Here is a 57,671-nt window from a genome sequence, read left to right on the forward strand (position 1 = left end):
GGCTTATTGTACAGCTGTTCTTTTTATAAAGTACAATTAAATTACAAAATTCATGTTATTTTTTTCAATATGTTAAGATATTTGTTCCAATTTTATGTTGGAACGCTGAAAGTGTTAAGTTTAATCTTAGCACTCCAGCAATAACTTAAGGTGGTTATTGCAATGGGGCTCACCTCTTACCATTCCGAACAGAGAAGTTAAGCCCATTAGCGCCGATGGTACTGCATTTGTGGAAGAGTAGGTCATCGCCTTTTTTAGAATCCCGATTCATTTTTTTGAATCGGGATTTTTTTTGTAATAAATTTAGATGTTTGGCTGAACTATTGTCTATTATTAACCCCATTCAATATCCATATAAAAGGATTAATACTTATCTAAATCTTTTTTGTAAATTTATCGTTGATTATTTTACACCTTAATATTTTGAAGAAAAATCCAGAATTAGATTTAGCTTGGTCCTTTGCCAATCATACCAATAGAAACATATTTTTAACGGGTAAAGCAGGCACTGGTAAGACTACTTTTTTGCATAAAATTAAGACTGAATCTTTTAAACGTCTTATTGTTGTAGCTCCAACTGGAGTAGCTGCTATAAATGCGAAAGGGGTAACTATTCATTCATTTTTTCAAATGCCTTTTGGTCCTTTATTGCCTGATGAGTCTAATGTGCCAAGTAATAACTTCAATAGAAAATTCAGTAAGAATAAAATCAATTTAATCAAATCTTTAGATTTATTGATTATTGATGAAGTTAGTATGGTGCGTGCCGATCTATTAGACGGTATCGATCGTGTTTTAAAACGTTATAGAAAATCTACTAAAGTTTTTGGAGGTGTTCAGGTTTTAATGATTGGTGATTTACAACAACTTTCACCTGTAATTAGAGATCAAGAATGGAGTCTTTTAAAGTCTTATTATAAAACAGGTTTCTTTTTTAGTAGTCATGCTTTTCAAGCTTGTAATGCTGTAACTATTGAATTGAATATGGTTTACAGACAGGTTAATCAAACGTTTATTGATATTCTTAATGAAATAAGAAACAATGCGCTTACTCAAGCTTCTACAGATGAATTAAACAAACGGTTTATTGAAGATTTTAGACCAAACCCTTCAGAAGGCTATATATATCTAACAACTCATAATAGAAAAGCTGATCAAGTTAATATTGAAGAATTAAATAACATTAGTTCTAAGGCAATTAGCTTCAAAGCAAAGATTGATGGTAAATTTCCGGAACATTCCTATCCTAATGATGAAATTTCATTATTGAAAGTGGGTGCACAAGTCATGTTTATTAAAAATGATAGTTCCCAAGAGAAGAGATATTTTAATGGAAAAATAGGGAAAGTGATCGAAATTTCAAAAGATGAAGTGGTTGTTAGATGTCCGGATGATGATTTTAATATTGTAACCACTCCTGAAATTTGGGAAAATATTAATTACACAGTAGATACAGATACGAAGGCTATCACTGAAAATAAAATTGGTTCCTTTACGCAAATCCCATTGAGGTTGGCTTGGGCTATAACCATTCATAAAAGTCAAGGTCTAACTTTTGAAAAAGCGATTATTGATGCTCAAGGTGCTTTTGCTCATGGTCAAACTTATGTGGCATTAAGTCGATGTAAATCGTTAGAAGGTCTTGTACTTAAAAGTAAAATTAATTCCAATCAGATTATTAGTGATAGTCATGTTACTACATTCAATAAGAATTCTGAGGAGGACAGACCAAATCAGAGTACTTTAGATCTTTCACGTATAAACTTCCAATTAGACGCGATTCATGAAATTTTTAATTTTCATGAATTTCTATATCCATTAAACCGGATTTTGGATGTGTTTTATAAGAACAGAAATAGTATTAAAGGTAAGGTTGAAGAACCCATATTAACTATTAAGGATCAAGCTATAATTCCACTTTTAAAAGTTGCTAATAGTTTTCATGGACAATTAAAAAGCATTTCTGCCGATGGACAGATTCCTGATAACAGTAAAATAATTCAAGAACGTTTTATTAAAGCACTAGAATATTTTAAAGTTCAAACCGAGAAATATATTGTCGCCTCTTTAAATTCTTTCAATTTTTCCACAGACAATAAGGACATTGAAAAAGATCTTACTAATCAAATAGATATTATAGAAGAGTTTTTAACCATAAAGCAGTTGTACTTTGAAGGTTTAGCGACAAGTTACAATACCAATACATTTTTGGAATTGAGGGCAAAATCTGCATTTGTTAGTAAGGAAAAACCTAAGAAACAAAAAAGACACCTTCCTGAAGGTGCTTTAAATGTGGAATTGGTGGAAGAATTACGAATTCTTAGAAACGATTTAGCCAAAGATAATGATCTAGCTCATTTTCAAATTTTCACTCAGAATGCATTATACGACATGTGTGAAACCTTGCCTACAACAAAAAAGGAACTATTAAAAGTTAATGGTATGGGGAAAATTCGCGTGGAAAAATATGGAGATGTTATTTTAAAAGTTATCACTTCCTTTTGTGAGAATAATGATATTGAAACTTCCGACGAAACCTCAGATTTAGAAACTTCTGAACCAAAAAAAGAAAAGGGAGATACCAAGAAATTATCACTAAACCTTTTTAAATCTGGTAAAACAATTCCACAAATTGCCAAAGAAAGAGAATTAAACGAAAACACTATTTTTGGGCATTTGTCCTCTTTTATCTCTACAAAAGAGGTTGAAATAACAGACCTTATGTCTGAAGTACATTATAAAGAATTGAAAAAGATTATTCCTAAAACAACTTTTGAAAATCTTTCAGATTTAAAACATCAATTGGATGATAAGTACTCTTATGGTGAATTAAGGTTGGTTCTAGAAACACTAACTAAATAATTTTTTTGTAAGGTTCTAATACTAACAGGAATAATTACAAATTATTAACTATTTTAGTGTCTATGAATATTATCATCCAAGCTACTCTAAGAAATCTGGAAAACACTAGAAATATATTATCTTTTTTATCCAACGAGCAGTTAAGTGCAGCTTCAATACCACCATATTATTCTAGTGTAGGTTCTCATATTAGACACATATTAGATTTTTATGATTGTATTTTGGTAGAAAGCGTGGCGCTAGATTTAACTTCCCGAAAACGAAATATGGATGTTGAAACTAATTGTAAGATTGCTTTGAACTATTATAAGGTTGTAATTGAAAAAATCAAAGCCTTGGAGGGAACCGATTTAAATCGAATAGTGTATGTTACTGATGATTTAGGATTAGGTAAAACTGAAATAAAATACACGTTTTCTGGTTTATTGGCTCAGGCAACCAGCCATACCATTCATCATTATGCGATTATCAGTTATATTTTTGAAGGTTTAGATATAAAAGTTTTAAATGACTCCTTTGGATATAATCCTACAACTCCAAAATCGAAATCTATTAATTAGGTGCTTTATAAAACATACTATCCATAATAGTTTTCAAGCCCATAAAAGCTAAATAAACTGCTAAGCCACAAATTAAAATAGAAAGAATTAAGAGTGGTATATAAAGAGGTTTTTCTTGATTGCTGAAAGCGATATACATTAATGTTGGGCCTAAAAACATACAAACTAAAGAAATTCCCATTTTTTTTAATCCTTTTACTAAAATGTCTTTATTTGTTCTTTTAGTTTCCATTTTTGTAGTTTTTAATAGCTTCTCGAACATTTTTATAGGTGGTTAGTAGCTCTTGAGCTTCCACTTTTGAAATATCTAGTTCGGCCATAATCATTTGAGTTCCTCTTTCAACAAGCTTGTTATTGCTTAGTTGCATATCTACCATTTTATTCCCTTTTATGTGACCTAATTTAATCATTGTGGTGGTGGTAATCATATTTAGGACTAATTTCTGAGCAGTTCCTGCTTTCATTCTAGAACTTCCAGTAACAAATTCTGGACCCACAATTACTTCAATTGGAAATTGAGCTGTATGAGACAAGGGGCTTTTATGGTTACATGTAATGCAGCCAGTAACAATATTGTTTTTATTGCACATCTTTAAGCCAGCGATGACGTAAGGAGTTGTTCCAGAAGCCGCAATACCTATAACAATATCTTTAGTATTAATATTCTGAGCTTGTAAATCGTCCCAAGCTTGTGTGAGAGAATCTTCGGCAAATTCCACAGCTTTTCTAATGGCAATATCACCTCCAGCTAATAAACCAATAACTAAATCGTGAGAAACTCCAAAAGTAGGAGGGCATTCAGAAGCATCTAAAATTCCTAAGCGACCACTGGTGCCAGCTCCTATATAGAATAAGCGACCACCATTTTTTAGTTTTTCTACAATTTGATTTACAAGGTTTTCAATTTGTGGAAGGGCTTTTTCTACAGCTAGTGGAACTGTTTTATCCTCAGAATTAATATTAGTTAGTAATTCTTCAACAGACATCTTTTCCAGATGGTCGAAATTAGAATCTTGTTCAGTTGTTTTTGTGAAATTCATATACTTCAAAAATACAGAATTTTCAGCATTTAGTTTTCTACTGTATAATTTATTTCAGCAACTTCTGAAAGTCTGAAATAACCAAAAGGATAATTGGCTTGATTTGTTATATTAAAACAATTCCCTCTTACGGTAGCTGGCTGTGTTTCAAAAGGACCACCACCACCGCTACTAGTTTGTTGAAGTAATAAGAACATAAATTCATAAAAACGTTCTGATACGCCATAATTTCTAATAATAACTTCGTCTCCAGGTCCAAAATCTTCTTCCACATAATACCCGAAAATCTGGTTCCCATTTACAAATTCATCTTTAAAAGTATCCAAAGACGGTGAGACAGGAATGCTTGGAATAAATTCAAAAAAATAATAATTCTCTTGATCTGCTGGATCTGTAAAAAAAGCTTTTATTTCTGTGTCTTCACCTGTAAAACCACCTTCCAGATTTTGTTCAACATAATCAAATTCAGGTACAGCTAATAATGTTTCAGATGCCTCGTAGGTTTCATTGTTGTAAGTAATAGTAAGGTTGTAAACTCCATTAAGAATGGGGTCAAAACTTGAGTTTCTATAAATTCCCGTATCGCCATCTTCAATAAAATCATAGATGTTATTATTTTCATCTGTAATCAAAACTTGTGCATTATTTGCAGGTGGTACTGAACTATCGAAAAAAGGAGCGCTCAACGTTAATATTATTGCTTGTTCGTTACCTGTAGTGCCTTTTAACCAATTTATAGAAGCATCGATTACAAGCCTTGGTTCTGAAGTTGGTACATCTACATCAACGACCTCTTCACAAGAAAAGACTAGAATGGATAAAATAAATACATATATATATTGAATTCTCATTGTATTAAAATTTGAAATTATATGAAATTGAAGGAACAATACCAAAAATGGATAATTGGACAGCTTCGTTTGCCCCCGTATCACTATTTTGTTGAAAAGTAATGGATGCGGCGTTTTGTCTGTTATAAACATTATAAATACCAAAAACCCATTCACTTTGCCATCCCTTATTTTTTTCTGGTTTTGGGGTATAAGTCGCAGAAATATCTAATCTGTTATAAGTTGGAAGTCTATATTCATTACGTAGCCCGAAATTTGGAATCGATATCCCGTTATATTCATATTGGGCATCTGGATAGGTTAAAGGCTGTCCTGTTTGAAATATAAAATCGGCATTAAAGCTCCATTTTTCATTTAAATCATAACTTCCCACAATAGATATATCATGAGTTTTATCGTAAGGCGTGTCATACCATTCTCCATCATTTATTCCAGGTTCTTCTGGTGTTCTACCTGGTGTTCTTTGTTCAGATTTGGAAAGCGTATAGGAAATCCAACCGTTAAAACGACCTTCATTTTTTCTAAATAAAACTTCTAACCCATAAGCTTTTGCTTCCCCATTTAAAATAACTTGCTCGATGGCATTATTCGCAATCAAATCGGCTCCATCAATATAATCTATTCGATTGTCTACCATTTTATAGAAGGCTTCAACTTCAAGAGAAAATGTGTTATCCTTAATGTTTCTAAAATACCCTAAGGCTACTTGATCTAAAATTTGTGGTTCTATATATTTACCAGCTGGTGCCCAAATATCTAAAGGCGTTGGGGAACTGGTATTTGAAATTAAACTTAAATACTGACTTAGTCTATTGTAACTTGCTTTGATGGACGAATTATAATTTAATTCATAAGCCAATGAGATGCGAGGTTCCAAATTCCCAAATGATTTTATAACATCACTTCTTTTATAACTTTCAGTACCTATAGGGTCTGCTTTTTCATAAATTTGAAGTTCTTGATTAAAATCAACGGCTTGATTATTTTCATAAATATTTAATTCATCTTGTCCTAGACGTAAAAATGTACTAAATCTTAAACCATAGGAAACCATTAATTTATCTGAAAGCTTTTGTTCAATATCTATATAAATAGCATTTTCAAAAGCATATTTATCAGTTAGTTTATCAGCATTTATTCCTGAATCTGATGAGGAAGGCGTTATTTCACCTGGATTAAATTTATGATAAATACTGTTTAATCCATATTGTAATTTTATTTTATCGCTTAGATAATGTTTAAAATCGTATTTGAAATTAAAGTTTCTTATCCCGGAATCCCAATTGAAACCAACAAAATCTAAGTTCAAACCGTAATAATAATCGGAATAGATTAAAGAGGCATTTGAAAACAGCTTATCTGAAAAAAGATGATTCCATCTAAAATTCAATACAGTATTTCCATAAGTATTTACAAAGCTTTCATTTAGACTAAATACGTCCCGACCAAAATAACCAGATAAGAATACATTATTATTCTCATTAAGTTTATAACTGATTTTTGTGTTTAAATCATAAAAATAGGCTTTGTTTTCAATGTCAAATAAAGGTAAGAATAGATGGGCATAGGTTGCTCTTCCTCCTAATAAAAAAGATCCTACGCCTTTTTTTATAGGACCTTCAGCTAATAATCTGCTTGAGATAAGTCCGATACCACCGTTCATATGGAAATCATTACTATTCCCTTCTTTTTGATAAATATCTAATACAGATGATACACGTCCGCCATATCGAGCAGGAATTCCACCTTTATATAATTTTAAATCTTTTATGGCATCTGGGTTGAAAACGGAAAAGAATCCAAAAAGATGTGATGAATTATAAATAGTTGCTTCATCTAGTAAGATTAAGTTTTGATCTGCAGCACCACCGCGCACATTGAACCCAGAAGCTCCTTCCCCGGCAGTAGTAACACCAGGTAATAGTGTTATAGCTTTAATAACATCTGCTTCCCCAAAAACAACAGGGATTTTTTTTATAGAACTAGCAGAAAGTGTGTTCATGCTCATTTGAGGTTGCCTGATGTTCAGTTTTTCGACATTGTTGTTAATTACAATCTCATTCAGACTTTCAGCAGATTCAACTAGACTATAATTTTTTGTTATATTTTCGGTTAGATCGATGGATTCGGTAATGTTTGTATAACCTAAATAACTAATTACCATATTATAGGTGCCTTTAGGAAGCGTGATGGAGTAGAAGCCATATTCATTCGTTGTAGCTCCAGTTGATAGTTCAGGAAATAAAATATTAACGCCAATAAGGGTTTCGTTACTACTGATATCAGAAATAACACCACTCACAGTAATTTTTTCTTGTGCGAAAACGCTATGAAAGTTGAAACCAATAAGTATAAATATCCAGAGTATTCTTTGCTTCATTAATCTATAAATTATTCATTAAAGTTATAAAAAAAAGCCCCTTAAAGGAGCTTTTTTAAACAAATTATTAGCTTTTTTAGATTGATTGAAGAATATCGTTAAAAGTGTTACTTGGTCTCATTACTTGGTTTGTATCTTTTTCATTTAATTCATAATATCCACCAAGATCTACAGCATGACCTTGTACGTTATTTAATTCTTGTAAAATAAGCTCTTCTTTTTCCATTAATTCTTTAGCAATAGGAGCGAAGGTCTTTTGTAAGTCGGCATCTGTTGTTTGCTTTGCTAAAGCTTCAGCCCAATACATTGCTAAATAAAAATGACTTCCTCTATTGTCTAATTCTCCAACTTTTCTAGAAGGTCCTTTTTTATTATCCAGTAATTTTTCTGTTGCAAGATCTAAAGCGTCAGCAAGAACTTGAGCTTTTGGGTTGTTTGTGGCTTCAGATAAATGTTCCAATGAAACTGCTAGTGCCAAAAATTCGCCTAAAGAATCCCAACGTAAATGGTTTTCTTCTAAAAGTTGTTGCACATGTTTTGGTGCAGAACCACCAGCTCCTGTTTCGAATAAACCACCACCATTCATTAGTGGTACAATAGAAAGCATTTTAGCACTTGTCCCTAATTCTAAAATAGGAAAAAGGTCTGTTAAGTAATCTCTTAATACATTTCCTGAAACAGAAATGGTATCTTTTCCATCTTTGACTCTTTCTAGAGTGAATTTGGTAGCTTCAAATGGAGATAGGATTCTAATATCCAATCCAGATGTGTCGTGATCTTTTAAATATAGATTTACTTTTTTGATTAATTCGGCATCGTGAGCTCTATTTTTGTCCAACCAAAAAACGGCAGGAGTTTGAGAAGCTCTTGCTCTAGTAACGGCTAATTTTACCCAATCTTGAATTGGAGCGTCTTTAGCTTGGCACATACGCCAGATATCTCCAGCTTCTACAGTATGTTCAACTAAAGTATTTCCAGAAGCATCAATTACGCTAACTGTTCCATCAGATTTTATTTCGAACGTTTTATCGTGAGAACCATATTCTTCAGCTTTTTGAGCCATAAGTCCTACGTTAGGAACAGATCCCATTGTGGTAGGGTCGAAAGCGCCATGTTCTTTACAGAAATCGATAGTAGCAGAATAGATGCCAGCATAGCTACTATCTGGAATAACTGCTTTTGTATCTTGTAGTTTTCCTTCAGCATTCCACATTTGCCCAGAAGTTCTAATCATAGCAGGCATGGAAGCATCGATAATAACATCACTTGGTACATTTAGATTGGTAATACCTTTGTCGCTATTTACCATTGCTAAGGCTGGTCCATTTTTATAAGTAGCTGCAATATCTTGCTCAATTTCTTGACGTTTTTCTGTAGGAAGTTCTTGTAATTTTTCTAATAAATTTCCAAAACCATTATTGACATCTACACCAAGGGATTTAAAAGTCTCCCCATGTTTAGAAAATAAGTCTTTAAAAAACACTTTTACAGCATGACCAAAAATAATTGGGTCACTCACCTTCATCATGGTTGCTTTCATGTGTAAAGAGAAAAGCACACCTTTATCTTTAGCATCTTTAATTTGAGCTTCTAAAAATTTAATTAGAGCTTTTTTGCTTAAAACGGTTGCATCTATAATTTCACCTTCTAAAAGGTTTAAGTTGCTTTTCAAAGCCTCAGTTTCACCGTTGTTTCCTTTAAATTGAATGGAAACAGTAGTGGCTTTGTCTAAAGTTACCGACTTTTCATTATGCTCAAAATCACCAGCACCCATGGTTGCTACATGTGTTTTAGAATCTTTAGACCAAGCTCCCATAGAATGTGGGTTTTTCTTAGCGTAATTTTTTACTGCTTTTGGAGCACGTCTGTCTGAATTTCCTTCACGAAGAATTGGATTTACAGCAGAACCTTTTATTTTGTCGTAACGAGATTGAATGTCTTTTTCTGAAGCATTATTAGTTACGTCTGGATAATTTGGAATTTTAAAACCTTTGGCTTGTAATTCTTCAATGGCATCCTTTAATTGCGGAACAGAAGCGCTAATATTGGGTAACTTTATAATGTTTGCTTCTGGTTGGTTTACTAATTCCCCAAGAATCCCTAAATCATCACTTACTTTTTGATCATCAGTTAAAAAGTCAGGAAAAACAGCTAAGATTCTATTAGCTAAAGATATGTCTTTTGTTTCTACATTAACTCCTGTTGGTTTTGTAAACGCTTTAACAATTGGTAAAAAAGAATATGTTGCTAGAGCTGGAGCTTCATCTGTTTTGGTATAAATTATTGTAGATGTATTTGCCATAAGAATTTTTAGTTTTATTTAATAGAATTTGCTTAATTTTTAAGCCATGCAAATATATGAATTTTCAAGTAGTTTTTAATGAAGATTGCTTGAAACACGCTTATTTTATGAAGTTGATAAAAAAGGGAATTGTTTCTTGATGATTTTGATTATTCTATATCAAGATTATAGGATTTTAATAGGTTTAAGGCACCTTCTTTGGAAAACTTAGCTTGTTTAAGATTATTAAACTCTGGATTTATATGAAAATTATACGAAGTTCTAAAATCTGCTTTTTCCAAATTACAGTTGTTGAAAACACTTTGATTTAAATTACATTCTAAAAACTTCGCTTGGCTCAAATTAGCTTCGGAGAAATCAATGTTTTCTAACTGACAATTATTGAAACTTGTTTTATTAAGATTGCACTTATAAAAGGAAGCAAAACCCAGGTTGGATTGATTAAATGAAAATGACATTAAAAAGGAATTGCAGTCGTTAAAAAGAATACCCAGTAATTTGCATTCGGTAAATACCACATCTTTAAACGTTGTATTTTTAACTTTGGTACTACTTAAATTGCAGGAAATGAATTCGCATTCTGTAAAAGTAATGCTTGATAGATATGATTCTGAAAAATTACAATCTATAAAAATGCAATTATCATATTCTGCTTTTGGGAGCTCCTTTATGGTATAATCTACTTTTGTGTAAGTCTGGTCTAAAACAAGTGGAAGGTTCATTCTTAATATAGGTTATTGGAAAACCAAAGATAGCATGTTTATATAAAAACAAAAGCCATATCACAATAGAAGTAAATCTATATCTGACATGGCTTTCTTTGAAATAGTTTACATGATCTAATCTAGTATTGCTACTAAATAGTATAAATTTTCATCTATACCTTTCAATTCAAGGGTTTCTATTTCAAAAAGAAACAATCGTTGATGCAACTTTCAAAATGTATTGACATGTTGCCGAAATGTTTCTGATTAACTGTTTTTCTTGATGATTTTCTTTTTGTAAATCGTTTTCACGAATAACAAGCTATCCAATCATTGCTTTCTAAAGAAGTATCTGCTTTCGCATATACTCTCTATTAAAAACTTTCAACTTTTTTAGTTATTGACTGACTGAACAAACAACACTTTTAAAAGTATCTTGATTTCTTAGTTTAACATGTTTTTACACATGTCACCTTAAAACCTCAAAAAACAATTATAAATAAGAACGTTTTTATTTAAAAAAAATTCTATAACTAATTCATTTTCATGAAACCAACTTAACGTTGTTTATAAATTCTTTAGCTAAGATACATCAAGAAGGTGTAAAAAACAATATTTTTAACATATTAGATATCAACAACTTATGAACCGGAGTTATTAACTTTTGTTAATAAAAAAAGCCCTGTATCTACAGGGCTTTCTAAAGTTATTAAACGTTTATTAACGTCTCATTTTTTCTTTGATTCTTGCTTTTTTACCAGTAAGACCTCTGAAGTAATAGATACGAGCTCTACGAACTTTACCTTTTTTATTCACTTCAATTTTTTGAAGGGCTGGCATGTTTACAGGTATAATACGTTCTACACCTATTGTTCCAGACATTTTTCTAATTGTAAATGTCTCAGAAGCTCCAGAACCTCTTTTTTGGATTACTACTCCTCTAAAGAACTGGGTACGAACTTTTTCACCCTCTCTAATTTCGTAGTATACTGTAATTGTGTCTCCAGCGCTAAACTCTGGAAAATCTTTTTTTGTTACAAATTCGTCTTGTACAAATTTTACTAAAGATTCCATATCTTTTATTTAATTATAATTAATTCGAAACAACATTCACGATTCTCGCCAGAGGTTAACTCGAAATTGGGTGCAAATATAGTTATTTTATTCAAATAACAAATTATAAATTCCAAATTCCAATAATGAAATTTTGATATTAATATTAGGCATTTTTTGGAATTTCTTTTTTGAGTTTTGGAATTTCTTAAAGTTCATCTTTAAGTAAATCTGGACGTCTATTTTTTGTATGCTCGTATGCTTTTTCTTCACGCCATTTTTCTATTTCAGGGAAATTCCCACTAAACAAGAGTTCAGGAACTTTCCAGCCTTTATAGTCTCTTGGACGAGTATAAATTGGGGGCGCTAATAAATCATCTTGAAAAGAATCGGTTAATGCGGATGTTTCATTCCCTAAAACTCCAGGGATTAATCGAATGATAGCATCGCATAATACAGCTGCTCCAAGTTCTCCTCCTGAAAGCACATAATCTCCAATCGAGATTTCTCGGGTTATAAAATGATCGCGAACGCGTTGGTCCACACCTTTATAATGTCCACAAAGAATGATAATGTTTTCTTTTAAAGATAATTGATTGGCAATACTTTGATTTAAGGTTTCTCCATCAGGAGTCATGTAAATAACCTCGTGATACTCTCTTTCAGATTTTAATTTTGTTATGCATTTGTCAATTGGTTCTACCATCATAACCATACCTGCACCGCCACCAAATTGATAATCGTCTATAGTTTTATGATTGTCTGTTGTAAAATCTCTTAAATTGTGAAAATGGACTTCTACTAAATCTGCTTCAATAGCTCGTTTTAAAATAGAAGCTTCAAATGGACTTTTTAGTAGTTCTGGTAAAACAGTAATGATATCTATACGCATGATAAGATTTTAGAAGTGCAAATATAACTGAAATGTTTTATGGAATTTCGTGTTATGACCTTAAGTTAGATTTTTTAGTATGAAGATTTACTCAAAAATTCTTCTGCTAAACAATTCTTTCATCCTATTAAAATCTTGTTTCGGGTTTTTACAGATATAAATGTTCTGATACAGTTCCTCTTCGTTAGCAACATAGGGATTGTAAATAGTTTTAACTAAAGTGACACTTTGAAAATAGGGGTCAAAAAAATCTCCCACTTGATAACTTAATGCAATTATAGTATTCGGCATTTTACCATTAGGTACCCAACTATAAAAGCTTCCATGAAAAGAAAAGGCTTTGGGAAGGTGATACCCTTCACCATATAGATTTACAGCTCCGGCTTGTCCATAATGTTTTCCCCAAATAGAACAATATTGCTTTTCATTTTCTGATAAACTTTGATATGCCAAGGCTAATTCTTGCATGGTTGTTTTCCATTTTTCTTGGGAATAATATTCATCGTATTTAACCACGAATTCACCACCTTCAATTTCTTTTGCTTCAAATGGATATACTTTGTCTAGATACCTATCAAAACTATATACTGGCATTCCAAAGGGAATAAGTATGGCACCAAAAAGGAAAATAATAGTTATAGGATATATGGCCCATTTCTTTTTAGTCATAAAAGTGTTTTCTAAAAAAATGGCTCCAAAAGGTATCAGTGTTAAAATTATAGGATAGAAATAATAGCCTTTGCCGTTTTTGTAAAAAAGTAACAGAAAAGATAAGCCAATGGCAACAGCCAGTATGGTCACTACATTTTTGTCTTTATTGAAGAAGAGATACCAAATGGCAGGTATTACTAAAAATAAAGATGTTATGGGGTTAATTGAAATTAGAAGATCAATTAGATTTTGCAACCTAGTTATATGATCCAGTTGAGTTTCATAAAGTCTTTCTGTCATCTGAAATAAAGGGAAATCATTAGCATATTGCCAAATGATATTTGGTGTAATACATAGAAGGAAGACAAGGATGTTATACCAGAATTTGTTTTTTAGCAATGCGTCTCTGGTTCTTTTAAAAAGCAACAAACTCGAAAGACCAAAAAGGAAAAAGATAGTATCGTATTTAGTTGAAAATCCTAAAATGCAGAATAAAGTGAGATACCATAAAGATTTCCTGTCAAGATATTTTACAAATTTAATAAGTTGATAAAACCCTAAAATACAGAATAACTGACTAAAAACAACTGGTTGAAAAAGTTGTTGAGAGCGACCAAAACTAGGAGCAATAATAATAGCTAACAGAACTAAAAAGATGGCTTTGTTTTTGCCACCTAGTTCTAGAGTGATTTTCGCTACATAGACTATAATAAGTATGGAAGCTAGGTGAGAAAAGAGATGATGTACAAAAACAGAATTCGATTGAAATAAATTTTGAATAAATGCAAGCACACCAATAAGTGGAGGGAATTCCATATAACCAAAAGCAAGGTGTTTTCCAGCTTCAATATGTAATAATTCGTCTCCTTGAAAACCTGAATGACTATCTGCTATTAGATGAAGCGTTAGTTTTAAAAGGCAAAAAAACAAAATGATTATTTTGGTCTGTAAACTCATTTACATTGTATCTTATATTAAGTGAATTCCGAAAATACATCTTAAAATTAATCGAAGTTCGAATTTTAATTATTTGTCCAAAAGAAATGTAGATCTGGATCTTTCCTAAAACCTAAGCGCTGGTACAAATGCTGGGCTGGATTATCAAATGCTGTTTGAATAGCCAAGCCTTTTAGGTTATTTTCTTTACAATAGGTTTTTGACTTATTAATAAGAGCTTCACCAATACCTTTTCCACGATTATTCCCATCAACATATAAATCGTTTAATAAGTACATAGATTCCATGGTTACTGAAGAGAACAAAGGATATAATTGTGTAAATCCAACGGCAATGTTTTCGAGGTAGGCTATAAAAATAATAGAATCCTTATTTTTTAATCTTTCGAATAAAAATTGTTTGGATCTAACTACGTCCGAATCTTGCTCATAGAACACACGATAGCCATCAAACAATGGAGTTAAATTCTCTAGGTGTTCTATCTGTGCTTTTAAAATGGTCATAAAAAAAATCTGTAAACGTGAATTTACAGATTTTTAATATAATTATAGAAAAATAGGTTGTTAATTCCCTTTTTGCTTGTTCAATTCGTCTTGCAACTGACGTCTTACTTTTTGTTCTCGTTCTAAAGCCACTTTTCTGTGTTCTTCAAATTCATCTTCAATTTCTTCTAATGCATTTTTGGCATCTTTAGTTATTAAATGACTGTTTTTGAATTTATATATAAAAAATAATAACAAAGCCAATAACACACCAATAATAGACCACATTAACACATTGTAGTTAGATTTGCTCATTTGTAATCCAAACAAAGACATGTTGTTTTTTTCTCCTGTAGTTTTGTCTAAACTATTTTGGGTGTTGGTAAGATTCGATTTTAAATCGGTAATTTCCGTAGCCTGATTAATAACAATTGCTTTTGTGTCGGCTAAATTCTCACGTATAGTTTTTAATGAATCGTTAGTATGTGCTTGTAAAGTAGTAATCATACTACGTTTTACAGCTTCATACATTTGACCATTTGTACCTCGAAAATCACCAGATTTTTGAAGCACATATTCAAATTGATTATTAATTGTACTGTTGTTTAAAGATAATTTATCTTCTTCCTCGTCAGTATCCGTTTGCGCGTTCAGTGTGTTGAAACTACTAAGTATAAGTGCTGAAATAGCGAAAAGTTTAAAAATATTCATTTGGGATTGCTTATTGATTTTGAATGTTTATAATGACGAAAATAAGGAATTAAGTTTAGATATAATTACCATTTATGAAAAAGCCTCATGCAATGAGGCTGATTTATATACGAACGTAATTGGTTTTTAGATGTTGAGTTGGCTTAATTCATTAATATTCTCAATATTATTCATGTCTAAGCTGTACTGATACAAGCCATTTTCACCAATTAAAATGAGCAAATTATTTTGAATTATTACGTCGAAAGCATTTCTGTTGATGCTATGTACTAGTTGAGAATTTTCGGGATCTGAAATATCAAAGATCTTGACCTCGTCGTCGCAAACAAATAAATAATTGTTATATAAACCTAAACCAATAGGCTTCATAAGATTTCTGTCTGAAATTAAAACTGGATTTAGAATATCTGAAATATCATAAATTTCAAGTCTATTTACATTGTTTCCACATCCAGTATCTGAATGAAGGGTAACAAAAGCAAAGTTGTCGTTTGCAACTACTGGATCGCAAGCTGTAAAATGATTAACTTCAGATAAATATTCTGGAGATTCAGGATTTGAAATATTATAAATAAACATACCATTTCTAGAACCTATATAAAGATACTCCTTGTAATTAAAAAGAGTTTCTATATCAAATCCAATATGAACAGTGTTTACTTGTACGGGTTGTTCGGGATTAGAAATATTGAAGACAGTCATAAATTGTTGGTCTACGGTATATAAATAATCATTTAGAATGGTAAAACGCGCCAGGGAACCTCCTTGACCGGTTTCAGCGGACGATGGAGATGCCGAAAAAGAATCTGTAGAATCTGAATCGCAAGAAAATAATATGGCAATTAATATTAATATTAAATATTTTTTCATGAGTAGTTATATTAGTTGATTAGTCTCCAACCTATAATAATAAGGTCGTCTTCGTAATAGTATTGTTGAAAGTCTGGTGAGGCCCTAAATGGATTTGGGAAAATATTTGGAATGCGCTTGGTAATTTCAATAGCATCAAATAAATCTGTGAACTTTAACGCAATTAAATCTGAAGCATTATCAATGTAAATGCTATTTTGCTTGATACTCATATCTGATGAGCCAATAACTTTTAAAAACCCTATGTTTTCGGGGTTTTCAGGATTTGTATTATTTATAATGTGAAACCCTTCTTGAACTTCATTAATAAAAAGAAACGTGTCTTTTACATAAATTTTTCCTGAATTTACAATTGTTCTAGCTGGTAATAATTCTATAGAGGATTCAAATTCAGCACGTGTTATGAGTATGGGTTCGTATAGGTTTTGGTATGGCGGATATGTAACGTCGTCGTCTTGGGAGTATCCAAAACATCCAGATAAACTTAATAATCCGATATAGATTAAAACTGTGGTTAGTATGTTTTTCATAGTTTGGTATTGGTGTTTAATTAATAGATACTGTAAACACCGAAAGGTTGCGTAAGGCCCAAAAAAAATCTCGTTTAATTAAAAACGAGATTTTTATGCAGTTTATTTTAACCACTAATAATATGTATAACGTCTAACCTTAGCAATATATTTAGCTAATCTGATAACTTGATGGCTGTAACCATACTCATTATCATACCAAATATATAACAAGACATTTTTACCATCTTTCCTTACTATAGTTGCTTTGCTATCGTAAATTGAAGGAGCAGAACATCCAACAATATCACTAGAAACAAGCTCATCGCTCATTTCATATTTAATTTGTTCTACTAAATTCCCTTCAAGAGCATATTTTTTGATAATAGAATTGACGCCTTCAACAGAAGTCTTTTTATCTAATTCTAAGCATAAAATAGCTAAAGATCCATTAGGAACAGGAACACGAATAGCATTAGATGTTAATTTACCTTCAAGAGAAGGTAATGCTTTTGCAACAGCACTTCCAGCTCCAGTTTCTGTAATAACCATGTTTAATGCCGCAGCACGTCCACGACGGTATTTACTATGGAAATTATCTACTAAATTCTGGTCGTTTGTATATGCATGAATCGTTTCAAGATGTCCACTTTTAACGCCAAGAGAATCTTCAATAGCTTTTAAAATAGGAGTAATAGCATTGGTTGTACAAGATGCTGCAGAGAAAATATCAACTTTATCTGGATTATGATCTAAATGATTCACACCATGAACAATATTTGGAACACCTTTTCCAGGAGCTGTAAGCAATACTTTATCAACACCTTTAGAAGTTAAATGTCTGCTTAAAGCTTCGTTGTCTCTAAAAGCTCCAGTGTTATCAATTACTAAAGCATTATTTATTCCATATTTTGTATAGTCAATATCTTCTGGATTATTAGCGGAAATAATGTTTACTGTAGTTCCGTTAATAATTAAAGCACTATTTTTTAAGTCTGCTATTACTGTTCCAGAGAAATCGCCATGAACAGAGTCATTTCTTAAAAGAGAAGCTCTTTTTTCTAAAACAGTTTGGTCTATGGCACCACGAGTTACAATGGCTCTTAAACGTAACTGACTTCCTTTTCCTGTGCGTGTCATCAATTCACGAGCAACCAAACGTCCAATTCTACCAAAACCATAAAGAACGACATCTTTAGGTTTTATACCATTTTCTTTGTTGGCGTCTTTTAATTTTTCTGCAACAAATGCCAATGCATTGTTATACTTTTTCTCTTCTAAATGATATTCATAAGTTAATTTACCAATATCTAGTTTAGCAGGTGGCAAATCTAGAGTTTGAATAGCTTGTGCTATTTCAACAGAATCGAAAATAGAAATTGGTTTTTGTACAAATTCACCTGCATATTCATGCAAATTTAGAATTTGACTAACGTTTCTATCTATTAATTGGTTTCTAAAAAGTACCAATTCAATAGATTTGTCGTACCATAGATCGCTTATTATTTTAATAAACTCTACAGTCGCTTTTCTTCTATCTGCTTGAAAAGCTAATTCGTTCTCATAAGTCTCGTTAAAACTCATTGGTTGTAATTTTTAGTGTGTTGTTAAATAATTTTCAAGGAGCAAATTGCTTCGTTGAATTTAGTTGCAAAAATAGGATATTTAAGTCGTATTTGACTTAGGTTTCTTAAATTAAAAATCCTTCAGAATTTTCTGAAGGATTGATTTGTTTTATAAATGCTATTAATTAAAATTATAGCGTTCCATTTCGCCTCTTGAATTAATAAGTTCAATACGCAATGGTTCAGATACGGGTTTGTTTCTAATTATTTCCTGTACATCGTCTACATTGGCTACCTTAATATTGTTAATAGAAGTAACAATGTCTCCTTCTTGAACCCCATTGGCTCTTAGGTATTTAGAATAGCTTTCACCCAAGACAGATATTTTAACACCATTAGATGTGTTGTATTTTTTCAATTCTTCTTTAGATGCATTTTTCACAATACCTAATTGTGGAATGGTGTAGGTTTGATTTCTAACTAAAGTAACAGGGACTTCTTTTAAATTGCCATTTCTAAGGTAGCTAACATGAACCACATCATCCGGACGTTTGGTACTTAAATAACCCGTTAAATCTGAAAATTTAGAAATTTTAACACGGTCTATTTTTATGATGATATCACCAGTTTCCAATCCAGCTTCATAAGCACCAGAATTTTCATCTACAGAATCTATATAGAATCCTTCGGTTTCATTAACGCTTAATCTTTCTGCAAATCCACTGTTTAACGCACCGCCAGTAACTCCTAAAATGCCATTTTGCACATTCCCATATTCCATAATATCTTCAACTACCTTTCTTGCAATATTACTTGGAACAGCAAAAGAATACCCTATATAAGAACCTGTTTGAGATGATATAGCTGTATTAATTCCTATTAAATCGCCATTAGAATTTACCAAAGCACCACCAGAATTTCCTGGATTTACAGCCGCATCTGTTTGTATAAAAGATTGTGTGTTTCTTCCTCCAGTTAAATCTCTGGATTTGGCGCTTATAATACCGGCTGTTACTGTAGAAGTTAAGTTAAACGGATTTCCAACGGCTAGAACCCATTCTCCAATTTTTGCCTGATCGCTATCACCAAATGTTGTGTAAGGCAAATCGTCTCCCGCTTCTATTTTCAATAAAGCAATATCTGTTTTATCGTCCGTTCCAATAATCTTTGCTTCGTAAGTACTATTATCATTTAAAGTAATTAATAAAGAACTTGAACCTGAAATCACATGATTATTTGTAATAATATAACCGTCTGGTGAAATAATAACCCCAGAACCAGTACCAATTTGAGGACGTTGTGAGGATCTTCCGTAGAATAAATCTTCAAAAGTCATTTGTCCGGAATTCCCTGTAGTTGTGTTTTTTACGTGTACAACGGTATGAACTGTTTTTTCGGCTGCACTTGTAAAATCCACAGTATTTTCAGGAATAAAACCTGAGTTAGAAAAATTACTCACTGGAAATGCTGAAAGAGATGTATTAGCTTGAGTTGTTGGATTTATATTGTCTTTTTCTAAAAACAGTTTGTAAGCTGAAAGTGTTATAATGCCTCCTAAGACAGAAACTAAAACTAAAGTTGCTATTTTTTTCATAAATAATTATTTTTTTTATTTCCGCGTACACGGAAATCTTATATGAGTTGAGAATAAATGTTATAACTATAAAATTAATTTTTTATTGAATTGCTCTTTGTGTTTTAACGATTTTTAACGTCACATTTAACGTGTCTTTAACAAGAGAATTAATCATGTTAATTCTTATATTTGCTGAGTATATGGAAATTTTATTTTACAAATATCAAGGGACTGGAAACGATTTTGTCATGATTGATAATCGTTTACAAGAATTCGACAAGAATAATACCAAGTTGGTTGCCAAACTCTGCGACAGACGTTTTGGTGTTGGAGCCGATGGTCTTATATTATTGGAGAATCATCCTGAACTAGATTTTAAAATGGTCTATTATAATGCCGATGGAAATGAAAGTTCCATGTGTGGAAATGGCGGTCGTTGTTTAGTTGCTTTCGCAAATTTTCTGGGTATTATTAAAAACAAAGCATCTTTTGAAGCCGTTGACGGTTTGCATCATGCGATTATTGAAAACGATTTGGTGAAATTGCAAATGCAGGATGTTGTTTCTATTGAAAACAATAAAGACTATGTGTATTTGAATACAGGTTCGCCACATCATGTTCAAATGGAAAATAACATTCATGACTTGGCAATTAAAGAAGTTGGTTCAAAAATCCGTTACGGACAACCTTATAATGAAGCAGGAACCAACGTGAATTTTGTGAAGCAACTTTCAGAAAACACATTTCAAGTTAGAACCTATGAGCGCGGTGTCGAAGATGAAACTTTATCTTGTGGCACTGGCGTTACTGCTGTAGCTTTAGCCATGTTTGAAACTGGAAAAACTAAAAGCAATTTGATAAGCCTTGAAACTGAAGGAGGGAAACTACAAGTGTCATTCGACAAACAAGATAGTATTTATAAAAACGTTTGGCTTATTGGTCCGGCAACTCACGTGTTTAAAGGAACTATTTCATGGTAACATTAAAAGGGAAAGACATTTATTTAAGAGCTCTGGAACCGGAAGATTTAGAGTTTATTCATACCATAGAAAATGACGAATCTGTTTGGGAAATTAGTAGTACACAAACACCCTATTCTAGATTTTTAATTAAACAGTATCTTGAAAATGCCCATAAAGATATTTTTGAAGTCAAACAATTGCGTTTAGTTATTTCAAATTATAGTAATATTGCGCTTGGAATGATAGACCTTTTCGATTTCGATTTTAAAAATAGTAGAGCAGGGGTTGGTGTTCTAATTAAAGAAACTACTGAAAGACAAAAAGGAATTGGGAACGAAGCTTTAGAATTGTTAATTCAATATTGTAAAACACATTTAAATTTGCATCAATTGTATTGTAATATTTCTGAAGATAATGAAGCAAGTCTTAAGCTATTTACAAAACATGGATTTCAAATAATAGGATTAAAAAAAGATTGGAATCTTGTTAATGGTTCCTATAAAAACGAATATTTACTTCAACGTATTAATTAATGTATATTAAAAAAATTCTTCTCGCAGTTCTTCTAATTGGACTTGTTTTTGCTGGCTTATTTGCAAATTATGTATATGGCGTTATGCTAGTTAACAACACGTCTTTTAATAACGAACAAGCTTATATTTATATTGCTACAAATGGAACTTACACCGATGTTAGGGAACAATTAAAACCTTTATTAAAAGATATTGAAAAGTTTGATGCTTTAGCAAAACAAAAAAAATATATCACCAATATTAAAGCTGGGCGTTATATTATTAAAAAAGGCATGAGCAATAATGATATTATTAATTCTATAAGAAGTAAAAATATCCCTTTAAAGCTGGCTTTTAACAATCAGCCAAATCTAACAGCTCTTGCAGGAAGAATTTCCATGCAAATTGAAGCAGATAGTTTGAAGTTAGTAGAAGCAATGAACGACGAAGCATTTCTAGCTAGAAACTCGTTTACTAAGGCTACAGCTCTTGGCATGTATGTCCCTAATAGTTATGAATTTTTCTGGAACACGTCTTCTATTGAGTTTAGGGAGAGAATGTTGAAAGAATACAGTCGTTTTTGGAATGATAGCAGAAAAGCCAAAGCTAAAGCTCTTGGTTTAACAGAAAATGAGGTTATCACTTTAGCTTCAATTGTTCATGAAGAATCCAAACAAGCAGTCGAACAGCCTAGAATTGCTGGTGTTTATTTAAATAGGTTGCGTATTGGAATGCCTTTACAAGCGGATCCTACATTAAAATTTTCTGCATACCAATTACCAGAATATCAAAACGTGATTATTAAGCGTGTTTTAAACGTTCATAAAGAAATTGATTCTCCATACAATACGTATATGTATGCTGGTTTACCTCCAGGGCTTATTACCATGCCAGACATTACAGCTATCGATGCTGTTTTAAATCCTGAAACCCATAGTTATTTTTATTTTGCTGCAGATGCTAGCAAACTGGGATACCACAAATTCGCAAAGACTTTAAGTCAACACAATGCCAATGCTAGAGAATATCAAAGATATTTGTCGGCGCAAGGAATCAATAAATAGTTTTAAATGAGTGTTAAACATACCATTATTGCTTGTTTAATTACTTTTAGCTCTTTTTCACAGAGCAAACTAAATACATTCTTAACTCCAAGTGATACTTTAAATAAACCAAGGAGAAACGCTGTTATTATTTCAGAGGCTTCTTTGGCAACCTTAACTTTGGTTGGGTTGAATCAACTTTGGTATGCCGATTATCCAAAATCTAAATTCCATACGTTTAACGACAATAGTGAATGGTTGCAAATGGATAAACTGGGACATGTGTTTTCGGCTTATCAATTTGGAAGGTTAGGAGCTAATGCACTTCAATGGAGTGGCGTTAGCAAGAAAAATCAGTTAATTTACGGTTCTACTATAGGTGTTGCTTTTTTAACAGTAGTTGAGGTTTTTGATGGTTTTTCTGAAGAATGGGGGTTTTCCTGGGGCGATATGGCAGCGAATGTTACAGGAGCCGGTTTGTATGTTGGTCAGGAATTGCTTTGGAAAGAACAACGAGTCACTATAAAATATTCGTTTCATAGAACAGATTATGCGCAACAGAATCCGGATAAGCTTGGCAATGGACTTTCAGAAGAATTCCTAAAGGATTATAATGGTCAAACCTATTGGCTGAGTTTTAATTTACATTCTTTTTTTAAAGATAGTAAAATTCCTATTTGGTTAAATGTGGCATTTGGTTATGGAGCAGATGGCATGGTTTCAGGTACCAACCCAGCGGATGGTGAAATTAGTTATTACCAAAATCCTTACAGACAATATTACTTCAGTTTAGATATTGATTTAACAAGAATTAAGACAAATTCTCACGTCTTAAGGACTGTTTTCGATGTTTTTAACATGATAAAAGTGCCATTTCCAGCCTTGGAGTTTAACGATAAAAACGGCATAAAGTTCCACGGAATCTACTTTTAGGAGCACTTAATCGATTAGTTTTCAGATATTAAAAAAAAGAGTTATATTTGCAAGCTGAAATTTTCAAGTAATTATCCTATTGATTTTTACTGAAGAAATTTAAAGATATGATAAAAAATATTGGAAGTTACTTAGTGATATCACTTACAGTATGTTTCTTATTGTTTGGATCGATTTATTTAAATAAATCGGTAAAAGAGAAAAATTATACCTCACCAAGATACGCATTGAATGATGTTAGTCATGGAGAAGTTTCTCAAGATAACTTATTTCCTTTACATGAACCTCAAGCATCTTTTTCACCAACTTTGGGAAAATCCTTAGTCGGATTTAAAGAAGCATTAGGGTTTAAAGAATCTGGAGGAGATTATTTTACTGTAAACACCTTAGGTTATTTAGGGAAGTATCAGTTTGGTAAAGAAACACTAAAAATGATTGGTATTTATAATCCGGTGTTATTTTTAAGTAATCCTGAATTACAAGAAAAAGCTTTTATAGCTAATGCGGAGCGTAATAAGTGGATTTTACGAAAAGACATCAAACGTTTTAATGGTAAAGTTCTAAATGGAGTAAAAATTACTGAATCTGGAATTTTGGCTGCAGCACATTTAGCAGGACCAGGAAATGTGAAGAAATACCTAAGAAGTTACGGGGAAACCGGTTTTACAGACGCCTACGGAACATCGATTTCATATTACATTAAAAAATTCTCAGGATACGATACCTCTAAGATAAAACCAAACCGAAAAGCTAAAGTAAAGCTTTCGGCTTAAGGTTTTATTCTTTATGAATAATGAATAGCGTTGGTCTTTTATGAAGATCGACGCTATTTTTTTTCCATTCTTTTACGGTTAGAGTTTTTATATACTCCGTTGGTAAAGTAACGTCGCATGCTACGCAAACCATGGTGTAATCATTCAGCGTATTGCAAATATCTTCTAGTAATTTGTTATTTCTATAAGGGGTCTCAATAAAGGATTGAGATTGATTTTGAGTGAAAGATAATTGCTCTAAGCGTTTTAGTTCTTTTTGTTTATCTGCTTTATCTATAGGCAGATACCCATTAAAAGCAAAACTCTGTCCATTCATTCCAGAACTCATATGAGCCATTAATATAGAAGAAGGTCCAACCAATGGTACAACTTGAATATTCTGTTGGTGTGCAATTTTTACGACATCTGCTCCTGGATCTGCAATAGCTGGACAACCAGCTTCAGAAAGTAATCCGACATTTTTACCTTGTAGGCATGGTTCTAAAAAACTTGGAAGTTCAACTGGGTCTGTAAACTTATTCAAATGAAACATCTGTAAACTTGACTGCTTCTTACTGGGTTTAATCTGTTTTATAAAACGTCTGGCAGTTTTTTCATTTTCAACAATATAAACATCTACTTGTTCAATAATTTTTTTTACAGTTAATGGTAATACCTCTAAAGGAGCATTGTCTCCTAAAGTGGTTGGGATGAGGTAAAGTTTTCCGTAGGGGCTAGTCATTAATAGATACTTATTTGATTATTATTTTTTGTGTTTTCTTGGTTCCAGTTTCTGAAATTATTTCCGCTAAATAAAAACCACTTGGAATAGTTTTGGTGTCTATTTGGATGTTATGTGTTTGATTATTGGTAATGGATTTAATTAATTTTCCTTGAAGATTGTAAATGTTTATGGTTTCAATTAATACCTGTGGGTTATTAGTTTCAATTGTAAACGAGCCACTTGCTGGATTAGGGTATATTTTAATGTCAAACAGCATGTTTTCAGAGATGCTTAAATTAGTATCTATAATTTTGAAAACACTTCCAGAATCGATTCCAGCAATATAAAGTTCTCCATTTTGATCTTCTCCAAACGCAGTCCATCCGTTTCCATTAAAAGGATCGGTAAAAGTCATGTTCCAAGTGTCATTATTGTATTTAAGAATCCCAATTTCATTACTACAATAATCCGCAAAAAAGTAATATCCAACAAAGTTGGGCTGGGCAGTACCTCGATATCTATAACCTCCAGTAATGGAGCATTTAAAATTCCCACTTGACGAATGTGTGTATTGTGAAATAGGAAAAGTTAGCTCGCTTATATCATCAGGACAATTTCCAGACGTGTTATATATTTGATCTCCTTCATAACAACGCCATCCATAATTTAGGCCAGCTTGATCTAGTGCTACCATATTTATTTCTTCAATTTGACTTTGACCAACATCTGCAATCCAAAGATCATGTGTTTGTCTATCGAATGAAAATCTCCACGGATTTCTAAGTCCGTAAGCCCAAATTTCTGGTAAAGCATTCGGTTCTGCTGTGCTTGGAAAAGGATTGTTAGAAGGAATGGCATAATTTAAACCAGTATCTGTATTATCCACATCTATTCGAAGCATTTTTCCTAATAAAGTATTTAAGTTTTGACCTCTATCTTCTGGATCTCCACCTGAACCACCATCTCCAAGACCTATGTATAAAAATCCATCATTTCCAAAAGCTAAATCACCTCCATTATGATTACCATAAGGTTGTTCTACATTTAATAAGATTACTTCAGTTGTAGGACTTACTGTATTTGCATCGGTAGGATTTGCAAGAAATCGAGAAACAACGGTGTCGCCATTATTATCTATATAGTTTACAAAGAAGAAGCCATTTGTGGCATATTGTGGATGAAAAGCTAAGCCTAGTAATCCTCGTTCGCTACCGCTTTGAACTCTGGCGTCAATATCAAGAAAAGGTGTACTATTTATAGAACCATCAGAATTAACTATTTTAATCAATCCACCTCGCTCTACAACAAACAACCTACTATCTCCAGCATTTTTTACGCTAACAGGGCTTGAAAAACCAGTAGCAAATAAATCCAATTCAATTTCCTGTGAAAAAATGAAATAAGGAAATATTAAAAACAGCAATAGAATCGTGTTTGGTTTCATCTTATATTAATTTTAGGAATTAGGTATCCAAATTACAAAAAAGTAAAGAAGAAAACTAAAATAAAATTACTTGAAATCAATTATTTAAGAAGTTTTTTTGCGATTTCTTCACAAGCTTCATCCAACATTTTAAATGTGTTTTCAAATCCTTGAATGCCTCCAGTATATGGATCTGGTACATTATGATTTTGGTTTGGATAAATTTCGTTTAAGATCATTTTTACTTTAGCAATATCATTCTCGTTTCTTGCTAATTTTATAACGTTGGCGTAATTAGAATCGTCCATTACATAAATGTATTCAAAAGAATCAAAATCTGCCTCAGTAAATTGTCTGCCTCTTTGAGCAGAAATATTTAGACCATATTTTTTTGCAACCTTAACAGAACGCGTATCTGGAGGATCGCCAACATGATAGTTTCCTGTTCCAGCAGAGTCAATTGTAAATTTTTCTATTGGAAGCTTAGATCTTAAAATGCCTTCGGCTAATGGCGAACGGCAAATATTACCCAAGCAAACCATTAGTATTTTAGTCATAATAAATAATTAAAAGGATGATTTTAAGTCTAAACTGATAATTTTTTAGAAAGGTCTTCTACGTATTTTCTAAATTGCTTATCTGTAGTAGATAAATTATCTACCGTTTTACAGGCATGAAGAACAGTAGCATGATCTCTTTTTCCTATTTGAGATCCTATGCTTGCTAAAGAAGCTTTGGTAAGTTTTTTCGCAAAAAACATGGCCAGTTGTCTAGCTTGAACGATATGACGTTTTCTAGTTTTAGACTGTAAAGTATCTATATCCATTTGGAAGTAATCTGAAACTACTTTTTGGATATAATCTATAGAAACTTCTCTTTTCGTGTTCTTAACAAACTTCTCAACAACTTGTTTCGCTAAATCTATGGTGATTTCTTTTTTATTGAAAGACGATTGTGCGATTAAAGAAATAATTGCACCTTCTAACTCACGGATATTAGATTTAATATTTTTAGCAACATATTCAATTATATCTTCTGGCATTTCAACACCATCACGATATAATTTATTTTTTAGAATAGAAACACGAGTTTCAAAATCTGGATTTTGTAACTCAGCTGAAAGTCCCCATTTAAAACGAGATAATAAGCGTTGTTCTATATCTTGCATGTCTACGGGAGCTTTGTCACTTGTTAAAATAACTTGTTTTCCGTTTTGATGTAAATGATTGAAAATATGGAAGAATACATCTTGCGTTCCCGTTTTTCCAGATAAGAATTGAACATCATCAATAATAAGGATGTCTATTATCTGATAAAAATGAATAAAATCGTTTCTATTATTCTTTTTAACAGAATCTATATATTGTTGCGTGAATTTTTCAGCAGAAATATATAAAACTGTTTTTTCAGGGTACTTATCTTTAATGTCAACACCTATAGCATGAGCTAAATGTGTTTTTCCTAAACCTACACCACCAAAAATCAGCAATGGATTAAAGGAAGTTCCTCCTGGTTTAGAAGCTACAGCTAATCCAGCACTTCTAGCCAAACGGTTAGAATCCCCTTCAAGGAAATTTTCGAAACTGTAATTTGGATTAAGTTGAGACTCAATCTTTACGTTTCTAATTCCTGGAATTATAAACGGATTACGTAATTCTGGATTTTTATTATTTAATGGAATATCAACTTCTTGAGACTTGACAGAAGATCTATTTGAGCTAGGAATTTTTTCTGTAAAAGGTTGTTTGTTACCATAGGTGTTTTCCATTTTAATAATGTAAACAAGTTTGGCTGTTGCTCCTAATTCTTTAGTAAGGGCCACTTTTAATATTTTTACATAATGTTCTTCTAGCCACTCGTAAAAGAATTTACTAGGCACCTGAATGCTTAAAGAGTTATCTGAAAGTTTCACTGCTAGAATAGGTTCAAACCATGTTTTATAGGCTTGCGGTTGGATGTTATCCTTTATAAATTCAAGGCAATTATTCCATACCGATTGCGCAGTTACACTCATTATAAATTTTATGATTTACTAGTTAGTTATTAAAAGAGAAATGGAATTCTCTGACTGATTTTATAGCATGACAAATATGTGAACAAAATTCTTAAAAAAAAAATCAATTGCTATTGAATTTAAAGAAATTTTTTCGCATGTTTAATGCCTTGACTAAACTACAAAAAATTATTTGAATACTTCTATGAATTTCGATGAAATACCAATAAGAGTGAGATATGGTGAAACGGACCAGATGGGTGTCGTACATCATGCAAATTATGCATTATATCTAGAAATGGGGCGTACGGAGTGGCTTCGAAAAAAAGGCATTTCTTATAAGGAAATGGAGCAAAATGGCATCATGCTTCCTGTAATCTCAATGAATTTAATTTTTAAAAAGTCCGCGCTTTATGATGATGTTCTTAAAGTGAAAACACAGTTAAAAAAAGCACCTTCTGTTAGGATAGAATTTGAATATGAAATTACTAATGAAGCTGGTGATATTTTAGTCCTGGCAACCACTGTTTTGGCGTTTATTGACATGAAAACTAAAAGACCAATAAAGTGTCCAGATGATGTTTTTGAAAAGATAATGGATTAGATTTCTAGCTCCTTGATGTCAACTTCATATATAGATTGAAAACTGTCTTTAGTTTTTGAGGCTTCTTTAAGTCTTACTGAAATTTCAATCTTGCAATCTAGTTCTAAAGTCTGACCAACTATTTTTAAATTGTTTTCTTTTATTATACGCATCACCTTATTCATGTTCTTATAATCAAAAGATATAATAAAATTTTTATTAATGGTTCTGGTTACGATTTTAGAATCTTCCAAAGCCATTTGTGCTGTGGTTTTATAGGCATTGATTAACCCGCCAACTCCAAGTTTGACACCACCAAAATATCTTACCACTACAATCAAAACATTGGTAACTTCAAAAGATTGAATTTGTCCATAAATAGGCATGCCTGCGCTATTATTTGGTTCGCCATCATCATTTGCTCTAAATTGTAAATTGTTTTCGTCGGTACCAAGCTGATATGCATAACACCAATGTCTGGCAGAATGGTGCTGTTTTTTTAAAAGCTCTATATGTTCTTTTACTTGGTCTTCATCTTTAACAGGATAGGCGTAGCCAAAGAATTTGGAGTTTTTATCTTTAAATAGAACTTCTTTTGATGGTTTGCTTAACGTTTTATAAGTGTCTTTAATATCCATTAAGCCAAAGTTACTAATAAGATTGAAATAATTGCCAGCCCAATACCAATCCAGTTTTTAAATGAGAGTTTTTCTTTAAAAAGTATAAGACCTATTAAAGAGGTAAGCATTAAAATAGCAACATTGTTTATTGTGAAAATTGTAGAACTATCAAAAGTTTCGTGGTTTAAAGCTTTTAGAATATAATATATAGATGCGTAATTTACAATTCCTAAAACGGCACCACCAATAATACTCTTAGGATTGAATTTAAAATCCTTTTTAAGCATCTTTATAATAAGGACAACAATTCCAAAACATGCCGCGAAAAAGAAAATAGTTGCAGAAAATAAAGGAATGCCACCTTCTTTAAGATAAGTAGTCTCTATATATTTAATAGAGGTGTCTATAATTCCTGAACCTAAAAATAGAATAACAGGAAACATGAGATTGCTTTTAAAGTTGAAAGTTGCATCTTTTTTAACCGACACAAAATAAACAGCAATTAAAGCAAGAGAAATTCCCAGAAGCTTTAGAATTCCTGTGTTTTCATGGTACACATAAATACCAAATATTACAGGAATAATAACGCTCATTTTAGTGGCAACCGAGGCAACTGATAATCCGTTGCGTTGTGAGGTAATTGCCATAACATTAAAAATACTAATAAATAAAAAACCCAAAATCAAAGCACCAAAAAACCATTCTGATTGGATAATTTCCTGAGCGTCAAAAGGGTTGTTGGAAGTTATTAAGCCACAAAAACAGGCTGTAATATAGTTAAACACAATGGCTTGCAGTGTATTAATCTTAAATCTATCAAATAATTTGAAGATTAAAAAGATAAGCGTAGAAGCTAGAATGCTTAATAATAAATAGATCAAAAGAGCTCTTTTTTAATGTTGAACAAATTGATAATGTCTTCGGTTTTCGGATTAATATTCCAAGTATGAATGCCTAATTTAGATGCTTCTATTGTATTCTCTTCCGTATCGTCTATAAATAAACAAGTTTCAGGAGTTAAATTATTTTCAGCTAATACAAATTGGTAAATATCTGCATTTGGTTTTCTTAAATTAATTTCATGAGATAGGTAAAACACATCAAAACAGTTTTTAAAATCTTCGTAAAAAGATATTTTCTCTTTTATTAAATCGATGTGAAGCTCGTTGGTATTGCTCAACAATATAAGTTGGTATTTTTTTTCTGAAGCCAAATTTTTTATAAATTCCAATCTGTGTTCTGGAAAATCCTTAATAATGCAATTCCAAGCATAAAGGATGTCGTCTTCTGTTAAGTCTGGAAAATTTCCTAAATAGAAATCAATAAATTCTTCAGTTGAAATGAGGCCTTGTTCGTAAAAGCAATTGAAGGCCACCATTTCTTCAGAAAAAGAGTCTATTTCAAAAAGTGATAAAGCGTGATTCATGGCGTTTTCTTTATCTAAATTGATAAAGACATCGCCAAAATCGAATATAAGGGTTTTAATCATAATTACTTACTGTCTATTGATTCCTTCTAATTATAAACTAAGCAGAAATCTTTTTGGTTATTGATTTGAATATATTTTTAAATAATCTTCATTAATAGAAAATTCTTCAAGTTGTTTTCCTTTAAATGTTGGTGCTTTTACTCCCTTGTTAAAAGTTGCTCTCCCTTTAAAAACGCGAGCTTCATCCCAAAGGTTTTCATCTATAAAAGTTTGAAGTGTCTGTCTTCCTCCTTCAATAATAATAGATTGAATCTCTTTTTTATATAAGAAAGCACAAATATTTTTAGCAACATTTTTTGAGAAATCTATTTCGTTTTCTGAAATAATGAAGGTTTCCGCATCATCATTATAAACGCGGTATTTTTTTGATAGCTTATTAGTTTTATCCAAAACGACTCGAATAGGGTTTTTTCCTGTCCAATCTCTAACGGTTAAACTTGGATTATCTTCTAAAACCGTATTGGTGCCCACTAAAATAGCCTGTTCTTCTGCTCGCCATTTATGGACTAATTGTCTGGAAATTTCATTTGTAATCCAAACTGGTTTTTGTTCGTTTTTTGTTTCTGGAGCAATAAAACCATTCTCGGTTTCAGCCCATTTTAAAATAATATAAGGGCGTTTTTTGTTGTGAAATGTAAAAAAGCGCTTGTGATGATCTTGACACGCTTTTTCTAAAACACCAACAGTAACTTCGCATCCAGCAGTTTTTAACTTCTCAATGCCTTTCCCTGCTACTTTACTATGAGTGTCTATCGTTCCAATAACGACATGTGGTATGTGGTGTTTTATAATCAAATCGCTACAAGGTGGGGTTTTTCCAAAATGGCTACACGGTTCAAGCGTGACGTACAAAGTAGCTTGTGCAAGTAAGGATTTGTTTTTAACAGATTGAATGGCATTTACTTCGGCATGATTTCCGCCATAAGCACTTGTAAAACCTTCACCAATAATTTCATCTTTATTCACAATAACACATCCTACCATTGGATTTGGAGCAGTACTCCCTAAGCCATTTTTGGCAATCTCAATACAGCGTTTTATGTATTTTTCATGTATCTTCATCCCCTGAAATTTCAACGCAAAAATAACATAATAAAGTGAGCAATAATAATATTGTTATTAGAGAAATAACTTCTGAAGATAATAGTCAAATCGCACAAGTAATTCGTGAAGTGTTAATAGAATTTGGTGCGCCAAAAGTTGGAACAGCCTATGAAGATGTTTCTTTAGATAATATGACAGAAGCTTATGGAAATAGTGCATCTGTTTATTTTGTATTGGAAAATAAAGGTAAAATTATTGGAGGAGCAGGAATTGCGCCTTTAGAGAATTGTGAAGGAAATATCTGCGAGCTTCAAAAAATGTACTTTTTACCGGAAGCCAGAGGTTTGGGGTTGGGAGTTAAAATGATGAAAAAATGTTTGGAATTTGCTAAAGATTTCGGATACCATAAATGTTATCTAGAAACCTTACCGTATATGACGGATGCCACAAAATTATATGCCAAAGTAGGATTTGAATCTTTAGATAAACCCATGGGTAATACAGGTCATTTTTCCTGTAACGTGTGGATGATAAAAGAATTATGAGACTAAAGGACATTCAAGAGATATTTCATAAAGAATTAGATGCTATTTTTGGAGCAAACGAAGTTGGTAGTTTCTTTAATATTTTAATATCTCATTATTTAAAATTGAATAGAATAGCCTTAGTGCTAGATCCAGAATTAACGATAAGTAAAGTTGAAGAACAGCCACTTTTCGAAGCATTAAGCAGATTAAAATTAGAAGAACCCATTCAATATATTATAGGTGAAACCGAGTTCTATGGATTGCCTTTTAAAGTAAATGAACACACTTTAATCCCTAGGCCAGAAACGGAAGAACTGGTTGAATGGATTATGAAATGTCATTCAAATCGAAGCGATGAATCTAATTTTAACATTTTGGATATTGGCACAGGAACAGGTTGCATAGCTATTTCTTTAGCTAAAAATCTTCCTAATGCTCGGGTTTATGCTATAGATGTTAGTAAAGAAGCTTTAAACATTGCCAAACAAAATACAGAATTGAATCAAATAGAGGTTCAGTTTATTGAAGCTGATATTTTAAATATTGACTCATGGAATTTGGAATTTGATAATTTGAAATTTGATATTATAGTGTCCAATCCGCCTTATGTTAGAAACTTAGAAAAAATAGAAATAAAAAACAACGTTTTAAAACACGAACCTCATTTAGCACTGTTTGTAGAAGATAGCAATCCGTTACAGTTTTATGAGGCTATTGCCAATTTTGCCATGGTTAATTTGAAAGAGAAAGGACTTTTATTTTTTGAAATTAATCAATATCTTGGAAACGAAACGAAACAATTATTACACAATAAAGGCTTTACAGATCTGGAGTTAAAACTGGATATTTTCGGGAATAACCGCATGTTAAAAGCATTAAAGAATTTTTAATTCATGACTATTAAAGAACAAATCTTACAATTACGAGAAGCGCTTAACAATCACAATTATAACTATTATGTGTTGGATAATCCAAGTATTTCAGATTATGATTTTGATCTTCAATTAAAACAGCTTCAGGAATTAGAAACCAAACATCCAGAGTTTTTCGATGCTAATTCTCCAAGTCAGCGTGTAGGAGGAGAGGTTACCAAGAATTTTGAAACTGTTGTTCACGAACAGCGTATGTATTCTTTGGCAAATTCGTATTCCAAAGAAGATTTATTGGATTGGGAAACTAGAATTAGAAAGTTAGTAGATGGAAATCTTCAATATACCTGTGAATTAAAATATGATGGAGCTTCTATAAGTCTGACCTATGAAAATGGAAGCTTGGTGAAAGCTATCACCAGAGGAGACGGAGTTCAAGGCGATAATGTTACGGCAAATATTAAGACTATTAAATCTGTGCCTTTAAAATTGAAAGGCGATTTTCCTGATAAATTTGATATTCGTGGTGAAATTGTCTTGCCTTTCGATGGTTTTAATAAAATGAACGAAGAGCGCATTGAAATAGGAGAGGAGCCTTACAGAAACCCAAGGAATACGGCTTCAGGAAGCTTGAAATTACAAGATAGTAGCGAGGTTGCCAAACGTCCTTTAGAATGTTTGTTATATAGCCTTGTTGGAAATAATCTAAATACAGATACGCAATTTAATAGTCTGGAAAAAGCACGTTCCTGGGGTTTTAAAGTGCCACAGGCTGCTAAGCTTGTAAATTCTATTGACGAAGTTTTAGATTTTATTTCTTATTGGGATGTACATAGACACAACTTACCTTACGAAACGGATGGTGTGGTTATAAAAGTGAATAATTTACAACAACAAGAAGAATTAGGTTTTACAGCAAAAGCACCACGTTGGGCTATTGCCTATAAATTTAAGGCAGAACGAGTTTCTACTCGATTAAATAGTATAAGTTATCAAGTTGGAAGAACTGGAGCAATTACACCGGTAGCTAATTTAGAGCCTGTAGAATTGGCCGGAACAACCGTTAAAAGAGCGTCGTTGCACAATGCGGATCAAATAGAAAAGCTGGACATTCGCATTGGAGATGAAGTGTTTGTTGAAAAAGGAGGCGAGATTATTCCTAAAATTATTGCGGTCGATTTAGCTAAGAGACCAGAAAACTCGCAACCAACCATATATATTACACATTGCCCTGAATGCCATACAGAATTAGTAAGAACGGAAGGGGATGCCAAACATTTTTGTCCTAATTATAATGGTTGTAAACCACAGATAATTGGAAGGATTCAACACTATATTTCCAGAAAAGCAATGGATATTGAAGGTCTGGGAGGAGAAACAGTGGCTTTATTGGTTAGTGAAGGATTAATTCATAATTACTCCGATTTATATGAATTGACTAACGAGCAAGTTTTGCCGTTGGAACGTATGGCTGAAAAAAGTGTAGATAATTTAATTCAAGGTATTGAACAATCTAAAGAAGTTTCTTTTGAAAGAGTTCTTTATGCTTTGGGAATAAGATTTGTTGGTGAAACTGTGGCTAAAAAATTAGCCAAGCATTATAAAAGTATTGATGCTTTAGCTAAAGCCACGCAAGAAGAGTTAATTAATGTTGATGAAATAGGAATTAAAATTGCCGAGAGTGTCATAGAGTTTTTTAATTCTGAAACAAATAGAGAGATTATAAATAAACTTCGCGGATTTGGTGTTCAGTTAGAGATTTCAGCTGAAAAATTAGCCAATCAAACGAATAAGCTAGAAAATAACATATTTGTAGTTTCAGGTGTTTTTCATTCCGTTTCCAGAGACGAACTTAAAAAACTGATAGAAGATAATGGAGGCAAAGTATCTTCCTCTATTTCCAGTAAAACAAGTTATATAGTTGCTGGGGATAATATGGGACCAAGTAAAAAGGAGAAAGCTGAAAAATTAAATATCACCTTGATTTCAGAAATTGAGTTTTTAGAAATGGTTCAATAGTTTTAAACACCTGAAATTCTTGAAGGTAATGCAGTTTAGTATATGGGTTATTTGTTAATATTAGATATATTTGCATTCATAAACCAACAGTAACTAATTTCCTTTATGGTGTTTTTCATTTCAATGTTTGCTCTTTTAAGTTTTCTTAACATTAATATGGATATGCAAATAGAAATGTTTATTGCTCCTGTTATCACCTTGTTTTATTTGATAAGAGTAAAAAACAAAACCATTTTTTTAACACTATTCCTAATTACTTATTCGATTTCCGATCTTATTAATTTTTACGATCAGGAAAGCTATGTCGAGGTTATGTATTTTATTTGTAATGGCCTATATATGTTGTCGTATATATTTTTACTGTTAGAATTTAATAAAACGGTAAATATGAAAGAGATTTTTAAAAGATTTCCAGTTCATTTAACTGTTCTCGCTTTGCTTAACATTTATATAGTATTTGTAATGGCAACCATTATAAATCCGATAGAGTTTGAGACTAGTAATTTAAGTTTCGTCAGAATTTTTGAACATGTTTATAATATTTTGCTTTTGGGCTTATTAAGCATGTCGTTTTTTAATTATTTATTAAACGAGAACAATAAAGCGCTTCTCTTATTTTCAGGATGCTTGGCATTAACTTTCTTTGAGTTTTTATTAATAGGGTACTATTATCTTTCCGATGAAATGAGTATTATTCGCTTTGTTTCAATTTTATTAGAATTGAGTGCGTTTTTAATGTTTTATTTTTCTGCCACAATAAAAAGGGAAGCTATTGAGTTAAATGATTACGCATAAGAGTTTATAAATTCCTTTCACTAAGTTTTGTTTCTTTTGATGAACAGTTAGTATAATGACAATTCTTCATTTGGAATCCGTCTAAAAAAAACTCATTTCACCGATAAAGTGTGTAATTTATTCGTCAAGTCGTTAATTTTGTATATATTTGCTTTCAATTACTGTTTAATTTATGATTTTAACTAAATCGAATATTCTTATTGCATCCATAATTGCATTGTGCATTTCTTTTGCACTTTTTCAATTTCAGGATGAATATTTTATTTCTAGTATGTCAAAGTCTTTAATTGTACCATTATTTACCTTATTATATTTTATAAACGTAAAAAATAAATCCCCTTATTTTACTTGGTTTCTTTTGTTGTTTTCTTTTTCAGAGTTAATAAATTTTATTTCTTTTTATTTAGATACAGACGAAGCTTTAGATCTCTTTTACTTAGCAGGCAATTCTATCTATATAATTGCCTATATATTATTATTGTTTGAAGTTCTAAAAGGTCTTAAAATGAGTAAAGTAATTAAAGATTATAAGCACCATCTTTTGATACTAGGTTTATTGAATATTTATATTGTATATGTGCTTTTAACAATTGTATATCCAGCCTTTAGTAATACAGATTTGGTCTATATTGAGCTTTTGTATAATGTGGTTATGCTCTTATTACTATCTTTTTCATTAATTGGCTATTTCTATAATGACAATAAAAAAGCCTTACTATTTTTCCTGGGTACCTTGTGTATTGTCTTTTCTGAGTTTATACAAATTGCCTATTTTTATATCATAGATACGGACATGCTTAATTTTGCTTCTACCTTATTGTTTGTATTGGCCTTTTGCTTTTATTATTTCTATTCAAGAGTAAGGAATGAAAAAACCTTTAAGTTATTTAACTAAAAGTTAGCCATGTTTTTCCTTTAAATGGTTTCTAGATTCCCGAAATTTTTTTAACACAAAATTATAATTTTAACACACTTTTCGATGAACTGCACGTTTGTATCGATGTAATTCGTTATATTTGACTCCAACCTACTTATGATTAACTACTGTGAAAGAATGGCTAAAAATTAGTTATAACAGAATATTCCTATGTGTTCTGTTGCTACTTATCCTATTGAATGTTTTTGCTTCCCTAAGTGAAAACCAACTATTATTACAAATTACCAAACCTTTATTTGTACCGGTTTTTATAATGTATTATTTTATAAAGAACAGTTACATATTTATATTGTTTGTGGCGTTTTTCGTGTTATCGTTTATAGGAGATTTTTCTTCGGTATTTTCGTCTAACAACTCCGTACTTAAGGTTTCTAGCTTTGTGTATTTTTTAAGCTATTTAGCGCTTATTATTTATAGCATTTCCAAGTTTAAGCGCATTAGGATAGACCTGGTAATTGCATCGTATTTGCTGGTGGTAATAAGTATAAACTCTTATTTTTTGTATGAATTGTTTGGGATATTAAAAACTCAAATTTCTGATATAACAGAAGTAAATCTCTTTATAGCAAAAAGTGTTTCATTAATAGTTTTGGCTTTTTTATCCTTTGTAATTTATCTAAATTCAGACTCGAAGCAATCCATACTTTTTCTCTTTACGGCCTTGTGCTTTGTCTTTTCAGACGTACTTCATTACATCAGTAATTATTATATCTATAACTGGAGTTTTGTAATGTTAGATAATGTATTACATGCTGTTGGGTTGTTCTTCTTATTTAATTTTATTATTGGTGAAAATAGATTGCGTAAAAAACTATTGGTAACGGAAAGAGTTTCAAACCAAACAATAGCAAACGAAAACGAAACAGGTTATATTTTAACTAGACAATAATCGAAGTTCCGTTAGCGGTTTTATTTTTATCGGAATCAAAGAAGAAATCTATTCTTCCTAAATTAATACCATAGCATCCAACTTGGTTTACTAAGACATCTTTATCTACTATATTTTTGACAATCGTTGGTCTTGGTAAAAAAGTATGTGTATGTCCGCCAATTATTAGATCAATATTTTTAGTGCTTTCTGCTAGTAATAAATCACTTGGTTTTTCTGCGTTATTCTTGTATTCATAACCAATATGGGATAGACAGATTACCAAATCACAATGCTCATCTTCCTTTAAAATACGACTCATATCTTGGGCAATTTCTATAGGATTTAGATATACAGTTTCTTTGTAAAGGTCTTTTATAACCAAACCATCTAACTCAATACCAATTCCAAAAACGCCAATTCTAATGCCATCTTTTATGTATATTTTGTAGGGTTCTACATGAGAATCTAGAACGGTGTTTGAAAAATCGTAATTAGCAGAAATAAAATCGAATTTGGCATGAGGTAATTGAGCATATAAACCATCAATACCATTGTCGAAATCATGATTTCCAATGGTTGCAGCATCATATTTTAATTTACTCATTAATTTAAATTCAAGTTCGCCACCATAATAATTAAAGTAGGGAGTTCCTTGAAAAATATCACCAGCATCTAGCAAAAGGGTATTTGGATTCTCATTTCTAATATCTTGAACCAGACTAGCTCTCCTAGCAATACCACCTTTATTTGGATTTCTACCATCTTCAGGGCCAAAAGGATCTATATGACTATGAACATCATTGGTGTGTAAAATGGTTATTTTAGTTGCTTTAGAAGCAGACATAAAAGAAGGTAATGTTAAGCCCCCAATAGTTGCCAAGGCTGTTGCTGCCGTTGTTTGCTGTATAAAATTTCTTCTTTTCATTCTATTTTTTTAATTTTATAAATCTGTCGTCAATTACAGGGTTTATAGTGTCCATTTTACCGAAATAATCTAAAAAGGTGTTTCTTATTTTATAATTTAAAATGTATAAACTATCACTAGGCTTAAAGAAATTCATGCCATCTCCACCATTGTATAAATAGTCGTTAGTTGCCACATAATAGATTTTAGAAGTGTCAATTGGTTTGTTATTAATACTTGCTTCAAATAAATCATTATTGATGTCAAGTACAATTTTTAATTTAGCAATAGGGTGTGCTCTTTTAGCTTCAACCAAATAAGCGATTAGTTGATTAACTTGGCTTCCTTTTATGGCAGCAACCACAACACTATTTTCAAAAGGCATAATTTCGAAAGCTGTTCTTGCGGTAATATCACCTTTAGAAATTATTGAACGAATTCCTCCATGATTAACTAAAACCATATCGATATCTTTCCCAGTACGTTGCTTAAAAACAGGATTTGTTTGTTCAAAAATAACATCGGCAAATAGATTCCCAATAGCCGTATTTAATTCTCCATCGCTTTTGGAGTACGTGTTCCTTGCAAAGCAAATAACGCTATCCATATCTTTGTTTATATGGTCTCTATAAGGTTTAACAAAAGCTTCAATGCTGGCGTCTGTTTCTATACTATCGGTAATAGCAATTAGTTTTCCTTCAATTCTTGTTAACTGCTGTGGTTCTTGTTTACAACTACAAATAGTTACTAAAAATAATATAGCAAAAAGAGGTTTAAAATTCATGGCGATACATGTGAGTTTTAATAAAATTTTGTCTGTACTTTTACTACCTTTGTAATAAAGTATAAAGATATAATGATTTTAAAGGGTTTAAAAGAAAAATCTATTAAAAAGAATTTAACTACCATTTTAAATAATCGGGAAACTCATTTTAATAATAATAAAATTGAAAGTTTAGGAGTCATTTTAAATGCGGAGGAAACAACCGATTTCGAAGCGATAGAAACCTTTGCAAAGACCTTGAATCTGTCTCCAAATAAATTGAAAATCATCGCGTTTACCGAATTGACAAAAGAGATAACTTGCACATGGGAAAACTGTTTTAATCCGAAAGACTTCACCTGGAACGGCAAAATAAATAACTTAGAACTAAAATCTTTTTTAGATACTAAATTCGATTTATTAATAAGTTATTACGCCAATGATGTTTCAGAATTAAAGTATTTAACGTCTGCTTCCAATGCCCATTTTAAGGTTGGTATATTTCAAAAGGATTCACGTTTAAACGATTTAATAATAAAAACCGATTTCAATAATTTGGAAGCCTTTAAGGTGGAACTAAAAAAATACTTGACGGTATTAAATAAATTAAAAGCATGAAAAACAAATTAACGGGTTTAGGAATAGCCATTGTAACACCTTTTAAAAAAGATCTTTCTGTAGATCATGAGGCGCTCTCAAAAATTGTAAATTTCAATATTGAAAACGGAACTGATTATATCGTTATTAGTGGTACAACTGGAGAAAGCGTTACGGTTAGTAAGCAAGAAAAAAAAGAGATTATCGCTACCATTGTTAAAGCCAATAATAACCGAGTGCCCTTAGTTTTAGGAATAGGAGGTAACCATACAGCTGAAATTATTGAAGAAATTAATACGACAGATTTTACTCATATTTCTGCTATTTTATCTGTTTCTCCAGCTTATAGTAAACCTACTCAAGAAGGAATCTATCAGCATTTCAAAGCCATTTCATTAGCATCGCCAAAACCAATTATTTTATATAATGTGCCAGGAAGAACATCTTCGAACATGTTACCTGATACAGTTATTAGATTGGCTACAGATTTTAAAAATATTATAGCTATAAAAGAAGCAGGCAATAATATGTTTCAATACTTTCTTTTATTAAAAAATAAACCTGAAGATTTCTTAATTATTTCAGGAGACGACGATCTGGCATTATCTGTAATTTTGGCTGGAGGAGCAGGAGTTATTTCTGTACTTGGTCAAGCTTTTCCAGAAAAATTCTCAAAAATGATTCACTTAGGATTAGAGGGAAATGCAAAAGAAGCCTATAAACTTCATTATCAGTTTTTAGATGTTATTTCCTTGATCTTTTCTGAAAATAATCCAGCAGGAATTAAAGCTGTTTTAGAGAGATTGGATCTTTGTGCGGATACGGTAAGATTGCCATTAGTTGTTGCATCCGATTCCCTGAAAAACAAGATTGAGAACTTTTTAAAAAACTTTTAAAAAGTTAAATTATACTTAAACCTGATATAAAGCGTGTTTAAGCAATTATTTTAGCCTAAAATTATATTTTTAAAATCCATTATAATAGCTTAATTTTGCATCCTGTTTAAAAATTATGAAGAAACTTTTTTATTTATTAATAACTTTCGCTGTTTTAAATTCATGTAGCCCATATCAAATAGCTTTAAAAAAGCCTGATATCTCAGAAAAATTTAAAGTAGGTGAAGAACTGTATAATAAAGGAAAATTTGATAAAGCAAACAAACTTTTTGCTCAAATAGTTCCAGAGTATAGAGGAAAACCGCAAGCTGAGAAGCTTATGTTTTTATACTCTAATACGTTTTATGAAATGAAAGATTACTATCTGGCAAGTTACCAGTTCGAAAGATTTGTTTCTGCTTATCCTAATAGTGGAAAAGTTGAGGAAGCTTTCTTTTTAAGTGCTAAAGCGGCTTATATGTTATCTCCTATATTCTCTAAAGATCAAATAGAAACTAGAGATGCTATAGAAAAGTTACAAACTTTTATAAATTTATATCCCAATTCAGAATTTACGCCAGAAGCGAATGAGCTGGTAAGGGAATTAGATTACAAACTAGAAACCAAAGCATTCGAAATTGCTAAACAATATAATACAATTGCGGAATATACTGCAGATTATAATGCATCCATAACGGCGTTCGATAATTTTATTTTAGATTTTCCTGGATCTCCATATAGAGAAGAAGCTTATTTTTACAAATTGGATTCAGCTTATAAATTAGCTATTAACAGTGTGGAAACAAAAAAACAGGATCGTCTGGAAGATGTAAAGATTCATTACAGTAACTATAAAAAGAGTTATAAAGAAGAGTCTAAGTATTTGAAAGAGGCAGAGAAAATGTTGGAACATATTATTAAAGAATTAGAAAAATATAGTACTAAAAGTTAAATTGAATAAAATGGATTTAAAAAAAATCAAAGCTCCTGTTAATACCATTACTTATAATAGAAATATAATAGAGGAACCTACTCAAAATATCTATGAGGCTATCTCTATTGTTTCTAGAAGAGCAGAACAAATTAATTCTGATATTAAAAAAGAATTAATAGAAAAACTTGAAGAGTTTGCTACATTTAACGATAGTCTTGAAGAGATTTTCGAGAACAAAGAACAAATCGAAGTTTCTAAATTTTATGAAAAATTACCTAAGCCTCATGCTTTAGCAGTTCAGGAATGGTTAGATAATAAAATTTATTACAGAAACACAGAAGACGATATTCAAGAATAGATCATATGTCAATACTAAGCGGCAAAAATATACTTCTTGGCATTAGTGCTGGTATTGCTGCTTATAAATCTGCTTCATTGGTTCGGCTTTTTATTAAAGCAGGAGCCAATGTAAAAGTAGTTATTACACCATCTGCAAAAGACTTTGTTACTCCGTTAACACTTTCTACTTTGTCCAAAAACCCTGTTCATTCGTCATTTGTCGACGATGTGGATAGCGAGCTTTGGAACAATCACGTAGAATTAGGTCTTTGGGCAGATTTATTTGTTATAGCTCCTGCTACCGCAAATACCATGTCTAAAATGGCGAATGGCGTTTGTGATAATCTGCTTTTAGCTACTTACCTTTCAGCTAAATGTCCTGTCTATTTTGCACCAGCAATGGATTTGGACATGTACAAACATCCAACAACAAAACAATCCTTTAAGAAATTAGAAAGCTACGGAAACATTATTATTCCAGCAACAAGTGGCGAACTAGCTAGTGGGTTAGTTGGGGAAGGACGCATGGCAGAACCAGAAGATATACTTACTTTTATAGAACAAGATGTTATTGGAAAACTTCCTCTTCGTGGAAAGACTATTCTTATTACAGCTGGCCCAACGTATGAAGCTATAGATCCTGTGCGTTTTATAGGAAATCATTCTAGTGGAAAAATGGGTTTCGAAATTGCTAAAACAGCGGCAAATCTTGGCGCAGAAGTTATTTTAATTACTGGCCCAACTCATTTAACACTAAAACATAGTCTCATTAATGTAATTCCTGTTTTTTCAGCAGAAGACATGTATTTAGAAGCACATAAGTATTTTAATCAAGTAGATGTGGCTATTTTAGCGGCTGCAGTTGCAGATTATAAACCTAAAGAAATTGCCACCCAGAAAATAAAAAAGACAGATGCTACGTTAGTATTACATCTAGAAAAAACAAAAGATATTTTGGCCTCGTTAGGAGTTATTAAAAAACATCAACTTTTGGTAGGTTTTGCTTTAGAAACAGAAAATGAACTTATAAATGCAAAAGCAAAACTAAAAAAGAAGAATTTAAATTTAATTGTATTAAATTCGTTGAAAGATAAAGGTGCTGGATTTAAAACCGATACCAATAAAGTAACCATCATCGACAATAAAGATGTGGTTACAGAATACAAGTTAAAGTCTAAAACGGAAGTCGCTAAAGATCTTCTAAATCAAATTATAAAACAATTACATGGGTAGGATTTTATTATTTTTAATGTTGTTTTGTAGTGTTTCTGGTTACACTCAAGAGTTAAATTGTACTGTAGTAATTAATGCAGAACAAACAGGAAATAGTAATTTGCCAATTTTTAAAACACTGCAAAAACAAATATTTGAATTTGTAAATAATTATAAATGGACAAGTAAAGAGTTTACAGTCCAAGAACGCATTGAATGTTCCATGTATATAAATATTACCGAGTATGCTGGAGATACTTTTAAAGCAACCATTCAAGTACAGTCTGCAAGACCAATTTATGGGTCGTCTTATGCTTCACCTGTACACAACATAAACGACAAGGATTTTACGTTTCGATATTTGGAGTTTCAAAATATGGTATACAACCCAAACTCCTTTGAATCTAATTTAATTTCAGTTCTTGCTTTTCATGTTTATATGGTTTTAGGCATCGATGCAGATACATTTTCGCCAAATGGGGGAGATGCTTATTTTGATCAAGCCCAAAATATTGTAAATTATTCACAAGGTGATAACTCGAAAGGCTGGAAATTAAGCGACGGATCACAAAGTAGATATGTTTTAGTAACAGATATGTTGTCTCAAACGTTCGAAGATTACAGAAAAGTAATGTATCAATACCATAGAAACGGTTTAGATTATATGAACGACAATCAAAAGGAAGCTAAATTGAATATTTCAAATGCCTTAATAACTTTAGAGGCAATGAATAGAGTAAGGCCTAATTCTTTCATTATGCGTACTTTTTTCGATGCCAAAACAGACGAAATTCAAGATATTTTTAGTTCTGGACCTAGTGTTGAAATTACCAAGTTGGTTAGCGTATTGAACAATGTAGCTCCAACCTATTCTAGCAATTGGCGAAATATTAAATTCTAATATTTTCTGAAAATTTTCTGGCACTTTTATAATGATTTTTCAGTATCACATTTCTTGAAATTATTTATCTTTAACCTAAATTCCAGAATATCCTTTGATTACATCTCTATCCATAAAAAATTATGCTTTAATAGATAGCCTTCAGGTGCAGTTTAGCCAAGGCTTTTCTATAATTACTGGTGAAACAGGAGCGGGAAAATCCATTCTGTTAGGCGGTTTATCTTTAATTCTAGGGAAAAGAGCAGATTTAAGTAGCATCAAGGATGTCTCTAAAAAATGTATTTTAGAAGCTGTTTTTGATATCACCAATTACAATTTAAAAAAATTGTTTGAAGCCAACGATATAGATTACGAGCCTCAAACTATTATTAGAAGAGAGATATTACCATCAGGGAAATCTCGAGCTTTTATAAACGATTCGCCAGTTAATTTAAACGTTTTACAGCTTTTAAGCGAACAGCTTATCGATATCCATTCGCAACACGAAACGCTTCAGTTAGTGGACGATTCCTTTCAATTCGAAATTATTGATGCCTTTGCTAAAAATGACGGTGTATTAAAAACATACGCCCTTCATCTTAAAGAGCATAAAATGGTTCAAAAAGAATTGGATGTATTATTGAAATTTAAGGCAGAAGCCATTAAGGAATACGAATACAATTCTTTTTTACTGAAAGAATTAACCGAAGCCAATTTGGTTGAAGGAGAACAGGAAGTACTAGAAGAAGAATATGAAACTTTAAATAATATTGAAGAAATTAGTGAATCTCTTTTACACTCTAATCAATTACTAAGTAATGAGGAGACGGGTGTTTTGTCTATTTTGAATCAATTAAAAAGTAATTTTAAAAAGATAAGTCCTTATTCAAATAAGTATCAAAATTTATTTGAAAGAATGGATAGTAGTTTTATAGAGTTAGACGATGTATTTACAGAAATGGAAAGGCTTCAAGAACAATTGGAAGCAGATCCAGAACGTCTGGAAAAAGTAAATTCTAAATTGCTATTACTCAATAATTTATTTAAGAAACATTTGGTTTCAACGGTTTTAGAGTTAATTCAAGTAAGAGAAGTTCTTTCTGAAAAAGTTTCAGAAACTGAAAATTTAGATGAAAATATTCAGAAGAAAGAAAAAGAATTAAAAACGAAGAATGAAGCTTTAAACAAACTTTCTAAAGAGCTTCATGACAACCGTACCAAAGCTATTCCAAAATTGTCTGAACAGCTAGAAACTATTTTGAAAGATCTAGGCATGCCAAATGCTAAGTTTCAGATTAGCCTTAATTATGGGAATACGTTTTTTACAAATGGTAAAGACGATTTATCATTTTTGTTCACAGCCAATAAAGGAGGTCAGTTTAACGAACTTAAAAAAGCAGCTTCCGGAGGTGAATTATCCAGAATAATGTTAGCAATAAAATCTATCTTATCTAAATATAAGCAACTACCTACCATTATGTTCGATGAAATCGATTCTGGAGTTTCTGGAGAGATTTCGAATAAAATGGGACAGATTATGTTGCAAATGAGTCAATATATGCAGGTTTTTGCCATTACGCATCTACCACAAATTGCAGCAAAAGGCCACACACATTTTAAAGTATATAAGGAAGATGTGGAAAATGTAACAGTAACAAACCTTAAGAAATTAAATCACGACGAACGTTTGGTTGAAATAGCTCAAATGTTAGGTGGTATTGAAATTTCAACTTCAGCATTGGCTCATGCCAAGCAGTTGCTCAATTAAAAAAATAAAATTTAAGTTTGTAGTTGAAAGTTTTATTAACTTTGACTTTTTAAGAACGTAATACCAATCAAAAATAACTAGTACTATGTCATACAACTTATTAAAAGGAAAAAGAGGAATTATATTTGGAGCGCTTGACGAAAATTCTATTGCATGGAAAACAGCCGAACGTATTCATGAAGAAGGAGGGACATTTGTTTTAACCAATGCACCAGTAGCTTTAAGAATGGGCCAAATTAATGCCTTAGCAGAAAAAACAGGTTCACAAGTTATTCCTGCAGATGCAACTTCTCTGGAAGATTTAGAAAATTTGATAGAAAAGTCTGTAGAGATTTTAGGAGGTAAGCTGGATTTTGTATTACATTCTATTGGTATGTCCATAAATGTTAGAAAAGGAAATTCCTATATGGATCAGAACTATGATTGGACACAAAAAGGAACTGATATTTCAGCCATGTCTTTTCATAAAGTAATGCAAACATTATATAAAAAGGATGCCATGAATAAATGGGGAAGTATTGTTGCTTTAACTTATATGGCTGCGCAACGTGTATTTCCAGATTATAACGATATGGCAGATAATAAAGCCTATTTAGAAAGTGTTGCTCGTAGTTTTGGATATTTCTTTGGAAAAGATAAAACAGTTCGTGTTAATACCATTTCGCAATCTCCAACGCCTACAACAGCTGGTTCTGGTGTAAAAGGGTTCGATGGATTTATTGCTTATGCAGATAAAATGTCGCCTTTAGGAAACGCCACAGCTTTAGACTGTGCCAATTACACAGTAGCTATGTTTAGCGACTTAACTAAAATGGTCACCCTACAGAATCTTTTCCATGATGGCGGATTTAGTAATATGGGAGTAAGTAATGAAGTTATGGAAGCCTTTATTAAAGGAGTAGAAGAATAAAATTGTTTTAATATAAAATAGTAAAAGCGAGTCATATTTTTATGGCTCGCTTTTTTTTGTAAAAAAATATAATAACTCATTTTGTCATAAATTGTAAGAAATGTATTTCGTCGTTAAAAAAAGATTTTTATCGATTTATTTGATTTAACACTTCCTTAACTAATAATTATCAATATTTTTAGCTTCTAATCAATAAATTACTTAATTAATTATGAAAAAAATTACATTTTTATTATTTGCATTTGTTGCCTTTTGTTGGCAAGCTAATGCACAATTCACGGAGAGTTTTGAAACAGATATTCCAGCAACATGGACAGTTATTAATAATGGAAGTACACCTGGATGGGTTTATAACGGAGCGCCAGCTGGAGGAGCTGAAGATGGGACTGGAGTAGCTAGCATTTCATTTGGTTCTATAGCACATGACGATTATTTAATTACACCGGGTATAGCTGTAACAGCGGGTGTAAATGATAGATTGTCTTTGTATATTAAATCTAGAAGTGCTACTTTTTTAGAGGCTTATGAGATTTTGTTGTCAACAACAGATGCAACTGCTGGAGCTTTTACGGAGGAATTACAGGCCTCAAGTGAAGCGCCTAACGCATGGACTCCTCTTTCTTTTGACCTAAGTGGATATGTAGGATCTACAGTTTATGTAGCAGTACGTGCAACTGGTACCGATGAGTTTGCATTATATGTAGATAATGTGGTGAGTGATACTCCTCCTAGTTGTTTTCAACCAACCGCATTGACTGCTAATACTATCTCTACAACCGATGTAGATATTACTTGGACGGCTGGAGCTGGAGAAACTGCATGGAATTATGAATATGGTCCTGCAGGATTTACAATGGGTACAGGTGGTACAACTGGTAGTACGACAGTACCTAGCTTAACTCTTTCTGGTTTAACAGCAGGAGATTATGATATTTATGTGCAATCAGATTGTGGTTCTGGAGATTTAAGCCTTTGGACGGATGCAATCAGTTGGACTCAACCAAGTAATGTTGGTGATATTTGTTCATTACCATTAATAGCTACTTTAGAAGCTGATTGTTCTACTGCTACAGCCAACACAATTGATTATGCGGTTGCAAGTGCGGATTTAAGTTCTGTTACTTGTTCTACTGCAACAAGTAATGGTGCATGGTATGAAATTACAACTTCAGATTCTGGAGCTATTAGACTTTATACTACTGGTGATGTTTCAGGTATGGCAGTTTTCTCAGATTGTGGAACTGAATTATATTGTAATAGCACATTGGTTCCTGATTTTAGTTTATCAGGTTTTGCTCCTAATACAGCTTATTTAGTTGCTGTTTGGAAAGATGCGGCTACTACTGGAACCTCTACGGTTTGTTTTGAAGATATTGCTTGTCTTTTTGTGACCGATTTCACTGTAACTAGTGTTACCCAAACTTCAATGGAAATTGGATGGACAGAAAATGGCACAGCTACTGCTTGGGATGTTGAATATGGTATAACTGGTTTTACACCTACAGGAACACCTACGCTTGATGATGTATCTAATCCTTACAGTGTAACAAATTTATTAGCAGCTACTACATATGATTTTTACGTTCGTGCGGATTGTGGAATGAATAATACAGATGTAAGTGTTTATAATGGGCCATTTATCGTTACAACATTATCGGCTCCACCAGCAAACGATGATTGTTCTGGTGCTACCCCTTTAACTGTGGATGCAGATTTATCTTGCTCAAATCCAGTTGCGGGTACAACTATAGGGTCTACTCAAAGTCTTCCTGGTTGTTTAGGTACTGCTAATGATGATGTTTGGTATTCATTTGTTGCTACTGGAACTACTCATGTAATTACTATAGCTAACACAGCTGGTAGTTCAGATATAGTTACTGAGGTTTTTGATGGATGTGGTGGAAATAGTTTAATGTGTCAAGATACTCCTAATTCACCTCTTACTGTAACAGGTTTAACAGCAGGGAACACCTATTATTTTAGAATATATACATGGTCTTCTACTGCATCTCTTACTACTAGTTTTACTGTTTGTGTCGGAACTCCAGAACCAGCTCCAGCAAATGATGAATGTGTTGACGCAGAAGTTATAAACTGTGGTGATATGGTCAGTGGTTCTACTGTGTCTGCTACTAATTCTGGTAATAATACATCAAATGATGTATGGTATGTTTTAGCAGGAACTGCTGTTGATCAAGAAATAACAGCTAGTTTATGTGGCTCAGATTTCGATACGTATATTAGAATCTTCGATGCTTGCGCTGGAACTCAAGTGGCATTTAATGATGACAATTCTGCTGCTTGTGGTACTGGTGGGAATTCTGAAGTAACATTTACTTCAGACGGAGTAACTACTTATTATATTATGGTTGAAGGATACAGTACTAATAATGGTAATTTTGATTTAGCCATTACTTGTTCCACTATAGGAATTCAAGACTACAATGCAAGTGAGTTATTTACTTACTATCCAAACCCGGTAAACAATACATTATCTTTAAGAGGTGTTAAAGCCATTCAAAATGTAGCTGTTTACAACATGTTAGGACAAGAAGTTTTACGTTCAGCTCCTAATACAGTTGATAGTGATTTAGATATGTCAAGTCTTAATGCAGGAACTTACTTTGTAAGAGTAACTGTTGAAAACGCGACTAAAACAATTAAAATTATCAAGAAATAAACTGATTATTTCTCATCAATATTTAAAAGCCACTCTAACGAGTGGCTTTTTTTATGTTTGATTTCGTCGTATAAATCTTACTTTCATCGATAAATCTGGAAGGAGCCATTTAGTTCTATATTAAATTGCTATTTTTAGTTAAATATTAACTAACTAACCAAAATTTTATGAAAAAAATTACATTTTTATTTGCCTTTCTATTGACTCTTGTTGGCTATCAGTCACATGCTCAATATGGATGTGCTTCTGGTATTCCCATAACAGATGGGTATACTGCAACTGGAATAACCTCTCCAGGAACTGGAGGTCCTGAAGATTGGAATGATCCAAATCCTTCAACAATTAATATGTGTCAAAATGCTACAGGTGCGGCTTTAAGTCCATCTTATTTTGCTGATGATGTGTACTTGTTTACCTATACTGCTGGCGCAAATGATGAAGAAGTCTCAATGACAATCAACTCTCTTACTACCTGGACTGGTTTGGGTATTTTTGCTTCATGTACTGGTACCTTTTTAGATGATTGTATGGGGTCTAGTGGTAGTACAAGTGGAGGTGTTCTAACTGCCACGGCCACCGTGTCTTCTGGGCAAACAGTTTATATTGCCGTGGGACAATGGGGAACGCCAAATGCTTTAAATTTTGATGTAACTTCTTTTTCTGCCATTCCTTTGGTTAATCCTCCTTCTTGTACAATATTAAGTGCTCCATTAGATGGTGCTACTGATGTTGCAATTATTGGAAACCTTACATGGGCTTCGGCAACTGGCGGAGCAACAGAGTATAACTTGGAGGTAGGAACTTCTTCCGGAGCATCTGATGTTTTTTCTGGTGCTGTAGGAAATGTAACAACCTATAACGTTGGGACTCTTGCATATTCTTCAACATATTTTGTTACAATTACACCTTCTAATGCGAATGGTCCTGCAACTGGTTGTACTGAAGAAAGTTTTATGACCATAGCGCCACCTCCAACTGGCTCTATTTGTTCAGACCCAATAGTTATAGGTTCATTGCCTTACTCAGTATCAGACAATACCGCTAACTATGGTGATGATTACAGTGGAGCTCCTGGAACAACTTGTGGAACAACTTCTGCATATTTAGGTGGAGATGATGTAGTTTATGCATACACAGCAACATCTGATACTGCTATCAATGTATCTATGTCACCAACAGCAACCTGGTCGGGTATTTTTGTTTATACAGATTGTGCTGATATTGGTGTAGCTTGTGCAAACGGAATTGCAAATTCTGCTACTACCGAAAGAAATTTTGATTTAAATGTAACCACAGGAACAACTTATTATTTTGTTATTTCAACCTATCCTTCACCTCAATCAACAGAGTACAGTTTGGTAATTACAGAAAACACTTGTGTTGGAGCGACAGTTGTTTATACAGTTGTTAATGACTGCGATTTAAGCGGTGGTTTCTTAATAGATGTTGAAGTAACTGATATGGGAAGTGCCACATCCTTAACTGTTTCTGACGATCAAGGAAGTGCTTCTCAACAATTTACAAGTGTGGGAACAATGCAATTTGGACCTTACACAAATGCTACGGATGTGATTTTTACAGTAGATGATGAAGGTGATGATGATAGTTGTACGCTTACTAGTTCTGCTCTTACACAAGTAGCCTGTCCTCCAGCGAATGATGAGTGTGCTGATGCTACTGCTTTGATTCCAGGTGCAACTTATGGAGAAAATGCAGTTGATGGTATTTTAGTTGGTGCAACATATTCAGGTTTTACTAACACTTGTGGAGGAACTACTGCTATTAGTAATGATGTTTGGTATTCTGTTGTTGTTCCAGCTGATGGAAATATTACAATTGAAACTGGAGCTGACATTGCAACTTCCAACCCAGGAAATGACACTGCTTTCGAAGTTTACAGTGGAGATTGTGGGACCTTAACTTCTTTGGGTTGTGATGATGATGGAGCTGCTACAGGTCTTTTTTCTTTATTAGATTTAACTGGTTTAACTCCTGATTCAACTATTTATGTTAGAGTTTGGGGTTATCTTAATACACAACTTGAGCCATTTTCAATTTCGGCTTATAATTTAAGTTTATCAATTAATGAATTGAGTATAGAGAATTTGTTTTCTTACTATCCAAACCCTGTAAACAACACATTCTCATTAAGAGCTGTTAAAGCCATACAAAATGTAGCTGTTTATAACATGTTAGGACAAGAAGTTTTACGTTCAGCCCCTAATACAGTTGATAGTGATTTAGATATGTCAAGTCTTAATGCAGGAACTTACTTTGTAAAAGTAACTATCGAAAATGCGACTAAAACAATTAAAATTATCAAGAAATAAACTGATTATTTCTAATCAATATTTAAAAGCCACTCGTTAGAGTGGCTTTTTTATGTTTCATTTCGTCGTATAAATCTTACTTTTATCGATAAATCGGGAAGGAGCCATTTAGTTCTATATTAAATTGCTATTTTTAGTTAAATATTAACTAACTAACCAAAATTTTATGAAAAAAATTACATTTTTATTTTCTTTTTGTTTGCTAACGCTTGGAGCCTTCGCTCAAACGGTGCAAACTTTTACAGCAAGTGGGCAGGATGATGATCCAACCGTGTTAACAATTCTTCCAGGTGATATTACTGTTAATGGAGCGAACCCTATTACGGCATTAAGCCTGACAAATTTCTCAGTACATTATTACACACCAGATGGCGATGATACATGGTGTGGAAGCTGGTATGATTTTGATCTAGCTATTGTAGGTGGCGCTGCTGATGGAACAAATATTATTGGTGGTTGTTCACCAGATTTTGAAATTGCAGATGTATTAGATTTTACCTCTATAACTTTAACGTCTAATACCATAGATTCTTGGTCTGATCTTATTTACATGTATGTAGATTTATCAGTAACATTTACTGCCTCTGAACCACCTGTGTGTAATGCGGTATTAACCAATCCGCTAAATGGTGAGACTATTGCTAGTAATGACGGAAATATTGAATGGAGCGCCGCTACTGGTGGAGTAGATGGATATTATTTAACTGTTGGAACTACCTCAGGTGGTTCTGAATTTTTAGCAACAACAGATGTTGGTAATGTAACAACTTATGAACTTGGTATCTTAACAGGAGGTATTACGTATTATGTTAATATTGTGCCTTACAATCCTATAGGTTCTGCTACTTCATGTACAGAATATAGTTTTACAGTTGCTGAAGTTCCAGGCTGTGCAATAAACCCAGAACCAGCAGATGGGGCTGTAGGTGTACCAGTTGGAAATGTTACTTTTTCTTGGGAAGCTCCAACTTCTGGGCCAACTCCAACATCGTATAATTTATATGCAGGAGAAACTCCTACTGGAGATGATTATGGTCTGATTGCAAATTTTACAGATTTTAATGCAGCACTTACGCTAAATGGTTATGATTTAGAATTGTTTTGGATTGTAAAACCTGTTAACGGAACTACCGAAGCTACAGGATGTCCAGTTTGGAGCTTTATAACAGAATCTGCACCACCAACCCCAGCAAATAACGAATGTGCGGATGCTGAAACTATAAATTGTGGAGACACTGTAAGTGGTTATACTACAACTGCAACGGATAATGGAGGTTATAATGCCTCTAATGATGTTTGGTATGTATTGGCCGGAACTGCTAATGGAGAAGAAATAACTGCTAGTTTATGTGGTTCAGATTATGATACTTACATCAGTGTCTATGATGCATGTGGGGGTAATGTAGTTGCTGGTAATGATGATTTTTGTAGTGTTCAATCACAAGTGACATTTACTTCAGATGGATCATCTACTTATTACATTGCAGTAGAGGGATATGGTACTGGTAGTGGTAATTTTGATCTAGCTGTAACCTGTGTTCCACCACCAGCCTGTGTTGAACCTACATTCACTATTGCATTAGGAGCAAACAATTGCCCTACGGAAGAATATTATGTAGATGTTGTTGTTACTAATTTAGGAACAGGTGCTGCTGTAGATATTTCTGATGATTCAGGGGTTATTCAAACAGCTGTTGGACTAGGTTCCTATTCTTTTGGCCCGTATGCGGCAGCAACTGATGTAAATATAACTGTTGAAGACGCGGCTGGAGATACTTGTAGTGCAACAGATTCTATCACAACACCTTTAGCATGCCCTCCAGCTAATGACCTATGTGTAAACGCGGAAATTGTATATTGTGGAGATGTAATTAATGGTTCTACAATATCTGCTACAGACACTGGTAATAATGCTTCAAACGATGTATGGTATTCTTTAGCAGGTACTACAGACGGAGAAGAGATATCTATTAGTTTATGTGGTTCAGATTTTGATACTTATCTAAGAGTATTTGATGCATGTTCAGGAACGGAAGTCGTTTCAAATGATGATGATTTTTGTGATGGCTCTATTGCTGTTCAATCTGCAGTAACTTTTACCTCAGACGGAACATCTACTTATTATATCATGGTTGAAGGTTACAGTAGTAATAATGGTAATTTTGTTCTAACTGTAGGAACATGCTCTACTGTTGGAATTGAAGAATACAATGCAAGTGAATTGTTTAGCTATTATCCAAACCCTGTTAATAGTACATTAAATTTAAGAGGACAAAAAGCTATTCAAAATGTAGCTATTTACAATATGTTAGGTCAAGAGGTATTACGTACATCTCCTAATGCAGTTGATAGTGCTTTAGATATGTCAAGTCTTAATGCAGGAACTTACTTTGTAAAAGTAACTATTGAGAATATAACTAAAACGATTAAAGTGATTAAGAAATAATTTAACACTTTTATATATTTTAAAAAGCCACTCTAATGAGTGGCTTTTTTTGTTTGTTTAGCTACATTTGTTAAATGCAATTACAGTTTTCATTTATAATCCCTGTATATAATCGTCCAGACGAAATAGAGGAGTTGTTATTAAGTTTTACCAAGCTCGAAACAACCTTAAACTTTGAAATCGTTATTGTAGAAGATGGTTCTACTTTAACTTCAGAATCCATAATTAATTCATTTAAGGATAAACTTGATATTGCTTATTTTAAAAAGGATAATTCAGGTCCAGGAGATTCTAGAAATTATGGAATGAAACGTGCCAAAGGCAATTATTATATCATTTTAGATTCTGATTGCATTTTACCTCCACCATATTTAAATGAAGTATCTAATAGTCTAAATGAAGAGTTTGTGCATTGTTTTGGAGGTCCTGATGCCTCGCACCAATCTTTTTCAAAAATACAAAAGGCTATTAATTTTTCAATGACTTCTTTTATCACAACTGGAGGAATAAGAGGACATAAAAAAAGTGTTAATAAATTTCAGCCGCGGAGTTTTAATATGGGACTTTCAAAAGAAGCCTTTATAAAGTCTGAGGGATTTGGAGAAATTCATCCTGGAGAAGATCCAGACTTATCTATTCGACTTTGGAATCTGGGTTATCAAACAAAACTAATTCCGGAGGCTTATGTGTTTCACAAACGCCGAATTTCTTGGTCTAAATTTTATAAACAAGTTAAAAAGTTCGGACTAGTAAGACCTATTTTAAATGCATGGCATCCAGAAACTAAGAAAATAACTTATTGGTTTCCAACACTATTTTTATTCGGATTTATTCTTAGCTTGGCATTGTTAGTACTTTATAGTTTTAAAGGGTTGCTGATTTTATATTTACTTTATTTTTTGTGCGCCTTTGTCCTTGCTTTATTCAAGACAAAAAGTTTTTATATTGCAGTTTTATCGTTAGCGGCAATAACCATTCAATTTTTTGGTTATGGAATAGGGTTTATAAGTGCTACAATTTTAATAAATTTATTAAAAAAAGATCCTAGACTTCAGTTTCCAGAATTATTCTTTAAGAAATCATGTTAAAACTTATCAAAACCAAAATACTAGCATCTATAAAAAACAAAAAGATTAATGTGTTTTTTTTGTTTCTCTTGCTATCTTTTACTGTGCTTGTGTTTTTAAAATTGTCTAATACATACACAACTACTGTCGCATTTAAAATAAATAAAATTAACATTCCAGAAAGTCATTTGGTATTAAATAATGATGCACATAAAATAAATATTACAATTCGTACGCATGGTTTTAACTTGCTAAAGTACTATTTTGAAAAACCTGAGGTTGATATTGATTTTAGTAAGAATATTTCAAAAAATAAAAAATTTTATGTTTGGAATAAGCAACAAGGCTATTCAGATATTAATTTTCAATTCTCTAAAGATGAAGAGATTGTTGCCATTAATCCCGATACTTTAAAGTTTCGATATGATGTGAATGCTGTAAAAAAAGTACCTGTTAAATTGGAATCAAAATGGCATTTTGCCCAAGGATTCGACTTATTGGACTCTATTAATATTGTACCAGATTCTATTAAAATAATTGGTCCAGAAATATTACTTTCTAAAATATTATATATAGAAACGGATACGCTTATGTTGAAAGACATAAAAACGAATATTGGTAAAACAATTTCTTTAAAATTGCCTAAAAATAAGAATGATAATCTAAAGTTTTCAGATTCTGAAGTAACTGTAAGTGGAACCGTTGAAAAATTTACTGAAGGACATTTAAAAATCCCTGTTTCTGTAATTAATATTCCAGAAAACATTACAATCAAGTACTTTCCTAAAAAAGTTTTTGTAACTTTTTACACAAGTTTATCTAATTATAACAGTGTAAAAGAAGCTGATTTTGAAATTATTTGCGACTATAACCATTTAGAGAAAGGAACAGAGTATTTAATTCCAGAGATTATAAAAAAGCCTAATAGGGTTAAAAATATCAAATTATCTCAAGAGCACATTGAATTTATTATTATAGAATGAAAGTAGTAGGTATAACAGGTGGAATTGGAAGTGGGAAGACCACCGTAGCAAAGCAATTTGAAGCTTTAGGTGTTCCTGTTTATATTGCAGATGTCGAAGCGAAAAAGTTAATGAACACGTCTAAAATAATTAGAAGAAAACTAATCGCTCTTTTTGGAGAAGAAGCTTTTTTCGATAATACTTTAAATAGACCGTTTTTAGCAGATAAAATTTTTAATAATGCTTCCTATTTAGAAAAAATGAACGCCATTGTTCACCCTAAGGTTGCTTCTCATTTTAAAAATTGGGTAAAAAAACAAAAAGCTCCTTATGTTTTAAAGGAATCTGCTATCTTATTTGAAAATGGCGCTTATAAGTTTTGTGATTTAGTAATTACTGTTACGGCTCCTCTAGAGCTTAGAAAGGAGCGTTTGCTAAAAAGAGACGACACGACTTTAGAGAAAATTCAAGCAATCATTGATAATCAATGGGATGATAATAAAAAAATTGAAAAATCCCAGTTTGTAATTGTTAATAAAGACTTAGAACAAACCCAACTCCAAGTGCAACTTACCCATAATAAAATCGTTAACAACATAACGTAATTCCTAAATTTTAACATTTTTGTTAATGTAAGGTTAAATGATAAGTAAGCTAAATGTTAAAATGTTAATTTTGAACGATGAGCAAAAAGTTATTCATCATACTGGTACTATTAATGAGTTTGTCTTTAGTAGGGATCATTTTCGTTCAAGCATATTATATCAATAACTCTTTAAAAAATGAAGAAGAGCAGTTTACATTTAACGTAAAAAAAGCGTTAAGTTATACTTCTAAAAGTATTGAAGATAGAGAGTTTAAAGAGTATGCTTTAAAGATTCAAGATTTGTTAGATCAAGGTGTAAAGCCTGATACAACGGCATTTAGAGATTTTTATTTAAAA

Annotated in this window: 54 protein-coding genes and 1 rRNA gene (1 of these 55 running past the window's edge); 30 read left to right on the top strand and 25 right to left on the bottom strand. The window is 32.2% G+C overall.

Annotation, left to right across the window (positions count from 1 at the left end; genetic code table 11):
• Positions 1–146: 146 nt before the first annotated feature.
• The 3 genes from rrf to IEV77_RS06390 all read left to right on the top strand — a co-directional run bounded on the left by rrf (position 147) and on the right by IEV77_RS06390 (position 3,422).
• A 5S ribosomal RNA gene (gene rrf, locus IEV77_RS06380) occupies positions 147–254 on the top strand.
• A 169-nt stretch (positions 255–423) separates the two neighbouring features.
• Positions 424–2,862: a helix-turn-helix domain-containing protein gene (locus tag IEV77_RS06385; RefSeq protein WP_188463016.1), complete on the top strand. Its 2,439-nt coding sequence runs from the start codon at positions 424–426 to the stop codon at positions 2,860–2,862.
• A gap of 62 nt (positions 2,863–2,924) precedes the next feature.
• Complete coding sequence (locus IEV77_RS06390) at positions 2,925–3,422, top strand: DinB family protein (protein WP_188463018.1); 498 nt, start codon at positions 2,925–2,927, stop codon at positions 3,420–3,422.
• Here the strand turns inward: IEV77_RS06390 and IEV77_RS06395 are convergent.
• From IEV77_RS06395 to IEV77_RS06465, 15 genes are all read right to left on the bottom strand, one after another.
• On the bottom strand, positions 3,415–3,654 hold the full coding sequence (locus IEV77_RS06395; RefSeq protein WP_229736597.1) for a DUF6095 family protein: 240 nt from the start codon (positions 3,652–3,654) through the stop codon (positions 3,415–3,417). The genes IEV77_RS06390 and IEV77_RS06395 overlap by 8 nt on opposite strands.
• Positions 3,644–4,462, bottom strand: coding sequence for an N-acetylmuramic acid 6-phosphate etherase (gene murQ, locus IEV77_RS06400; protein ID WP_188463020.1), 819 nt, complete (start codon positions 4,460–4,462; stop codon positions 3,644–3,646). The genes IEV77_RS06395 and murQ overlap by 11 nt, the downstream gene beginning before the upstream one ends.
• 29 nt (positions 4,463–4,491) lie before the next feature.
• Positions 4,492–5,313, bottom strand: a complete 822-nt coding sequence (locus IEV77_RS06405) for a DUF4249 domain-containing protein (RefSeq protein ID WP_188463022.1) — start codon at positions 5,311–5,313, stop codon at positions 4,492–4,494.
• Between the two features lie 4 nt (positions 5,314–5,317).
• The gene (locus IEV77_RS06410; RefSeq protein WP_188463024.1) at positions 5,318–7,693 is read right to left on the bottom strand and encodes a TonB-dependent receptor; all 2,376 of its coding nucleotides are present in this window, start codon (positions 7,691–7,693) and stop codon (positions 5,318–5,320) included.
• Between the two features lie 76 nt (positions 7,694–7,769).
• Positions 7,770–9,995: an NADP-dependent isocitrate dehydrogenase gene (locus IEV77_RS06415; protein ID WP_188463026.1), complete on the bottom strand. Its 2,226-nt coding sequence runs from the start codon at positions 9,993–9,995 to the stop codon at positions 7,770–7,772.
• A gap of 149 nt (positions 9,996–10,144) precedes the next feature.
• Complete coding sequence (locus IEV77_RS06420; RefSeq protein WP_188463028.1) at positions 10,145–10,717, bottom strand: pentapeptide repeat-containing protein; 573 nt, start codon at positions 10,715–10,717, stop codon at positions 10,145–10,147.
• A 702-nt stretch (positions 10,718–11,419) separates the two neighbouring features.
• The gene (gene rplS, locus IEV77_RS06425; protein ID WP_188463030.1) at positions 11,420–11,773 is read right to left on the bottom strand and encodes a 50S ribosomal protein L19; all 354 of its coding nucleotides are present in this window, start codon (positions 11,771–11,773) and stop codon (positions 11,420–11,422) included.
• Between the two features lie 187 nt (positions 11,774–11,960).
• Positions 11,961–12,644: a tRNA (guanosine(37)-N1)-methyltransferase TrmD gene (gene trmD / locus IEV77_RS06430; protein WP_188463031.1), complete on the bottom strand. Its 684-nt coding sequence runs from the start codon at positions 12,642–12,644 to the stop codon at positions 11,961–11,963.
• An 87-nt stretch (positions 12,645–12,731) separates the two neighbouring features.
• A complete protein-coding gene (locus tag IEV77_RS06435) occupies positions 12,732–14,252 on the bottom strand; it encodes a glycosyltransferase family 39 protein (protein ID WP_188463033.1) in 1,521 nt (506 codons plus the stop codon).
• A gap of 65 nt (positions 14,253–14,317) precedes the next feature.
• On the bottom strand, positions 14,318–14,755 hold the full coding sequence (locus IEV77_RS06440; protein WP_188463035.1) for a GNAT family N-acetyltransferase: 438 nt from the start codon (positions 14,753–14,755) through the stop codon (positions 14,318–14,320).
• Positions 14,756–14,815: 60 nt separating this feature from the next.
• Entirely contained in the window at positions 14,816–15,445 is a 630-nt protein-coding gene (locus tag IEV77_RS06445) for a tRNA (guanine-N1)-methyltransferase (protein ID WP_188463037.1), read from the bottom strand.
• 126 nt (positions 15,446–15,571) lie between these two features.
• Entirely contained in the window at positions 15,572–16,315 is a 744-nt protein-coding gene (locus IEV77_RS06450; RefSeq protein WP_188463039.1) for an LVIVD repeat-containing protein, read from the bottom strand.
• A gap of 11 nt (positions 16,316–16,326) precedes the next feature.
• A complete protein-coding gene (locus IEV77_RS06455) occupies positions 16,327–16,845 on the bottom strand; it encodes a hypothetical protein (RefSeq protein ID WP_188463041.1) in 519 nt (172 codons plus the stop codon).
• A gap of 114 nt (positions 16,846–16,959) precedes the next feature.
• Positions 16,960–18,408 carry a glyceraldehyde-3-phosphate dehydrogenase gene (locus IEV77_RS06460; protein ID WP_188463043.1) on the bottom strand — a complete coding sequence of 483 codons (1,449 nt, stop codon included), beginning with the start codon at positions 18,406–18,408 and terminating at the stop codon, positions 16,960–16,962.
• 162 nt (positions 18,409–18,570) lie between these two features.
• A complete protein-coding gene (locus tag IEV77_RS06465) occupies positions 18,571–19,983 on the bottom strand; it encodes a trypsin-like peptidase domain-containing protein (protein ID WP_188463045.1) in 1,413 nt (470 codons plus the stop codon).
• Positions 19,984–20,165: 182 nt separating this feature from the next.
• Here IEV77_RS06465 and dapF point away from each other — a divergent pair, with 182 nt between their 5' ends.
• From dapF to IEV77_RS06490, 5 genes are all read left to right on the top strand, one after another.
• Positions 20,166–20,945 (top strand): diaminopimelate epimerase, encoded by a 780-nt coding sequence (gene dapF / locus IEV77_RS06470; protein ID WP_188464795.1) that lies wholly within the window; start codon positions 20,166–20,168, stop codon positions 20,943–20,945.
• Positions 20,939–21,460 (top strand): GNAT family N-acetyltransferase, encoded by a 522-nt coding sequence (locus IEV77_RS06475; RefSeq protein ID WP_188463046.1) that lies wholly within the window; start codon positions 20,939–20,941, stop codon positions 21,458–21,460. Before dapF ends, IEV77_RS06475 begins: the two co-directional genes overlap by 7 nt.
• A complete protein-coding gene (gene mltG / locus IEV77_RS06480; RefSeq protein ID WP_188463048.1) occupies positions 21,460–22,503 on the top strand; it encodes an endolytic transglycosylase MltG in 1,044 nt (347 codons plus the stop codon). The genes IEV77_RS06475 and mltG overlap by 1 nt, the downstream gene beginning before the upstream one ends.
• 6 nt (positions 22,504–22,509) lie before the next feature.
• Entirely contained in the window at positions 22,510–23,415 is a 906-nt protein-coding gene (locus IEV77_RS06485) for a DUF2279 domain-containing protein (RefSeq protein WP_188463050.1), read from the top strand.
• A 107-nt stretch (positions 23,416–23,522) separates the two neighbouring features.
• Positions 23,523–24,188 carry a peptidoglycan-binding protein LysM gene (locus IEV77_RS06490; RefSeq protein WP_188463052.1) on the top strand — a complete coding sequence of 222 codons (666 nt, stop codon included), beginning with the start codon at positions 23,523–23,525 and terminating at the stop codon, positions 24,186–24,188.
• Between the two features lie 4 nt (positions 24,189–24,192).
• On the opposite strand, the gene IEV77_RS06495 is transcribed toward IEV77_RS06490, so the two are convergent.
• The 4 genes from IEV77_RS06495 to dnaA form a co-directional block, all read right to left on the bottom strand.
• Positions 24,193–24,909, bottom strand: coding sequence for an SAM-dependent methyltransferase (locus IEV77_RS06495; protein WP_188463054.1), 717 nt, complete (start codon positions 24,907–24,909; stop codon positions 24,193–24,195).
• Positions 24,910–24,919: 10 nt separating this feature from the next.
• The gene (locus tag IEV77_RS06500) at positions 24,920–26,335 is read right to left on the bottom strand and encodes a PQQ-dependent sugar dehydrogenase (RefSeq protein WP_188463057.1); all 1,416 of its coding nucleotides are present in this window, start codon (positions 26,333–26,335) and stop codon (positions 24,920–24,922) included.
• Between the two features lie 80 nt (positions 26,336–26,415).
• The gene (locus IEV77_RS06505) at positions 26,416–26,871 is read right to left on the bottom strand and encodes a low molecular weight protein-tyrosine-phosphatase (protein ID WP_229736598.1); all 456 of its coding nucleotides are present in this window, start codon (positions 26,869–26,871) and stop codon (positions 26,416–26,418) included.
• Positions 26,872–26,900: 29 nt separating this feature from the next.
• The gene (dnaA, locus tag IEV77_RS06510) at positions 26,901–28,328 is read right to left on the bottom strand and encodes a chromosomal replication initiator protein DnaA (RefSeq protein WP_188463058.1); all 1,428 of its coding nucleotides are present in this window, start codon (positions 28,326–28,328) and stop codon (positions 26,901–26,903) included.
• A gap of 184 nt (positions 28,329–28,512) precedes the next feature.
• Between dnaA and IEV77_RS06515 the strand changes: the two genes are divergently transcribed.
• On the top strand, positions 28,513–28,911 hold the full coding sequence (locus tag IEV77_RS06515; protein ID WP_188464799.1) for an acyl-CoA thioesterase: 399 nt from the start codon (positions 28,513–28,515) through the stop codon (positions 28,909–28,911).
• On the opposite strand, the gene IEV77_RS06520 is transcribed toward IEV77_RS06515, so the two are convergent.
• From IEV77_RS06520 to ribD, 4 genes are read right to left on the bottom strand one after another with little or no spacing between them, the layout of a single operon-like run.
• The gene (locus IEV77_RS06520; protein ID WP_188463059.1) at positions 28,908–29,528 is read right to left on the bottom strand and encodes an IMPACT family protein; all 621 of its coding nucleotides are present in this window, start codon (positions 29,526–29,528) and stop codon (positions 28,908–28,910) included. The two genes, IEV77_RS06515 and IEV77_RS06520, sit on opposite strands and share 4 nt — an antisense overlap.
• Positions 29,528–30,391: an EamA family transporter gene (locus IEV77_RS06525; protein WP_188463060.1), complete on the bottom strand. Its 864-nt coding sequence runs from the start codon at positions 30,389–30,391 to the stop codon at positions 29,528–29,530. Before IEV77_RS06525 ends, IEV77_RS06520 begins: the two co-directional genes overlap by 1 nt.
• On the bottom strand, positions 30,388–30,999 hold the full coding sequence (locus tag IEV77_RS06530) for an HAD family hydrolase (protein ID WP_188463062.1): 612 nt from the start codon (positions 30,997–30,999) through the stop codon (positions 30,388–30,390). The genes IEV77_RS06525 and IEV77_RS06530 overlap by 4 nt, the downstream gene beginning before the upstream one ends.
• Positions 31,000–31,056: 57 nt before the next feature.
• Positions 31,057–32,061, bottom strand: a complete 1,005-nt coding sequence (gene ribD / locus IEV77_RS06535) for a bifunctional diaminohydroxyphosphoribosylaminopyrimidine deaminase/5-amino-6-(5-phosphoribosylamino)uracil reductase RibD (RefSeq protein WP_188463063.1) — start codon at positions 32,059–32,061, stop codon at positions 31,057–31,059.
• A 35-nt stretch (positions 32,062–32,096) separates the two neighbouring features.
• On the opposite strand from ribD, the gene IEV77_RS06540 reads away from it, so the two are divergent.
• The 6 genes from IEV77_RS06540 (at position 32,097) to IEV77_RS06565 (ending at position 38,079) form a co-directional block, all read left to right on the top strand.
• On the top strand, positions 32,097–32,588 hold the full coding sequence (locus tag IEV77_RS06540) for a GNAT family N-acetyltransferase (protein ID WP_188463070.1): 492 nt from the start codon (positions 32,097–32,099) through the stop codon (positions 32,586–32,588).
• Complete coding sequence (prmC, locus tag IEV77_RS06545) at positions 32,585–33,460, top strand: peptide chain release factor N(5)-glutamine methyltransferase (protein ID WP_188463072.1); 876 nt, start codon at positions 32,585–32,587, stop codon at positions 33,458–33,460. Before IEV77_RS06540 ends, prmC begins: the two co-directional genes overlap by 4 nt.
• 3 nt (positions 33,461–33,463) lie before the next feature.
• Positions 33,464–35,458, top strand: a complete 1,995-nt coding sequence (gene ligA / locus IEV77_RS06550; protein WP_188463073.1) for an NAD-dependent DNA ligase LigA — start codon at positions 33,464–33,466, stop codon at positions 35,456–35,458.
• 387 nt (positions 35,459–35,845) lie between these two features.
• Positions 35,846–36,253, top strand: a complete 408-nt coding sequence (locus IEV77_RS06555; protein WP_188463075.1) for a hypothetical protein — start codon at positions 35,846–35,848, stop codon at positions 36,251–36,253.
• Positions 36,254–36,425: 172 nt separating this feature from the next.
• The gene (locus IEV77_RS06560) at positions 36,426–37,148 is read left to right on the top strand and encodes a hypothetical protein (protein WP_188463077.1); all 723 of its coding nucleotides are present in this window, start codon (positions 36,426–36,428) and stop codon (positions 37,146–37,148) included.
• A 541-nt stretch (positions 37,149–37,689) separates the two neighbouring features.
• Entirely contained in the window at positions 37,690–38,079 is a 390-nt protein-coding gene (locus tag IEV77_RS06565) for a hypothetical protein (protein ID WP_188463079.1), read from the top strand.
• Here the strand turns inward: IEV77_RS06565 and IEV77_RS06570 are convergent.
• Together IEV77_RS06570 and IEV77_RS06575 are read right to left on the bottom strand one after the other, a co-directional pair.
• Positions 38,069–38,986 carry a bifunctional metallophosphatase/5'-nucleotidase gene (locus tag IEV77_RS06570; RefSeq protein ID WP_188463081.1) on the bottom strand — a complete coding sequence of 306 codons (918 nt, stop codon included), beginning with the start codon at positions 38,984–38,986 and terminating at the stop codon, positions 38,069–38,071. The genes IEV77_RS06565 and IEV77_RS06570 overlap by 11 nt on opposite strands.
• A gap of 1 nt (position 38,987) precedes the next feature.
• Entirely contained in the window at positions 38,988–39,749 is a 762-nt protein-coding gene (locus IEV77_RS06575; RefSeq protein WP_188463083.1) for a 5'-nucleotidase C-terminal domain-containing protein, read from the bottom strand.
• Positions 39,750–39,821: 72 nt separating this feature from the next.
• Here IEV77_RS06575 and IEV77_RS06580 point away from each other — a divergent pair, with 72 nt between their 5' ends.
• From IEV77_RS06580 to IEV77_RS06650, 15 genes are all read left to right on the top strand, one after another.
• Positions 39,822–40,346, top strand: a complete 525-nt coding sequence (locus IEV77_RS06580; protein ID WP_188463085.1) for a DUF6913 domain-containing protein — start codon at positions 39,822–39,824, stop codon at positions 40,344–40,346.
• On the top strand, positions 40,343–41,221 hold the full coding sequence (gene dapA / locus IEV77_RS06585) for a 4-hydroxy-tetrahydrodipicolinate synthase (RefSeq protein ID WP_188463087.1): 879 nt from the start codon (positions 40,343–40,345) through the stop codon (positions 41,219–41,221). Before IEV77_RS06580 ends, dapA begins: the two co-directional genes overlap by 4 nt.
• Positions 41,222–41,336: 115 nt before the next feature.
• A complete protein-coding gene (locus IEV77_RS06590; protein WP_188463089.1) occupies positions 41,337–42,152 on the top strand; it encodes an outer membrane protein assembly factor BamD in 816 nt (271 codons plus the stop codon).
• Between the two features lie 10 nt (positions 42,153–42,162).
• Complete coding sequence (locus tag IEV77_RS06595) at positions 42,163–42,492, top strand: DNA-directed RNA polymerase subunit omega (protein ID WP_188463090.1); 330 nt, start codon at positions 42,163–42,165, stop codon at positions 42,490–42,492.
• Between the two features lie 5 nt (positions 42,493–42,497).
• On the top strand, positions 42,498–43,706 hold the full coding sequence (gene coaBC, locus IEV77_RS06600; protein WP_188463092.1) for a bifunctional phosphopantothenoylcysteine decarboxylase/phosphopantothenate--cysteine ligase CoaBC: 1,209 nt from the start codon (positions 42,498–42,500) through the stop codon (positions 43,704–43,706).
• Positions 43,699–44,586, top strand: coding sequence for a type IX secretion system protein PorD (gene porD / locus IEV77_RS06605; RefSeq protein ID WP_188463094.1), 888 nt, complete (start codon positions 43,699–43,701; stop codon positions 44,584–44,586). The genes coaBC and porD overlap by 8 nt, the downstream gene beginning before the upstream one ends.
• 94 nt (positions 44,587–44,680) lie before the next feature.
• A complete protein-coding gene (gene recN, locus IEV77_RS06610; protein ID WP_188463097.1) occupies positions 44,681–46,333 on the top strand; it encodes a DNA repair protein RecN in 1,653 nt (550 codons plus the stop codon).
• A gap of 85 nt (positions 46,334–46,418) precedes the next feature.
• Positions 46,419–47,243 (top strand): enoyl-ACP reductase FabI, encoded by an 825-nt coding sequence (locus IEV77_RS06615; RefSeq protein ID WP_188463099.1) that lies wholly within the window; start codon positions 46,419–46,421, stop codon positions 47,241–47,243.
• Between the two features lie 211 nt (positions 47,244–47,454).
• A complete protein-coding gene (locus tag IEV77_RS06620) occupies positions 47,455–49,923 on the top strand; it encodes a T9SS-dependent choice-of-anchor J family protein (protein ID WP_188463101.1) in 2,469 nt (822 codons plus the stop codon).
• 167 nt (positions 49,924–50,090) lie between these two features.
• The gene (locus tag IEV77_RS06625) at positions 50,091–52,253 is read left to right on the top strand and encodes a T9SS type A sorting domain-containing protein (protein ID WP_188463103.1); all 2,163 of its coding nucleotides are present in this window, start codon (positions 50,091–50,093) and stop codon (positions 52,251–52,253) included.
• Between the two features lie 166 nt (positions 52,254–52,419).
• Entirely contained in the window at positions 52,420–54,699 is a 2,280-nt protein-coding gene (locus IEV77_RS06630) for a T9SS type A sorting domain-containing protein (RefSeq protein WP_188463105.1), read from the top strand.
• A 74-nt stretch (positions 54,700–54,773) separates the two neighbouring features.
• Positions 54,774–55,787, top strand: coding sequence for a glycosyltransferase family 2 protein (locus IEV77_RS06635; protein ID WP_188463108.1), 1,014 nt, complete (start codon positions 54,774–54,776; stop codon positions 55,785–55,787).
• Positions 55,781–56,749, top strand: coding sequence for a CdaR family protein (locus tag IEV77_RS06640; RefSeq protein WP_229736599.1), 969 nt, complete (start codon positions 55,781–55,783; stop codon positions 56,747–56,749). Before IEV77_RS06635 ends, IEV77_RS06640 begins: the two co-directional genes overlap by 7 nt.
• Positions 56,746–57,333, top strand: a complete 588-nt coding sequence (gene coaE, locus IEV77_RS06645) for a dephospho-CoA kinase (protein ID WP_188463110.1) — start codon at positions 56,746–56,748, stop codon at positions 57,331–57,333. Before IEV77_RS06640 ends, coaE begins: the two co-directional genes overlap by 4 nt.
• A 77-nt stretch (positions 57,334–57,410) precedes the next feature.
• On the top strand, positions 57,411–57,671 hold the 5' end (the start) of the coding sequence (locus IEV77_RS06650; RefSeq protein WP_229736600.1) for a sensor histidine kinase. Its footprint extends 1,317 nt past the window's final position; only the first 261 of its 1,578 coding nucleotides appear in the window; the start codon lies at positions 57,411–57,413; its stop codon lies beyond the right edge, outside the window.

It is taken from the genome of Xanthomarina arctica (assembly GCF_014638915.1).
In the GTDB taxonomy this organism is placed as follows: domain Bacteria; phylum Bacteroidota; class Bacteroidia; order Flavobacteriales; family Flavobacteriaceae; genus Xanthomarina; species Xanthomarina arctica.

Coding starts and splice junctions, on each gene's coding strand:
- IEV77_RS06390 (WP_188463018.1), top strand. CDS start 2,925: ATGAATATTATCATCCAAGCTACTCTAAGAAATCTGGAAAACACTAGA.
- IEV77_RS06395 (WP_229736597.1), bottom strand. CDS start 3,654: ATGGAAACTAAAAGAACAAATAAAGACATTTTAGTAAAAGGATTAAAA.
- murQ (WP_188463020.1), bottom strand. CDS start 4,462: ATGAATTTCACAAAAACAACTGAACAAGATTCTAATTTCGACCATCTG.
- IEV77_RS06405 (WP_188463022.1), bottom strand. CDS start 5,313: ATGAGAATTCAATATATATATGTATTTATTTTATCCATTCTAGTCTTT.
- IEV77_RS06410 (WP_188463024.1), bottom strand. CDS start 7,693: ATGAAGCAAAGAATACTCTGGATATTTATACTTATTGGTTTCAACTTT.
- IEV77_RS06415 (WP_188463026.1), bottom strand. CDS start 9,995: ATGGCAAATACATCTACAATAATTTATACCAAAACAGATGAAGCTCCA.
- IEV77_RS06420 (WP_188463028.1), bottom strand. CDS start 10,717: ATGAACCTTCCACTTGTTTTAGACCAGACTTACACAAAAGTAGATTAT.
- rplS (WP_188463030.1), bottom strand. CDS start 11,773: ATGGAATCTTTAGTAAAATTTGTACAAGACGAATTTGTAACAAAAAAA.
- trmD (WP_188463031.1), bottom strand. CDS start 12,644: ATGCGTATAGATATCATTACTGTTTTACCAGAACTACTAAAAAGTCCA.
- IEV77_RS06435 (WP_188463033.1), bottom strand. CDS start 14,252: ATGAGTTTACAGACCAAAATAATCATTTTGTTTTTTTGCCTTTTAAAA.
- IEV77_RS06440 (WP_188463035.1), bottom strand. CDS start 14,755: ATGACCATTTTAAAAGCACAGATAGAACACCTAGAGAATTTAACTCCA.
- IEV77_RS06445 (WP_188463037.1), bottom strand. CDS start 15,445: ATGAATATTTTTAAACTTTTCGCTATTTCAGCACTTATACTTAGTAGT.
- IEV77_RS06450 (WP_188463039.1), bottom strand. CDS start 16,315: ATGAAAAAATATTTAATATTAATATTAATTGCCATATTATTTTCTTGC.
- IEV77_RS06455 (WP_188463041.1), bottom strand. CDS start 16,845: ATGAAAAACATACTAACCACAGTTTTAATCTATATCGGATTATTAAGT.
- IEV77_RS06460 (WP_188463043.1), bottom strand. CDS start 18,408: ATGAGTTTTAACGAGACTTATGAGAACGAATTAGCTTTTCAAGCAGAT.
- IEV77_RS06465 (WP_188463045.1), bottom strand. CDS start 19,983: ATGAAAAAAATAGCAACTTTAGTTTTAGTTTCTGTCTTAGGAGGCATT.
- dapF (WP_188464795.1), top strand. CDS start 20,166: ATGGAAATTTTATTTTACAAATATCAAGGGACTGGAAACGATTTTGTC.
- IEV77_RS06475 (WP_188463046.1), top strand. CDS start 20,939: ATGGTAACATTAAAAGGGAAAGACATTTATTTAAGAGCTCTGGAACCG.
- mltG (WP_188463048.1), top strand. CDS start 21,460: ATGTATATTAAAAAAATTCTTCTCGCAGTTCTTCTAATTGGACTTGTT.
- IEV77_RS06485 (WP_188463050.1), top strand. CDS start 22,510: ATGAGTGTTAAACATACCATTATTGCTTGTTTAATTACTTTTAGCTCT.
- IEV77_RS06490 (WP_188463052.1), top strand. CDS start 23,523: ATGATAAAAAATATTGGAAGTTACTTAGTGATATCACTTACAGTATGT.
- IEV77_RS06495 (WP_188463054.1), bottom strand. CDS start 24,909: ATGACTAGCCCCTACGGAAAACTTTACCTCATCCCAACCACTTTAGGA.
- IEV77_RS06500 (WP_188463057.1), bottom strand. CDS start 26,335: ATGAAACCAAACACGATTCTATTGCTGTTTTTAATATTTCCTTATTTC.
- IEV77_RS06505 (WP_229736598.1), bottom strand. CDS start 26,871: ATGACTAAAATACTAATGGTTTGCTTGGGTAATATTTGCCGTTCGCCA.
- dnaA (WP_188463058.1), bottom strand. CDS start 28,328: ATGAGTGTAACTGCGCAATCGGTATGGAATAATTGCCTTGAATTTATA.
- IEV77_RS06515 (WP_188464799.1), top strand. CDS start 28,513: ATGAATTTCGATGAAATACCAATAAGAGTGAGATATGGTGAAACGGAC.
- IEV77_RS06520 (WP_188463059.1), bottom strand. CDS start 29,528: ATGGATATTAAAGACACTTATAAAACGTTAAGCAAACCATCAAAAGAA.
- IEV77_RS06530 (WP_188463062.1), bottom strand. CDS start 30,999: ATGATTAAAACCCTTATATTCGATTTTGGCGATGTCTTTATCAATTTA.
- ribD (WP_188463063.1), bottom strand. CDS start 32,061: ATGAAGATACATGAAAAATACATAAAACGCTGTATTGAGATTGCCAAA.
- prmC (WP_188463072.1), top strand. CDS start 32,585: ATGAGACTAAAGGACATTCAAGAGATATTTCATAAAGAATTAGATGCT.
- ligA (WP_188463073.1), top strand. CDS start 33,464: ATGACTATTAAAGAACAAATCTTACAATTACGAGAAGCGCTTAACAAT.
- IEV77_RS06555 (WP_188463075.1), top strand. CDS start 35,846: ATGAAAGAGATTTTTAAAAGATTTCCAGTTCATTTAACTGTTCTCGCT.
- IEV77_RS06560 (WP_188463077.1), top strand. CDS start 36,426: ATGATTTTAACTAAATCGAATATTCTTATTGCATCCATAATTGCATTG.
- IEV77_RS06570 (WP_188463081.1), bottom strand. CDS start 38,986: ATGAAAAGAAGAAATTTTATACAGCAAACAACGGCAGCAACAGCCTTG.
- IEV77_RS06575 (WP_188463083.1), bottom strand. CDS start 39,749: ATGAATTTTAAACCTCTTTTTGCTATATTATTTTTAGTAACTATTTGT.
- IEV77_RS06580 (WP_188463085.1), top strand. CDS start 39,822: ATGATTTTAAAGGGTTTAAAAGAAAAATCTATTAAAAAGAATTTAACT.
- dapA (WP_188463087.1), top strand. CDS start 40,343: ATGAAAAACAAATTAACGGGTTTAGGAATAGCCATTGTAACACCTTTT.
- IEV77_RS06590 (WP_188463089.1), top strand. CDS start 41,337: ATGAAGAAACTTTTTTATTTATTAATAACTTTCGCTGTTTTAAATTCA.
- IEV77_RS06595 (WP_188463090.1), top strand. CDS start 42,163: ATGGATTTAAAAAAAATCAAAGCTCCTGTTAATACCATTACTTATAAT.
- coaBC (WP_188463092.1), top strand. CDS start 42,498: ATGTCAATACTAAGCGGCAAAAATATACTTCTTGGCATTAGTGCTGGT.
- porD (WP_188463094.1), top strand. CDS start 43,699: ATGGGTAGGATTTTATTATTTTTAATGTTGTTTTGTAGTGTTTCTGGT.
- IEV77_RS06615 (WP_188463099.1), top strand. CDS start 46,419: ATGTCATACAACTTATTAAAAGGAAAAAGAGGAATTATATTTGGAGCG.
- IEV77_RS06620 (WP_188463101.1), top strand. CDS start 47,455: ATGAAAAAAATTACATTTTTATTATTTGCATTTGTTGCCTTTTGTTGG.
- IEV77_RS06625 (WP_188463103.1), top strand. CDS start 50,091: ATGAAAAAAATTACATTTTTATTTGCCTTTCTATTGACTCTTGTTGGC.
- IEV77_RS06630 (WP_188463105.1), top strand. CDS start 52,420: ATGAAAAAAATTACATTTTTATTTTCTTTTTGTTTGCTAACGCTTGGA.
- IEV77_RS06635 (WP_188463108.1), top strand. CDS start 54,774: ATGCAATTACAGTTTTCATTTATAATCCCTGTATATAATCGTCCAGAC.
- IEV77_RS06640 (WP_229736599.1), top strand. CDS start 55,781: ATGTTAAAACTTATCAAAACCAAAATACTAGCATCTATAAAAAACAAA.
- coaE (WP_188463110.1), top strand. CDS start 56,746: ATGAAAGTAGTAGGTATAACAGGTGGAATTGGAAGTGGGAAGACCACC.